At 68.5% G+C, this 56,880-nt stretch carries 54 protein-coding genes (1 of these 54 only partly in view); 9 read left to right on the forward strand and 45 right to left on the reverse strand.

All coding sequences use genetic code 11. The features are described from left to right. Positions 1-124 precede the first annotated feature (124 nt). Entirely contained in the window at positions 125-1,426 is a 1,302-nt protein-coding gene (tyrS, locus tag E3T34_RS03350; RefSeq protein WP_241976920.1) for a tyrosine--tRNA ligase, read from the reverse strand. A gap of 146 nt (positions 1,427-1,572) precedes the next feature. On the opposite strand from tyrS, the gene E3T34_RS03355 reads away from it, so the two are divergent. After that, positions 1,573-2,223: a winged helix-turn-helix transcriptional regulator gene (locus tag E3T34_RS03355; RefSeq protein WP_134342190.1), complete on the forward strand. Its 651-nt coding sequence runs from the start codon at positions 1,573-1,575 to the stop codon at positions 2,221-2,223. Then, the gene (locus tag E3T34_RS03360) at positions 2,220-2,933 is read left to right on the forward strand and encodes a hypothetical protein (protein ID WP_134342191.1); all 714 of its coding nucleotides are present in this window, start codon (positions 2,220-2,222) and stop codon (positions 2,931-2,933) included. Before E3T34_RS03355 ends, E3T34_RS03360 begins: the two co-directional genes overlap by 4 nt. A gap of 268 nt (positions 2,934-3,201) precedes the next feature. Here the strand turns inward: E3T34_RS03360 and E3T34_RS03365 are convergent, their stop codons facing one another. The 18 genes from E3T34_RS03365 to infC all read right to left on the reverse strand — a co-directional run bounded on the left by E3T34_RS03365 (position 3,202) and on the right by infC (position 21,225). Continuing rightward, positions 3,202-3,813, reverse strand: a complete 612-nt coding sequence (locus tag E3T34_RS03365) for a DNA-3-methyladenine glycosylase (protein ID WP_104101263.1) — start codon at positions 3,811-3,813, stop codon at positions 3,202-3,204. After that, a complete protein-coding gene (argH, locus tag E3T34_RS03370) occupies positions 3,810-5,252 on the reverse strand; it encodes an argininosuccinate lyase (RefSeq protein ID WP_104101261.1) in 1,443 nt (480 codons plus the stop codon). Before argH ends, E3T34_RS03365 begins: the two co-directional genes overlap by 4 nt. A 7-nt stretch (positions 5,253-5,259) precedes the next feature. Beyond that, entirely contained in the window at positions 5,260-6,459 is a 1,200-nt protein-coding gene (locus E3T34_RS03375) for an argininosuccinate synthase (protein ID WP_104101259.1), read from the reverse strand. A gap of 62 nt (positions 6,460-6,521) precedes the next feature. Continuing rightward, the gene (gene argF / locus E3T34_RS03380) at positions 6,522-7,451 is read right to left on the reverse strand and encodes an ornithine carbamoyltransferase (protein WP_134342192.1); all 930 of its coding nucleotides are present in this window, start codon (positions 7,449-7,451) and stop codon (positions 6,522-6,524) included. A 38-nt stretch (positions 7,452-7,489) separates the two neighbouring features. After that, on the reverse strand, positions 7,490-8,719 hold the full coding sequence (locus E3T34_RS03385; RefSeq protein ID WP_255570907.1) for an acetylornithine transaminase: 1,230 nt from the start codon (positions 8,717-8,719) through the stop codon (positions 7,490-7,492). Continuing rightward, the gene (gene argB, locus E3T34_RS03390) at positions 8,716-9,651 is read right to left on the reverse strand and encodes an acetylglutamate kinase (protein WP_134342193.1); all 936 of its coding nucleotides are present in this window, start codon (positions 9,649-9,651) and stop codon (positions 8,716-8,718) included. Before argB ends, E3T34_RS03385 begins: the two co-directional genes overlap by 4 nt. Continuing rightward, positions 9,648-10,820 (reverse strand): bifunctional glutamate N-acetyltransferase/amino-acid acetyltransferase ArgJ, encoded by a 1,173-nt coding sequence (gene argJ / locus E3T34_RS03395; RefSeq protein ID WP_104170088.1) that lies wholly within the window; start codon positions 10,818-10,820, stop codon positions 9,648-9,650. Before argJ ends, argB begins: the two co-directional genes overlap by 4 nt. Then, positions 10,817-11,860, reverse strand: coding sequence for an N-acetyl-gamma-glutamyl-phosphate reductase (argC, locus tag E3T34_RS03400; RefSeq protein ID WP_134342194.1), 1,044 nt, complete (start codon positions 11,858-11,860; stop codon positions 10,817-10,819). The genes argJ and argC overlap by 4 nt, the downstream gene beginning before the upstream one ends. Before the next feature lie 123 nt (positions 11,861-11,983). Continuing rightward, positions 11,984-14,518: a phenylalanine--tRNA ligase subunit beta gene (pheT, locus tag E3T34_RS03405; RefSeq protein ID WP_134342195.1), complete on the reverse strand. Its 2,535-nt coding sequence runs from the start codon at positions 14,516-14,518 to the stop codon at positions 11,984-11,986. Beyond that, the gene (pheS, locus tag E3T34_RS03410) at positions 14,518-15,558 is read right to left on the reverse strand and encodes a phenylalanine--tRNA ligase subunit alpha (protein ID WP_134342196.1); all 1,041 of its coding nucleotides are present in this window, start codon (positions 15,556-15,558) and stop codon (positions 14,518-14,520) included. The genes pheT and pheS overlap by 1 nt, the downstream gene beginning before the upstream one ends. 20 nt (positions 15,559-15,578) lie before the next feature. Further along, positions 15,579-16,502: an amino acid ABC transporter permease gene (locus E3T34_RS03415; RefSeq protein WP_104101242.1), complete on the reverse strand. Its 924-nt coding sequence runs from the start codon at positions 16,500-16,502 to the stop codon at positions 15,579-15,581. Continuing rightward, positions 16,499-17,146, reverse strand: a complete 648-nt coding sequence (locus tag E3T34_RS03420; protein ID WP_104170093.1) for an amino acid ABC transporter permease — start codon at positions 17,144-17,146, stop codon at positions 16,499-16,501. Before E3T34_RS03420 ends, E3T34_RS03415 begins: the two co-directional genes overlap by 4 nt. Positions 17,147-17,281: 135 nt before the next feature. Continuing rightward, positions 17,282-18,151 carry a glutamate ABC transporter substrate-binding protein gene (locus tag E3T34_RS03425; protein ID WP_104101238.1) on the reverse strand — a complete coding sequence of 290 codons (870 nt, stop codon included), beginning with the start codon at positions 18,149-18,151 and terminating at the stop codon, positions 17,282-17,284. Positions 18,152-18,188: 37 nt separating this feature from the next. Continuing rightward, entirely contained in the window at positions 18,189-18,977 is a 789-nt protein-coding gene (locus E3T34_RS03430) for an amino acid ABC transporter ATP-binding protein (RefSeq protein WP_104101236.1), read from the reverse strand. A gap of 67 nt (positions 18,978-19,044) precedes the next feature. Further along, a complete protein-coding gene (locus tag E3T34_RS03435) occupies positions 19,045-19,845 on the reverse strand; it encodes an RNA methyltransferase (protein WP_104101233.1) in 801 nt (266 codons plus the stop codon). 152 nt (positions 19,846-19,997) lie between these two features. Continuing rightward, positions 19,998-20,384, reverse strand: coding sequence for a 50S ribosomal protein L20 (gene rplT, locus E3T34_RS03440; RefSeq protein ID WP_104101231.1), 387 nt, complete (start codon positions 20,382-20,384; stop codon positions 19,998-20,000). Between the two features lie 27 nt (positions 20,385-20,411). Then, positions 20,412-20,606 (reverse strand): 50S ribosomal protein L35, encoded by a 195-nt coding sequence (gene rpmI / locus E3T34_RS03445; RefSeq protein WP_104101228.1) that lies wholly within the window; start codon positions 20,604-20,606, stop codon positions 20,412-20,414. Then, entirely contained in the window at positions 20,599-21,225 is a 627-nt protein-coding gene (gene infC / locus E3T34_RS03450) for a translation initiation factor IF-3 (RefSeq protein ID WP_104101226.1), read from the reverse strand. Before infC ends, rpmI begins: the two co-directional genes overlap by 8 nt. A gap of 286 nt (positions 21,226-21,511) precedes the next feature. Between infC and E3T34_RS03455 the strand changes: the two genes are divergently transcribed. Further along, entirely contained in the window at positions 21,512-21,859 is a 348-nt protein-coding gene (locus E3T34_RS03455; protein WP_104101224.1) for a DUF1844 domain-containing protein, read from the forward strand. Between the two features lie 134 nt (positions 21,860-21,993). On the opposite strand, the gene E3T34_RS03460 is transcribed toward E3T34_RS03455, so the two are convergent. The 8 genes from E3T34_RS03460 to E3T34_RS03495 form a co-directional block, all read right to left on the reverse strand. Next, the gene (locus tag E3T34_RS03460) at positions 21,994-22,773 is read right to left on the reverse strand and encodes a DNA-formamidopyrimidine glycosylase family protein (protein ID WP_104101222.1); all 780 of its coding nucleotides are present in this window, start codon (positions 22,771-22,773) and stop codon (positions 21,994-21,996) included. Beyond that, positions 22,766-27,499, reverse strand: a complete 4,734-nt coding sequence (locus tag E3T34_RS03465) for an ATP-dependent helicase (RefSeq protein WP_134342197.1) — start codon at positions 27,497-27,499, stop codon at positions 22,766-22,768. Before E3T34_RS03465 ends, E3T34_RS03460 begins: the two co-directional genes overlap by 8 nt. Positions 27,500-27,709: 210 nt before the next feature. Then, positions 27,710-28,510 (reverse strand): SseB family protein, encoded by an 801-nt coding sequence (locus E3T34_RS03470; protein ID WP_104101218.1) that lies wholly within the window; start codon positions 28,508-28,510, stop codon positions 27,710-27,712. After that, positions 28,494-29,240: a bifunctional 1-(5-phosphoribosyl)-5-((5-phosphoribosylamino)methylideneamino)imidazole-4-carboxamide isomerase/phosphoribosylanthranilate isomerase PriA gene (gene priA, locus E3T34_RS03475; RefSeq protein ID WP_134342198.1), complete on the reverse strand. Its 747-nt coding sequence runs from the start codon at positions 29,238-29,240 to the stop codon at positions 28,494-28,496. Before priA ends, E3T34_RS03470 begins: the two co-directional genes overlap by 17 nt. 57 nt (positions 29,241-29,297) lie before the next feature. Then, positions 29,298-29,930, reverse strand: coding sequence for an imidazole glycerol phosphate synthase subunit HisH (hisH, locus tag E3T34_RS03480; protein WP_104101211.1), 633 nt, complete (start codon positions 29,928-29,930; stop codon positions 29,298-29,300). Then, positions 29,927-30,550 (reverse strand): imidazoleglycerol-phosphate dehydratase HisB, encoded by a 624-nt coding sequence (gene hisB / locus E3T34_RS03485; RefSeq protein WP_104101207.1) that lies wholly within the window; start codon positions 30,548-30,550, stop codon positions 29,927-29,929. Before hisB ends, hisH begins: the two co-directional genes overlap by 4 nt. Positions 30,551-30,576: 26 nt before the next feature. Further along, positions 30,577-31,656 carry a histidinol-phosphate transaminase gene (locus tag E3T34_RS03490; RefSeq protein WP_104101204.1) on the reverse strand — a complete coding sequence of 360 codons (1,080 nt, stop codon included), beginning with the start codon at positions 31,654-31,656 and terminating at the stop codon, positions 30,577-30,579. 49 nt (positions 31,657-31,705) lie between these two features. Further along, positions 31,706-32,062, reverse strand: a complete 357-nt coding sequence (locus tag E3T34_RS03495; RefSeq protein WP_104101202.1) for a LysM peptidoglycan-binding domain-containing protein — start codon at positions 32,060-32,062, stop codon at positions 31,706-31,708. 283 nt (positions 32,063-32,345) lie between these two features. On the opposite strand from E3T34_RS03495, the gene lexA reads away from it, so the two are divergent. Beyond that, positions 32,346-33,050 carry a transcriptional repressor LexA gene (gene lexA / locus E3T34_RS03500; protein WP_104101199.1) on the forward strand — a complete coding sequence of 235 codons (705 nt, stop codon included), beginning with the start codon at positions 32,346-32,348 and terminating at the stop codon, positions 33,048-33,050. A 193-nt stretch (positions 33,051-33,243) separates the two neighbouring features. On the opposite strand, the gene metE is transcribed toward lexA, so the two are convergent. From metE to hflX, 3 genes are all read right to left on the reverse strand, one after another. Next, complete coding sequence (gene metE / locus E3T34_RS03505; RefSeq protein ID WP_134342199.1) at positions 33,244-35,586, reverse strand: 5-methyltetrahydropteroyltriglutamate--homocysteine S-methyltransferase; 2,343 nt, start codon at positions 35,584-35,586, stop codon at positions 33,244-33,246. Further along, on the reverse strand, positions 35,583-36,578 hold the full coding sequence (locus E3T34_RS03510; protein WP_134342200.1) for a methylenetetrahydrofolate reductase: 996 nt from the start codon (positions 36,576-36,578) through the stop codon (positions 35,583-35,585). Before E3T34_RS03510 ends, metE begins: the two co-directional genes overlap by 4 nt. Before the next feature lie 293 nt (positions 36,579-36,871). Continuing rightward, positions 36,872-38,410, reverse strand: coding sequence for a GTPase HflX (gene hflX, locus E3T34_RS03515; protein ID WP_104101193.1), 1,539 nt, complete (start codon positions 38,408-38,410; stop codon positions 36,872-36,874). Between the two features lie 41 nt (positions 38,411-38,451). Between hflX and E3T34_RS03520 the strand changes: the two genes are divergently transcribed. Continuing rightward, a complete protein-coding gene (locus E3T34_RS03520; protein WP_134342201.1) occupies positions 38,452-39,063 on the forward strand; it encodes a class I SAM-dependent methyltransferase in 612 nt (203 codons plus the stop codon). Between the two features lie 33 nt (positions 39,064-39,096). On the opposite strand, the gene dapF is transcribed toward E3T34_RS03520, so the two are convergent. The 13 genes from dapF to thyX all read right to left on the reverse strand — a co-directional run bounded on the left by dapF (position 39,097) and on the right by thyX (position 53,377). Continuing rightward, positions 39,097-39,978 carry a diaminopimelate epimerase gene (gene dapF / locus E3T34_RS03525; RefSeq protein WP_104101188.1) on the reverse strand — a complete coding sequence of 294 codons (882 nt, stop codon included), beginning with the start codon at positions 39,976-39,978 and terminating at the stop codon, positions 39,097-39,099. A 10-nt stretch (positions 39,979-39,988) separates the two neighbouring features. Then, complete coding sequence (gene miaA, locus E3T34_RS03530) at positions 39,989-40,978, reverse strand: tRNA (adenosine(37)-N6)-dimethylallyltransferase MiaA (RefSeq protein WP_241977328.1); 990 nt, start codon at positions 40,976-40,978, stop codon at positions 39,989-39,991. Between the two features lie 4 nt (positions 40,979-40,982). After that, positions 40,983-42,701, reverse strand: coding sequence for a tRNA (N6-isopentenyl adenosine(37)-C2)-methylthiotransferase MiaB (gene miaB / locus E3T34_RS03535; RefSeq protein WP_134342202.1), 1,719 nt, complete (start codon positions 42,699-42,701; stop codon positions 40,983-40,985). Between the two features lie 61 nt (positions 42,702-42,762). Continuing rightward, positions 42,763-43,560, reverse strand: coding sequence for a regulatory protein RecX (locus E3T34_RS03540; RefSeq protein WP_134342203.1), 798 nt, complete (start codon positions 43,558-43,560; stop codon positions 42,763-42,765). Between the two features lie 3 nt (positions 43,561-43,563). Beyond that, the gene (gene recA / locus E3T34_RS03545; RefSeq protein WP_104170109.1) at positions 43,564-44,697 is read right to left on the reverse strand and encodes a recombinase RecA; all 1,134 of its coding nucleotides are present in this window, start codon (positions 44,695-44,697) and stop codon (positions 43,564-43,566) included. A 259-nt stretch (positions 44,698-44,956) separates the two neighbouring features. Further along, positions 44,957-45,178, reverse strand: coding sequence for a DUF3046 domain-containing protein (locus E3T34_RS03550; RefSeq protein ID WP_104101179.1), 222 nt, complete (start codon positions 45,176-45,178; stop codon positions 44,957-44,959). Positions 45,179-45,187: 9 nt separating this feature from the next. Beyond that, positions 45,188-45,493, reverse strand: coding sequence for a helix-turn-helix domain-containing protein (locus E3T34_RS03555; protein WP_104101176.1), 306 nt, complete (start codon positions 45,491-45,493; stop codon positions 45,188-45,190). A gap of 189 nt (positions 45,494-45,682) precedes the next feature. After that, entirely contained in the window at positions 45,683-46,240 is a 558-nt protein-coding gene (locus E3T34_RS03560) for a CinA family protein (RefSeq protein ID WP_370247996.1), read from the reverse strand. Then, positions 46,233-46,832 carry a CDP-diacylglycerol--glycerol-3-phosphate 3-phosphatidyltransferase gene (gene pgsA / locus E3T34_RS03565; protein ID WP_134342204.1) on the reverse strand — a complete coding sequence of 200 codons (600 nt, stop codon included), beginning with the start codon at positions 46,830-46,832 and terminating at the stop codon, positions 46,233-46,235. The genes E3T34_RS03560 and pgsA overlap by 8 nt, the downstream gene beginning before the upstream one ends. Before the next feature lie 3 nt (positions 46,833-46,835). Beyond that, a complete protein-coding gene (locus E3T34_RS03570) occupies positions 46,836-49,781 on the reverse strand; it encodes a DNA translocase FtsK (RefSeq protein WP_134342205.1) in 2,946 nt (981 codons plus the stop codon). Between the two features lie 124 nt (positions 49,782-49,905). Then, positions 49,906-51,582 (reverse strand): ribonuclease J, encoded by a 1,677-nt coding sequence (locus tag E3T34_RS03575; protein WP_194087077.1) that lies wholly within the window; start codon positions 51,580-51,582, stop codon positions 49,906-49,908. 28 nt (positions 51,583-51,610) lie between these two features. Continuing rightward, on the reverse strand, positions 51,611-52,588 hold the full coding sequence (dapA, locus tag E3T34_RS03580) for a 4-hydroxy-tetrahydrodipicolinate synthase (protein ID WP_134342207.1): 978 nt from the start codon (positions 52,586-52,588) through the stop codon (positions 51,611-51,613). Positions 52,589-52,639: 51 nt separating this feature from the next. Then, positions 52,640-53,377 carry an FAD-dependent thymidylate synthase gene (gene thyX / locus E3T34_RS03585; protein WP_104101167.1) on the reverse strand — a complete coding sequence of 246 codons (738 nt, stop codon included), beginning with the start codon at positions 53,375-53,377 and terminating at the stop codon, positions 52,640-52,642. 78 nt (positions 53,378-53,455) lie between these two features. Here thyX and E3T34_RS03590 point away from each other — a divergent pair, with 78 nt between their 5' ends. The 4 genes from E3T34_RS03590 to E3T34_RS03605 all read left to right on the forward strand — a co-directional run bounded on the left by E3T34_RS03590 (position 53,456) and on the right by E3T34_RS03605 (position 55,865). Beyond that, entirely contained in the window at positions 53,456-53,929 is a 474-nt protein-coding gene (locus E3T34_RS03590; protein ID WP_134342208.1) for a thioredoxin family protein, read from the forward strand. Next, on the forward strand, positions 53,910-54,434 hold the full coding sequence (locus tag E3T34_RS03595) for a DUF4395 domain-containing protein (RefSeq protein WP_104101163.1): 525 nt from the start codon (positions 53,910-53,912) through the stop codon (positions 54,432-54,434). The genes E3T34_RS03590 and E3T34_RS03595 overlap by 20 nt, the downstream gene beginning before the upstream one ends. Positions 54,435-54,532: 98 nt before the next feature. Beyond that, positions 54,533-54,958, forward strand: coding sequence for an OsmC family peroxiredoxin (locus E3T34_RS03600; protein WP_104101161.1), 426 nt, complete (start codon positions 54,533-54,535; stop codon positions 54,956-54,958). 16 nt (positions 54,959-54,974) lie between these two features. Beyond that, the gene (locus E3T34_RS03605) at positions 54,975-55,865 is read left to right on the forward strand and encodes a TIGR01777 family oxidoreductase (protein WP_134342209.1); all 891 of its coding nucleotides are present in this window, start codon (positions 54,975-54,977) and stop codon (positions 55,863-55,865) included. Between the two features lie 262 nt (positions 55,866-56,127). On the opposite strand, the gene E3T34_RS03610 is transcribed toward E3T34_RS03605, so the two are convergent. Beyond that, entirely contained in the window at positions 56,128-56,565 is a 438-nt protein-coding gene (locus E3T34_RS03610; RefSeq protein WP_134342210.1) for a tetratricopeptide repeat protein, read from the reverse strand. Beyond that, a protein-coding gene (gene dapB / locus E3T34_RS03615; protein ID WP_104101153.1) for a 4-hydroxy-tetrahydrodipicolinate reductase crosses the window boundary here: on the reverse strand, positions 56,562-56,880 show its 3' portion. The gene runs 464 nt beyond the window's last position; 319 of the gene's 783 nt are visible here — the last part of the coding sequence; the start codon falls outside the window, past its right edge; the stop codon is at positions 56,562-56,564. The genes E3T34_RS03610 and dapB overlap by 4 nt, the downstream gene beginning before the upstream one ends.

The following is a 56,880-nucleotide window of genomic DNA, read 5'->3' on the forward strand; positions in this document are numbered from 1 at the left end:
TTCCGCACCTGTGGGGTACGTTTGAATACATTACGGCCGACACACCAGGCCGTCAAAACCAGCAACCGCCCGGGCGTGTCACGCCCCAACGGGGCGGAACGACCAGGCGACATCCGTCTCTGAATCAGACGACGAAAACGCCGGCCAAGGTCTTCTTCCCACGGCGGAGCACGGCCACTCCCCCGGGAAGCACGGCACCCTCGATGGTCTGGTCATCGCTCAACACCTTCACGTTGTTGAGATAGACCCCACCCTGGCTGATGGCACGGCGGGCTTCGCTCAGACTCATGCTGAGTCCGGTGTCGACCAGCAGCTGCACCACGGGGGCGTGCGGGGCGGTCGTCGTGTTCGGGAGTTCTCGCAGAGCGGCTTCGAGGGTGGCCTCGTCGAGATCGGACAGCTCACCCTGGCCGAAGAGGGCATGCGCGGCCTGGATGGCGGCATCCGTCGCGGCACGGCCGTGAACAAGGCTCGTCACGGACACGGCGAGCGTGCGCTGGGCGAGGCGTTTGAACGGTTCCGCCGCCACGGCACCCGCGAGCTCCTCGATGTCGGACCGGGTGAGGAAGGTGAACACCTTCAGCCGGTTGAGGACATCGGCATCGTCGGTGTTGAGCCAGAACTGGTAGAACGCGTACGGGCTGGTGAGGGTGGGGTCGAGCCAGACCGCGTTGCCCTCACTCTTGCCGAACTTGGTGCCGTCGCTGTTCGTAATCAGCGGGGTGCCGATGGCGTGGGCGCTCTCCCCCTCCGCCTTGCGGATGAGGTCGATACCGCTGGTGAGGTTGCCCCACTGGTCGCTGCCTCCGGTCTGCAGCACGCAGCCGTACGTGCGGAAGAGCTCGAGGAAGTCCATCCCCTGCAGAACCTGGTAACTGAACTCGGTGTAGCTGATGCCGGCGTCGGAATTCAGCCGGGCGCTCACGGCATCCTTCTTGAGCATGCTGCCGACCCGGAAGTACTTGCCGATGTCGCGCAGGAAGTCGATGGCACTGAGCGGGGCGGTCCAGTCCAGGTTGTTCACCAGGGTGACGGCGTTGTCGCCCTCCGAGCTCAGAAAGCGCGAGACCTGGGCCTGGAGGTAGCCCACCCACTCGCCGACGACATCCCGAGAGTTCAGGGTGCGCTCGGCCGTGGGGCGCGGGTCACCGATCAGTCCGGTGGACCCGCCGACCAAGCCGAGGGGCTTATGTCCGGCCAGCTGCAGCCGGCGCATGAGCAGCAGCTGCACGAGGTTGCCGAGGTGCAGGCTCGGGGCGGTCGGGTCGAAGCCGCAGTAGAACGTGGCCGGCGGGCCGGCGAGCAGCTCACGCAGTTCGGTGGTGTCGGTGGACACCTGTACCAGGCCTCGCCAGGAGATCTCCTCCCAGACGTCGTCGAAGGTCGGGTCGTTGGCTTGCAGGGCGAGGATGGCTGGATCTGACACGAGCCAAGGATATCAGCGCCCGACTCGCTGCCCGGGAATTCAGGACCACACCTTGATCGGCAAATATTAAGCCTATAGGCTGAATTAGTGTAGATTCATCGTGGAAGCTTCATATCAGCCCGCCAACTCCGTCGGAGGTCCCGCCCATGTTCGTCATCACGGCCGACCAGGTCGACAGCCGCAACGATCGCGATCGGGCCGGCGAGATGATCGCCGAGCTCGTGGCCGCGTACGGCCCGGCGTTCACGCTGCCGCCCGACCAGACGTCCGGCGATGAGATCCAGCTACTGCTGCCCGACGCCGGCACGGCCCTTGCCGCCGTTCTCGCGCTGCATCGCGCGGGCCATTGGAGCATCGGGCTCGGCATCGGCGAGGTGCGCACCCCTCTTCCAGAAACAACCCGGCAGGCCTCCGGCGGTGCGTTCGTCGCGGCGCGCGCGGCCGTGACGCGGGCAAAGAAGGCCGAGGCCCGGTTCAGTCTCGAGGTTGATCCGGCCGCTGGCCGTACTGCTGGCCGCTCTGCTCCGCTGCTCGACGCCGACGGGGTGGAAGCACTCATCACCAATCTGCTGCTCCTTCGCCAGCGTCGCTCGCAGGAGGGCTGGGCGGCCATCGACCTGCTGGCGAGCGGGATGTCCCAGGTGGAGATCGCCGCCGAGCTCGGCATTTCCCCCGCCGCCGTCAGCCAGCGCATCCGAATCGCCCTCTGGAGGGTCGACCAGTCCGCCCAGCCCGCACTCGTTAGGCTGCTGGAGAACCTCGAGCACGCCACGACCGAAACGGACCCTGCCGCATGATCTCCTCGTCCTTCCCGATCGTTGCCTACCTCTACTGGATGTCCCTCCTGGTCGTCACCACCGGCTCGCTGGTCTTCGCCATCCTCGCGTTCCGGCGCCAGAAGCCGCAGTTCGCCGCGGTCTCCGGCGGCGCCCTCGCCGCGGCCCTGATGATCGCCGCCCTCCCCTCGCCCGGAGGCGCGACCGTGTCGGGCGTGCTCCTCGGCATGGTGGCCCTCGGTCTCGCCGTGGTCGGCGGCGGCCCGGCGGCGCTGCTTGCGCTGAGGCTGGCCACGAACAACTCCGTGCCCCAAGGCCAGCACGGCGGGATCCTGGTCGACAACGGCGGCGCTCCCGTGACACCGGAGCCGGGCCGCGCGTCCGGGGTTGATGCCGGCGCACCGGATGCACCGGATGCACCGGATGCACCGGATGCACCGGATGCCACCGGTGTACCCGATGGTGAGGGGACGGCCGGAACGCACGGCACTTTCGTGCACGAGGTGCTGCGCGGTGGATTGATGATCGGAATCCTGGAGCGCCTCGCCGTGGCCGGCGCGATCCTGGCGGGCTTCCCGGAGGCCATCGCGGTCGTCGTGGCGATCAAGGGCGTCGGCCGCTTCACCGAGCTGGCCACGGCCGAGGCCCGGGAGCGGTTCATCATCGGCACGCTGGCGAGCCTGATCTGGGCGTGCGCGTGCGCCGCCCTGGTGCAGATCGCCCTGACGTAGGCGCCGGTCGGCGGTCGAGCTTGCCGGGATCCGGTGACCCGAACCTGCCGCGCGACCCGGGACATCCGTGCCGATCGCGCTGACGTAACCTCGGAGATTTTCGCGACACGCCGGTCGGCCCCCGAACCGGCGTTTCCCGAAAATCTCCGCTTTTATATGACGCCGGATGCCCCAGCGCGGGTCCCGGTGATGGCGCGAGCCCGGCGACGGCCCGAGCCTGTCGACGGTGCTCGCCTGTCGACGGTGCTCGCCTGTCGACGACGCGCGCCTAGCGAGAGTCGGGCTCAGCGCCCAGCTTCGGATGTCGCCGGTACGGCGACACCGACGCGTCGCCCGGGATCCAGAATCGCCACGGATACTCCGCTCCCCCGCCGACGCCGCCGACTCCGGTGCGGGGTCCGCTGCGGAAAGCGACCGGTTCGGGAGGCAGGGTCAGCGTGAACGGCGCCTCACCGAGGTCCGCACCGTCGTCTCCCAGCCCGATGCCGAGCGCCAGCGTGAGCCGGGCCGGGCCGCGCGCCAGGTCGCGGTCGCTGCGTGAGGTGGGGCGGCGCATCCGTGCCTCGGCGACACCGTCGACGATCTCGCCGGCGCGCAGCAGCACGGCGGACGCTTCGCCGCCCGGCGAGCAGACGATGTTCGCACAGACGTGCATGCCGTAGCTGAAGTACGCGTAGAGGTGGCCGCTCGGGCCGAACATCGACGCGTTCCGCCGGGTCTGGCCACGGAAGGCGTGCGAGCCGGGGTCGAGCCCTTGCCCGAGGTAGGCCTCCACCTCGGTGATGCGCAGCCGCACCCCGGCGCGGTCGAGCAGCGCGCCCAACAACTGTGGCGCGACCTCAACGGCCGGTCGCGCCAGAATGCCGTCGGCGAGTGTCACATGCCGAGCGCAGCCGCCAGCGCGCGCACCCGGGTGACGAGCGCCGCGCGCTGCTCCGCCACGCGCACCGGGGCGGTCCCGCCCTGGCCGTCGCGGCGGGACACCGAACCGGTGATGGTGAGTACCTCGCGCACGTCCGGCGTGAGGTGCGGCGACAGCGCGAGCAGCGCGGCGTCGTCCACCTCGTGCAGGTCGAGCCCGTTCCGCTCCGCGAACTTCACCAGCGAACCGGTGATTTCGTGCGCGTCCCGGAACGTGACCTGCTGCTTGACGAGCCACTCGGCGACGTCGGTGGCCAGGGAGAATCCCTGGGGGGCGAGCTCGGCCATCCGTTCAGTGTGGAAGGTCAGGGTCGCGATCATTCCGCTGAAGGCCGGCAGGAGCACCTCGAGCGTCTCGATCGAGTCGAAGACTGGCTCCTTGTCTTCCTGCAGGTCGCGGTTGTAGGCGAGCGGCAACCCCTTGAGAGTGGTCAGCAGACCGGTCAGGTTGCCGATCAGGCGCCCCGCCTTGCCGCGGGCCAGCTCGGCGATGTCCGGGTTCTTCTTCTGCGGCATGATCGACGACCCGGTGGAGTAGGAGTCGTCGAGGGTGACGAAACCGAACTCGCGGGTGTTCCAGAGGATGATCTCCTCGGCCAGACGGGACAGATCGATACCGATCTGGGCGGTGATGTACGCGAACTCGGCGACCAGGTCGCGGCTCGCGGTGCCGTCGATCGAGTTCTCGACCACGGCGCTGAAGCCGAGGTCGGCCGCCACCAGGTTGGCGTCGAGGCCGAGCGTGTTGCCGGCCAGGGCACCAGACCCATAGGGCGAGTAGTCGGCGCGTGTGTTCCAGTCGGTGAACCGCTCGAGGTCGCGCACGAGCGGCCAGCAGTGCGCGAACAGGTGGTGGGCGAGCAGCACCGGCTGGGCGTGCTGCAGATGCGTGCGGCCCGGCATGATGGCCTCGTCGTTCGCTTCGGCCTGCGACGCCAGGGCGTCGATCAGGTCGATGACGTGGGCGGAGATGCCCTTCGCCTTGTCGCGCAGCAGCATCCGCACCAGGGTGGCGACCTGGTCGTTGCGGCTGCGGCCAGCGCGCAGCTTGCCGCCCAGTTCGACGCCGACGATGTCGATCAGGCCGCGTTCCAGGGCCGAATGCACATCCTCGTCGGATTCCGCGGGAAGGAAGCTCTCGTCGACCACGGCCTGCATCAGGGTGTCGAGGCCGGCGATCATGGCGACGAGTTCCGGGGCGGTCAGGTAACCGGCCGCGGCCAGGGCCCGCGCGTGGGCCTGGGAACCACGGATGTCGTAGGGAGCCAGCGGCCAGTCGAACTGGGTCGACTTGCTCAGCTTCGCCAGTTCCGGCGACGGTCCCCCGGCGAAGCGGCCACCCCAGAGGGCGCCCGCCTTGCCCGCGCGGTTCTCGTGCGTGTCCGTGTCGCCAGCCACGTCAGCCCTACTTGCCGGCGAGGTCGCGGCGGGCCGAGATCTTGCTCGGCAGCGACCACAGCTCGATGAAACCCTTGGCCATGGACTGGTCGAAAGTGTCCCCGGTGTCGTAGGTGGCGAGGTTGAAGTCGTAGAGGCTCTGCGTGGACTTGCGGCCGGTGACGACGGCGGTGCCGGCATGCATCTTCAGACGGATGTCGCCGGTCACGTGCTTCTGCGTCTCGTCGATGAACACGTCGAGTGCGCGCTTCAGGCCGGAGAACCAGAGGCCGTCGTAGACGAGTTCGGCCCACTTGGACTCGACCGTGCGCTTGTAGCGGGCCAGGTCACGTTCCACGGTCATGTTCTCGAGCTCTTCGTGCGCGGCGATCAGGGCGATGCCGGCGGGGGCCTCGTAGACCTCGCGGCTCTTGATGCCGACGAGGCGGTCCTCGACGATGTCGATCCGTCCGACGCCCTGGTTGCCGGCGAGCAGGTTCATCATTTCGATGGCCTGCAGCGGGGTGACGGCGACGCCGTCAATCGCGACGGGAACACCCTGGTCGAAGCTGATGACGACCTCGGTGGGCTCGCGAGTCACGGCCGGGTCCTGCGTGTACGTGTAGAGGTCTTCGATCGGGGCATTCCACGGGTCTTCGAGGAAGCCGGTTTCGACCGCACGACCGTAGACGTTCTGGTCGATCGAGTAGGGGCTCTTCTTCGACTGTGCGATGGGCAGGTCGTGCAGCGCCGCGTATTCGATGGCTTTGTCCCGGGTGAGGGCGAAATCGCGCACCGGGGCGAGCGAGGTGAGCTCGGGCGCGAGGGCGGCGACGGCGGCCTCGAAGCGCACCTGGTCGTTGCCCTTGCCGGTGCAGCCGTGCGCGACGCTGTTCGCTCCGAGCTCCTTGGCCGTGGAGGCGAGGTACTTGGCGATCAGCGGGCGGCTGAGCGCGGAGACGAGCGGGTAACGCTTCTGGTAGAGCGCGTTGGCCTTGAGGGCCGGCACGACGTAGTCGCTGGCGAACTCGTCCTTCGCGTCGACGACGATGGACTCGACGGCGCCGCAGTCCAGGGCGCGCTGGCGGATGACGTCCATATCCTCGCCGCTCTGTCCCACGTCGATGGCGAGGGCCACGACCTCTTTGCCGGTTGCATCCTTCAGCCAGCCGATGCCAACCGAGGTATCGAGTCCGCCCGAATATGCCAGCACAACGCGTTCAGCCATGGTTCTCCCTAAAAATTCGATCTGATCAAGTTTACGGTCATGCTGTGACGCCCGCCGGGGCGTTAGGCGCTGTTCTGGGTGAGCAGCCAGACGAGCAGCGCCTTCTGGGCGTGCAGGCGGTTTTCGGCCTCGTCCCAGATGATGCTCTGCGCGCCGTCGATGACGTCGGCGGTCACCTCGAAACCGCGGTCAGCCGGCAGACAGTGCAGGAAGTGCGCGTCGGGCTTCGCGAGCGCCATCAGGGCGGCGTCCACACGGTAGCGACCGAGGTCACCCAGGCGGGTGGCCTTCTCCTCTTCCTTGCCCATCGACACCCAGGTGTCGGTGACGACCACGTCGACGCCGGTGACGGCCGCGACCGGGTCGGTGAAGAGCTCCACGGAGCCGCCGGTGCGCAGGGCGATCGCCGCGGCATCCGCGACGACCTCGTCGGTGGGCGTGTACCCGACCGGGGAGGCGATGCGCACGTGCATGCCCGCGGTCGCGCCGGCAAGCAGGTAGGACTGGCCCATGTTGCAGGCTCCGTCGCCGAGGAACGCGAGGGTCTGACCGGCCAGGTCGCCGCGGTGCTCACGGATGGTGAGCAGGTCGGCGAGCAACTGGCAGGGGTGGAAGTCGTCGGACAGCGCATTGACGACGGGCACCGTGGTGCCGAGGGCCATCTCCTCGAGTCCGGCCTGGCCGTAGGTGCGCCAGACGATCGCGGCCACCTGGCGTTCGAGCACGCGGGCCGTGTCGGAGGCGGTTTCCTTGCCACCGAGCTGGCTGTTCGCGGTGCTGATGATCAGCGGGCTGCCGCCGAGGTCGGCGATCCCCACGGCGAAGGAGACCCGGGTGCGGGTCGATGACTTGTCGAAGATGACAGCCACGGTCTGCGGGCCGGCCAGAGGTTTGACCGCGAATCGGTCACGCTTGAGGTCCAGGGCAAGGTCGAGGATCTCGGCCTGTTCGGCCGGTGAGATGTCGTCGTCGCGCAGGAAATGGCGGGTCACGGTGTCACTTTCGCTTCTGGGGAATAGATCGTTCAACTCTAGAGGCTGGCCAGAGCGAGCCCGAATCGGCACTCGAAATCGGCCAGTTCGTCGTCGCCGACGATGAGGGGCGGGGCCAGACGGATGGTGGACTCGTTTGCGGCGTTCACGATCAAGCCGTTGCTCTGGGCCGCGGCCGCCAGGCGGGTAGCGACCGGTTCGGTCAGCCCGACACCGAGCAGGAGCCCGCGGCCGCGCACCTCGCCGATGAGGGGGGAACCGAACCCGGCGAGGATCCCCCGCAGCTGCTCGCCGCGCCGCGCGGCGTTGGCGACCAGGCCGTCGGCCTCGATGGCGCCGAGCACGGCGTTGGCGGCGGCCGTGACGAGCGGGTTGCCGGCATAGGTCGAGCCGTGCTGGCCGCGCTGGAACAGCTCCGACGCCGCCCCGAAGGTGACGAGGGCGCCGATGGGCAGGCCGCCGCCGATCCCCTTCGCCAGCGTGAGCGCATCCGGCTGGATACCGTCGTGCTGGTAGGCGAACCACTCGCCGGTGCGGCCGGCGCCGGTCTGCACCTCGTCGAGGATGAGCAGCACGCCGTTTCGGGTGCACAGCTCGCGGGCGTGGCGCAGGAACCCTGCGGGCAGGTCGACCACCCCGGCCTCGCCCTGCACGGGCTCGAGGAAGAGGGCGGCGACGGTCTCGTCGATCGCGGCGTCCAGCCCCTCGAGCGTGGCGTGGATGTGCTCGACCCCCTCGGGGACCGGCAGGAACGGCTCGCGCATGGCCGGCTTGCCGGAGAGGGCGAGCGCCCCCATCGTGCGGCCGTGGAACGAGTCGTGCAGGGAGAGGATGCGGGTTCGGCTGCCACCGTCGGTGTTCAGTCGGGCCAGCTTGAATGCGGCCTCGTTGGCCTCGGCGCCGGAATTGCAGAAGTAGACCCGGCCGGCCTGTCCCGCACTGGTGAGGCGCTTGAGCCGTTCGGCCAGTTCCAGCTGCGGTGGCGACGCGAAGTAGTTCGAGACGTGGGCAAGCCGGCCGACCTGGTCGGTGACCGCGGCGACGAGAGCCGGATGCGCGTGGCCGAGCGAGTTCACGGCGATTCCGGCGAGGAAGTCGAGGTACTTCGTGCCCTCGTCGTCCCAGACGTAGCACCCCTTCCCGCGCACGAGCATCGCCAGCGGCGGTGCGATCGTGTGCATCATGGCGGCGCTGAAACGCTCGCGCCAGTCGGGGGTGCCGGAATCGGCCATCTGTGCGGTGCTCGATTCTGGGTGCGTATTGCTCATGCCGGGACCACTTCGGTTCCAATCCCGCTGCCGGTGAAGACCTCGAGCAGGATCGAGTGTGGTACCCGGCCGTCGATGATGGCCGCCTTCGCGACGCCACCCTCGACCGCGTCGAGGCAGGCCGTCATCTTGGGGATCATTCCCGACTCGAGGCCCGGCAGTAGGGAGCGAAGCGAGTCCACGTCGATGACCGACACCAGCGAGTCGTGGTTGGGCCAGTCGCTGTACAGCCCCGCGACATCGGTCAGGATGACCAGTTTGACGGCGCCGAGCGCGACCGCGAGGGCCGCGGCGGCGGCGTCGGCGTTGATGTTCAGGGACTGGCCCGGGACATCCGTGTCGGGTGCGATCGAGGAGACGACCGGTATACGGCCGGCGGCGAGCTGGGCGAGCACGGCCTCGGGGTCGACGCCGATCACGTCGCCGACGAGGCCGAGGTCGACCTCGCCGCCGTCGATGACGGTGCCGCGGCGACGGCCCTGGAACAGCCCGGCGTCCTCGCCGGACAGCCCGGCCGACAGCGGGCCGTGCTGGTTGATGCGGCTGACCAGCTCGCGGTTGATCTGGCCGGTGAGCACCATCCGCACGACGTCCATCGCCTCGGGCGTGGTCACCCGGTAGCCACCGCGGAACTCGCTCGCTATGCCGAGGCGGTCGAGCATCGCGGAGATCTGCGGGCCGCCGCCGTGCACGACGACGGGGCGGATGCCGGCATAACGCAGGTACACCATGTCTTCGGCGAACGCTCGCTGCAGTTCCTCGCTGACCATGGCGTTGCCACCGAACTTGACCACGATGATCTGGTCGTGGAACCGCTTGAGCCAGGGCAGCGACTCAATCAGCGTGGCGGCCTTGACGGCTGCCTCCGCCCGGCTGTTCGTCTCGTCGCCTGGGGTCGTCTCGTCGCCGGGGGTTTCGTGGACCGGGTTCAACTCGAGTACGCGCTGTTCTCTTCGACGTAGGCGTGGGTGAGGTCGTTGGTCCAGATGGTGGCCGTCTCGTCGCCCTCGTGCAGGTCGATCAGCACGGAGACCGAGCGGGGGGTCAGGTCGACGAGCTCACGCGGCTGGTCGGGTTCCCCCGCGGTGCAGACCTGCACGCCATTGATGGCGACGTCGATGCCGTAGGGGTCGAAGGCGGCATCCGTCGTACCGACCGCCGCGAGCACGCGGCCCCAATTCGGGTCGTTGCCGAAGATCGCGGTCTTGAACAGGTTGCTGCGGGAGACCGCGCGGGCGACCGTGACGGCGTCGGCCTCGGTGCCGGCGTGCCGCACCGTAATGGCGACGTCGTGGGCGGACCCCTCGGCGTCGGCCTGCAGCTGCAGGGTGAGGTCCTGGCAGATGGCGATCAGGGCATCCGTGAATTCGGCCAGGTCGGCGGTGACCCCGCTCGCCCCGGAGCCGAGGAGGGTGACAGTGTCGTTGGTGGACATGCAGCCGTCGGAGTCGAGGCGGTCGAACGTGACCCGGGTGGCCTGGCGGAGGGCCACGTCCAGCTGCTCGGAGTCGAGCACGGCGTCGGTGGTCAGCACCACGAGCATGGTGGCAAGGCCAGGCGCGAGCATTCCGGCGCCCTTGGCCATGCCGCCGATGGTCCAGCCGGTGTCGGAAACGAGCATGGTCTGCTTGGGTGTGGTGTCGGTGGTCATGATCGCCTGCGCCGCGGCCAGGCCGGCGGCGTCGGAGGTGGCCTTCTCACCCTGCAGCGCGAGGGTCGCGTCCCACACGCCGGCGGTGATCTTGCCGAGGTCGAGCTGTTCGCCGATCAGGCCGGTGGAACAGACCAGCACCTCGCCGGCGGAGATCTCCAAGCGGTCGGCGATGGCCTCGGCGGTGGCGTGCGTGGTCTGGAAGCCGATGCTGCCGGTGTAGCAGTTCGCGCCGCCCGAGTTGAGCACGATGGCCTTGACTCGGCCGCCCTTCATGACCTGCTCGCTCCAAAGCACCGGGTTCGCCTTGCACCGGTTACTGGTGAAAACGCTGGCCGCGCTGGTGAGCGGGCCGAGGTTCTGCACGACGGCGAGGTCGAGCCCGCCGGACTGTTTCAGGCCGGCGGTAACTCCGGCGGCGGCGAACCCGGCGGGGGCGGTGACACTCATGGGGCAACTCCATTCGTGCTCAGGCCCGTGGTCTCGGGCAGTCCCAACGCCAGGTTGGCGGACTGGATGGCGGCACCGGCGGTGCCCTTGGTGAGATTGTCGACGGCGGTGATCGTCACGACGCGGCCCACGGCCTCGTCGACGGCGAGGCCGATCAGCGCGGTGTTGGCGCCGAGCACATCGCCCGTGCGCGGGAATCGGCCCTCCGGCAGCACATGCACGAACGGTTCGTCGGCGTAGGTCGCCTCCCAGGCGGCGCGCACCGCGGCGCCGGATGTGCCGGGCACGAGACGGGCCGTCGCGGTGCAGAGGATTCCCCGCGACATCGGCACGATCACCGGGGTGAATGAGATGGTCGGGTTCGAGGCCCCTGCCCAGCGCAGGCTCTGCTGGATTTCGGGGATGTGGCGGTGCACGCCGCCGACCGCGTAGGGGTTCGCGGAGCCGAGGATCTCGCTTGCGAGGTTCGGCAGCGTCAGACTCTTGCCGGCGCCGGAGGGTCCGACCGCGAGCACCGCGGCCAAGTCTTCGGGCTCGATCACCCCGGCACGGATGCCCGGCGCCAGCGCCAACGCCACCGTGCTCGCGTTGCAGCCGGGGGCGGCGACGCGGCGGGAGCCGGCCAACCGGGAGCGCTGCGTGCCGCCGACCACCGGGAGCTCGGGCACGCCGTAGGTCCAGGCGCCGAAGTAGTCGCCCCCGTAGAACGCCGCCCAGTCGCTCTCACTTTCGAGCCGATGGTCGGCACCGCAGTCCACGACGAGCGTGTCGGCGGAAAGGTGCGCGGTGAGGGCACCGGATGCTCCGTGGGGCAGGGCGAGGAACACCACATCGTGCCCGGCGAGGGTTTCGGGCGTCGTGTCGACCAGGGTGAGGTGCGCGAGCGAGCGCAGGTGCGGCTGCGCGTCGATCAGACGCTGCCCGGCAGTGCTGTGCGCCGTGACCGTGCGCACCTCGAAGTCGGGGTGCCCGGCCAACAGACGCAACAATTCACCGCCCGCGTAGCCACTCGCACCTGCCACCGCCACCGAAAAAGACATGTTCCCAACCTAGCGCGCCGCCCCGCGCGCCGAGAATCGCCGTTCGCGCCGATAATCGCCGCCCGGGCGGTGACTCTCGGCGCGCGGAGCGGGCGCCAGCCCGCGCCACTCGCGCTACTCGCGCTACTCGCGGAGAGTGGCCCCGAAGCGGGCGGCGGCCACCGCGACGCCGGCGAGTTTGGCGTCGCTGGCCTCCGCGGCGGTGAGGGTGCGCTCCGGCGCCCGGAACCGCAGCGCGAACGTCAGTGACTTGCGTCCGGACGGCACGCCCGTGCCGCGGTAATCGTCGACGAGTTCGGCGTGGTCGAGCAGCGGCCCGCAGCCCTCGAGCAGCGTGCGGAGCACGTCGCCGGCCGGCACGCCGGCGTCGACCACGAGGGACAGGTCCTGTGTGGCGGCCGGCATCGTGGCGATCGGTGTGGCGCGCAGCTCGGCGCCGGCCTCCGCGAACACGGCGGTCAGGTCGATCTCGGCAACCGCGACGACCGCGGGCAGGTCCGCGTCGCGGGCGATGCTGGGCAGCAGTTCGCCGGCGTAGCCGACCGAGGTCGTGCCGGCATCCGTCGTCACGAACAGCTCGGCGGTGCGGCCGGGATGCATGGCCTGGTGCGAACCCTGGCGAACCGTGATCGGAACGCCGGCGGCCAGCGCGACCTGCTGCACCGCGGCGAGGGCGTGCTGCCAGCTTGCGGCCACGGCGGGCTGCCCCGGCTGGTGCCGCACGACGGAGCCGGTCAGCACGACCGCCACCGACAGAGGCTGCGGCGGGATGCCCGCGTTGAGCTCGGCCTCCAGCTGCGCGCTCGGGCGCACCGCGCCGGGCGGCACGACGGAGCCGCCGTAACGGATGCCCGCCACCGGCCGGAACACCAAGCCCAGTTCGAAGACGGCCAGGTCGGTGAGGCCGCGCGAGCGGTTGCGGTGTGCGATCTGCAGCAGCCCGGGCAGGATCGACGTGCGCAGGAACGGCGCCTCTCCGTCGAGCGGGTTGGCAACCCGGATCTGCGGAACAGCAGGGCCGATGGGCAGCCCGAACAGGTTGTTCGACTTCTCCGCCACGAACGGGTACGCGAGCACCTCGGTGTGGCCGGTGGCCGCCAGGGTCTGCGCCACCTGGCGGCGCAGGGTCTGCGCGTGGGTGAGGCTGCGCCCGGGCGGGGCGACGGGCAGCACCGAGGGGATGCGGTTGTAACCGACGATGCGGGCGACTTCCTCGGCCAGGGTCCACTTGTCCGTCAGGTCGGGGCGCCAGCTCGGGGCGGTGACGTTCAGCCCGATCTCGGTCTCCTCGATCGAGGCGCCGATCTCGGCCAGCGAGGTGCGCACCTCCTCGCGGGTGTAGTCGAGTCCGATCAGGCCGGAGATGAAGCCGGTCGGCAGGAAGATCGGCTCGGCGTCGGGCGTGGCGTCGTGCAGGGAGCCGAGGCCGTCGGCTTCTCCCCCGGAGAGCTCGACCAGCAACTGAACGACGCGGGCGGCGGCGACCGCGGCCACGGCCGGGTCCACCCCGCGCTCGAACCTGCGGGATGCCTCGCTGGGAAGCTTGTGCCGACGGGCCGTGCGCGCGATCGATACCGGGTCGAAGTTCGCGGCCTCGATCAGCACATTCGTGGTCGCGGAACCGATCTCGGTGCTCTGACCGCCCATTACGCCGGCCAGACCGATCGGTCCGGACTCGTCGGTGATCAGCAAGTCTTCGGCGTTGAGAATGCGGGTGACGTCGTCGAGGGTGACGAGCTTCTCGCCCGGTTCTGCGCGACGCACGGTGATACCGCCGGCCAGCTTGTCAAGGTCGTAGCCGTGGATCGGCTGGCCGAGCTCGATCATCACGTAGTTGGTGACGTCGACGATCAGCGAGATCGAACGGATGCCGGCCAGCTTCAGGCGGGCGATCAACCAGGCCGGAGACGGCCGGGTGGGGTCCACGCCGCGCACCGCGCGGGTGACGAACACGCTCGCGCCGACGCGACCGCGGATCGGGGCCTGATCGGCGATGGTGACCGGGAAGGCGACCGTGGACGCGTCCGCGGTGACGGAGAGCGCCGGGTCGCGGAAGGCAGCCCCGGTGGCGTGCGCGTACTCGCGGGCGACGCCACGGATCGAGAAGGCGTAGCCCCGGTCGGGCGTGACGTTGATCTCGACGGCGGTGTCGTCCAGGCCCAGCAGGCTGATCGCATCCGTGCCGATCTCGGGGTCGAGGCCGAGGCTGCCGAGCACCAGGATGCCGTCGTGCTCGTCGCCGAGGCCGAGTTCGCGGGCCGAGGCGATCATGCCGTCGGACACGTGGCCGTAGGTCTTGCGGGGCGCGATCGGGAACGGACCGGGCAGCACGGCGCCGGGCAGGGTCACGACAACCTTGTCGCCGACGACGAAGTTGTGGGCGCCGCAGACAATGCCGTGCACGGCCGGGCCGCCGTCGGCCGCGAGCTCGCCGTCAGCGGCGACGCGCACCTGGCACCAGTTGATGGTCTTGCCGTTGGTCTGCTCCTCGCCGACGAACTCGAGCACCTGGCCGACCACGATCGGCCCGGTCAGCTCGAAGCGGTGGATCTCCTCCTCTTCGAGGCCCACGCTCACCAGGGCGGCGTGCACGTCCTCGGGCGTGATGCCCGGGGCCAGGTCGACGAACTCAGCCAGCCAGCTCAGTGGTACACGCATCAGACGGTCATCCCGTACTGCTGGCTGAACCGGACGTCGCCTTCGACCATGTCGTGCATATCCTTCACATCATTTCGGAACATCAATGCCCGTTCGACGCCGACGCCGAACGCGAATCCGGAGTAGACCTCCGGGTCGATCCCGGCGGAACGCAACACATTGGCGTTGACCATGCCGCAGCCGCCCCACTCGATCCAGCGGGCGCCGTCCTTGAAGGTCGGGTGCCACAGGTCGAGTTCGGCGCTCGGCTCGGTGAACGGGAAGTAGTTGGGGCGCAGGCGCACCTTCGCCTCGGGGCCGAACATGGCCTGCACGAAATGGTCGAGAGTGCCGCGCAGGTGCGCCATGGTCAGGCCCTTGTCGACGGCGATGCCCTCGATCTGGTGGAACACGGGCGTGTGCGTGGCGTCAAGTTCGTCGGTGCGGAACACCCGGCCGGGCGCGACGACATAAACGGGAAGTTCGCGCGACAACAGGGCACGCAGCTGTACCGGCGAGGTGTGGGTGCGCAGTACCAGGTGTGCCTCGGGTGGGTCGATGAAGAACGTGTCCTGCATGGCACGGGCCGGGTGGTCCTCGTCGAAATTGAGGGCGTCGAAGTTGAACCACTCGCTCTCGAGCTCGGGGCCCTCGGCGACCTCCCAGCCCATGCCGACGAAGACATCCGCGACGCGCTCCTGCAACAGGGTGAGCGGATGCCGCGCGCCGGGCTTCCAGGTGGAGGCCGCCGCCGTCACGTCGACCGTTTCGGCCGCGAGCTGAGCGGTTGCCTCAGCCTCGGTGATCGCGGCCTCGCGGGCGGAGAACGCCTGGGCGACGGCACCTCGGGCCTGGCCGAGAAGCTTGCCGGCGGCGGCCTTCTGGTTGCCCGGCACGCTGCGCATCAGCGCGTTGAGTCGGGCCAGCGGGGAGGCCTCGCCGGTGTGCTCGGTGCGCACGGTTTTCAGGGCCGCGGAGTCGTTCGCGGCGTCAATGGCGGCGAGTGCGGCGTCGACGGCCGCGCTCACGACTGGTTCAGAGATCTCAGTGGGGTCAGACACAAGGCACAAGTTTAGTGCCGCTAAAGCCCCCGGGCGCCCATCTGGTTGCCGAGCGCAGCGGGGTAGACCACCTCGGGATCGAGGGGCTTCTCAGGCGGCGCCTTCGTGTCCGTGGTGACGCCGCCGGACTTGGAGCCGGTGCGGCGGGCGATGACGCGGGCCAGCCAGGAGAGCAGTAGGTTCATCGTCAGGTAGATCGCGAGCACGACGAGGAAGAAGGAGAAGGAGTACCGGCTGCCGAAAAAGTTCGTCAGGTTGTACAGCCCGCTGCGGAGGAGCTCCTCGTAGCCGACCACGAACGCCAGGGACGTGTCCTTGAGGAGCACGACGAGCTGCGCGATGATGATCGGCAGCATCTGCCGGAACGCCTGCGGGAACTCGATCCGGAACCGGGTTGCCACGGGCGTGAGCCCGATGGCCAGCCCAGCCTCGCGCTGGCCGCGAGGCAGGCTTTTGATGCCGGCCCGCAGCGCCTCGCCGATGATCGCGCCGTTATAGACGGAGAGGGCGGCGACACCGGCCCAGAAGGAGCCGGTGGAGAAGACGAGGAGGATGAAAAGCATCATCAGCAGTACGGGCATGCCGCGCACGAATTCGAGCACGACCGTGGTCGGGATCCGAATCCATTTAGTATCGGAGACGCGCCCGAAGGAGAACAGCACACCGAGCACCAGGGCGAACGCAGCGGCGACGCCGGCCATTCGGAGGGTGTTCAGTGCTCCGCGGCCGAGCGTGCGCCAGACCTCGCGGTCGGCGAAGACGTCCCACCGGGAGACGTCCCAGAGGCCCGGCTGAACGGCGCCGTTGGCGCTGGTCTTGGGCGCACCCAGCGCCAAGATCAGCCAGACCAGGCCGGCGGCGATGACGAGGCCGGCCACCACGGAGAACAGCCGGGAACGGAAGATGGCCTTGGGGCCCGGAGCGTCGTAAAGCACGGAAGTCATCGGAGAACCGCCACCTTCTTCTCGACCCGACCGGCGATCAGGCCGAGCGAGATGGTGACCAGGAGGTAGAAGACTGCCACGGCGAGCAAGATCGCGAGCACCTCATCGCCGCGATCGTTGGTGATCTTGCGGGCGGCGCCGAAGAGTTCGAAGACGAAGAAGGCGCCGGCGACCGAGGTGTTCTTCGTCAGGGCGATGAACACATTGATGAGCGGCGGGATGACCATGCGCACCGCCTGGGGCATGACGACGAACGAGAGGGTCTGCGTGAAGGTCAGACCCACGCTGCGGGCGGCCTCGGCCTGACCCACGTGCACACCGTTGACGCCCGAGCGCAGGGCTTCGGCGACGAACGGCGAGGTGTAGACGGTGAGTCCGATCGTGGCGAGCACGAAGTAGCCTGGGCTGAACTGGAGGTAGGGCAGGATGTAGGCGCAGAAGAACAGCACCAGCGTGAGCGGGGTGTTGCGCACGATCTCGGTGTAGACGGTGGCGAATCCGCGCAGGGATGCGACGGGCGAGATGCGCATGGCAGCGATGATGATGCCGAACACGAGCGCTCCCGTGCCGGCCAGAAGCAGAAGGCCCAATGTATTTCTGAAGCCCTCCAGAAACAGGGGCAGGTTTTCGATGACTGCGTCCACAACTCACCTCCTCTTCTGTAGTGACTATCTGGATGTCGTGCGGGTGGGTCGTGCGGGTTCCAGGAAAAAGGTGCTGGTCGAGGCGGCCGCCTGTGCGGCGCGGCCGCCCCGATCAGCAGGTGCTGCTTTCGGCGACTAGTACCGGTCGACTGCCGGCGGGGTCGGGGTCTCGAGCACGGTACCGGCGGTCGCTTCCCAGGCTTCGGCCCACGTGCCATCCTCGTACGCCTCATCGAGCACATCGTTGATGAAGGTGCGGAACTCGGTGTCGTCCTTCTTCAGGCCGATGCCGTAGGGCTCCTTGGTGAAGGGGTTGTCGACAACCTCGAACTCACCGGCGTTCTGGTCGGCGAGGCCGGCCAGGATAACGTTGTCCGTGGTCACGGCGACAACCTCGCCGCTGCGGAGCGGGCCCAAGCAGTTGGAGTAGGTGTCGGTCGCGATCACGTTGTCGGAGTACGCGGCGATGTTCTTCTCCGACGTCGAGCCGCTCACGGTGCAGACGGGCTTGCCGGCGAGGTCCTCCGGGCCGGTGATCTTGTCGGGGTTGCCGGCGAGCACAAGCAGGTCCTGGCCGGCCTGGTAGTACGGTCCGGCGAAGTCGACGACCTCCTTGCGGGTGTCGTTGATCGTGTAGGTCGCGACGACAAGGTCAACCTGGCCGTTCTGGAGGAAGGGCTCGCGGTTGGCCGAGACGGTCTCGGTCCACTTGATCTTGTCGGCGGAGATGCCGAGTTTCGCGGCGATGAGCTTGCCGATCTCGACGTCGAAGCCGACCGGGTTGTTGTCCGGGCCCTTGAGGCCGAACAGCGGCTGGTCGAACTTGGTGCCGATGGTGATCGCCCCGGCCTCGTTCAACGCGGCCATGGAGGTGCCGGCTTCGAACTCAACCGTTTCCTCGACCGGTGCGGCCTCGGGCGTCTGGGCGGAATCGGTACATCCGCTCAACGTGAGAACGCTCGCGAGGGCAATGGCCGAAATCATTAGACCTTTAGTGAGTCTCATGGGTATCTCCTGATTGCTGTGTCGTCCTGCACACCGGTTAGTGGGCAAGTATTTTGGAGAGGAAGTCCTTCGCTCTCGAGCTCTGGGGGTTGGTGAAGAACTGCTCGGGCGTGGTCTCCTCGACGATCTCGCCCTCGGCCATGAAGATGACCCGGTCGGCGGCGCGGCGGGCGAAGCCCATCTCATGCGTGACGACGATCATGGTCATGCCGTCGTTAGCCAGGTTGATCATGACCTCGAGCACCTCGTTGATCATCTCGGGGTCGAGCGCACTGGTCGGCTCGTCGAGCAGGATGACCTTCGGGTCCATGGCGAGAGCCCGTGCGATCGCGACCCGCTGCTGCTGTCCACCGGAGAGCTGGGCGGGCATCTTCTTGGCCTGGTTGGCCACGCCGACACGCTCGAGGAGGACCATGGCCTTTTTCTCGGCCTCGGCCTTCGACAGGCCGCGCACCTTGATCGGCCCGAGGGTGACGTTCTCGAGGACGGTCTTGTGGGCAAAGAGGTTGAACGCCTGGAACACCATTCCGACGTCCGCGCGCAGCTTGGCCAGCGCCTTGCCCTCGGCCGGCAGCTTGACGCCGTCGATCGTGATGACGCCCGCGTCGATGGTCTCGAGCCGGTTGATGGCCCGGCAGAGGGTGGACTTGCCGGAGCCACTCGGCCCGATCACCACCACGACCTCGCCGCGGTTGACCACGGCGTTGATCTTCTTCAGCACGTGAAGGTCACCGTAGTGCTTGTCCACGTCACTGATCACGACGAGAGGCTCACCGCGCAACACCGTGATGTTGGACGTCGCCGGCGCAGATTCTGTAGGCTCCATGTCCCAAACCTAGGCTAGAACAGGGTTTCTCAGAACCACCAAGCCGGTGGTTACCGAGCTGTGATAATCAGCTGCGCTGAGCAAATGCGCTTTCATACAGGCAAACACTGGCGGCCGTCGCCAAGTTCATCGATTCGGCGTGACCGTAGATGGGAACAGAAATGGACCGGTCGACCACGGCGAGATCTTCGTCGGTCAGTCCGCGGGCTTCGTTGCCGAACAGCCACGCCGTCGGAGCGACCAGAAGCCCCTCGGTGCGGGCAGCGAGCAAATCGGTGCCCTTGACGTCGGCGGCGAAGATCTGCAGGCCGGCGGACCGGGCCCGTTCGCGCACGTCGGAGAGCGTCGCGCTGACGGCGACGGGGAGGTGGAAGATCGAGCCGGTCGAGGAGCGCACGACCTTCGGGTTGTACAGGTCCACGCTGCGGCCGGTGAGGATCACGGCGTCGGCGCCGGCGGCATCCGCGGCACGGATGATGGTGCCGGCGTTTCCGGGGTCGCGCACCTCTTCGAGGATGGCGATGAGCTTGGGCTCGTTGGCGAAGATGTCCTTGACCGAGGTGGGAAACTGACGGCACACCGCGATGAAACCCTGCGGCGTGACCGTGTCGGCCATCGTTTCGAGCACCTGCTCGGTGACGAATTCGAGCTCGGCGCCCACCTCTTGGGCGACCTGGGCGATCTCGGGGTGCCGCTCGAGGGCGGTGGGGGTCACGAAGAGCTCCACAACAAGGTCGGGCCGGAAGTTGAGGGCCTCGGAGACCGACTGGGGGCCTTCCAGGAGGAACAGCCCCGCCTCGGAGCGAGCGGCTCGATTCGCCAGTTTCGCGACAGCCCGCACGCGCGGAGAACGGGGATTATCTAACATGCCTCCAGCTTACTTGCCGGGGCGGGGCGGCTGTGTTCCCGCTCGGGGCACACGCGGCGACCCGGCGAACCGGCCCCGGGCACGCAAAACGGGAGCGGGCGCGGGGCCCGCTCCCGTGGAGAGTGCGTGATAGTGCTGGTGCCGGCTGACAGCTACGCGGCGACCCGGGGTGCCGACGTGTCGGCGGGCAGTGCTGCCTTGGCGCTCTCGACGATGGCCGCGAACGTGGCGGGCTCGTTGACGGCCAGCTCGGCCAGGATGCGACGGTCGACCTGAATGCCGGCCAGGGCGAGACCCTGGATCAGACGGTTGTAGGTCAGGCCGTTCGCGCGGGACGCAGCGTTGATCCGCTGGATCCACAGGCGACGGAAGTCACCCTTGCGTGCACGACGGTCACGGTAGCTATAGGTAAAGGAGTGAGTGAGCTGCTCCTTGGCTTTGGTGACCAGACGCGAGCGCTGACCGCGGTAACCCTTGGCGCGCTCGAGAATAACGCGACGGCTCTTATGGGCGTTTACGGCCCTCTTGACTCTTGCCATTTTCTTAGTTCCTTACGGGGTACGGGTCTAGCGACCGAGAAGCTTCTTGATGACCTTGGTGTCGGCCTTGGCCAGCACCTGGTCGTGGTTCAGGCGGGACTTGCGCTGGGTGCTCTTGACCTCGAGGTTGTGGCGCAGGCCGGCCTGCTGCTTCATGATCTTGCCGGAACCGGTGACCTTGAAGCGTTTCTTCGTCCCGGAGTGGGTCTTCATCTTAGGCATCTTTTTCCTCCAGTTTCGCTGCCTTATCAGCAACTTTGTCAGCCTTGTCGGCAACCTTTTCTGCCCGATCGGCAGCCTTGTGTGCGTTGATCTCGGCCTTGGCTTCCGCTTTGTTCTTCAGCGGGCCAACGACCATGACCATGTTTCGACCGTCAATGGTCGGGCTCGATTCCACGGAACCGAACTCGGCGACATCCTCGGCAAATTTTTGGAGCAGACGTACGCCCTGGTCGGGACGGGACTGTTCGCGGCCACGGAACAGAATCATGGCCTTGACCTTGTCACCGGCCTTCAGGAAGCCCTCGGCGCGCTTGCGCTTGGTCTCGTAGTCGTGCTTATCAATCTTGAGACGGAAACGAACCTCTTTCAGGATCGTGTTCGCCTGGTTGCGCCGGGCCTCCTTGGCCTTCTGCGCAGCCTCGTACTTGAACTTGCCGTAGTCCATGATCTTGGCAACGGGCGGCTTCGAGGTCGGTGCAACCTCGACGAGGTCAAGATCGGCCTCCTGTGCAAGGCGCAGCGCAACATCGATGGCCACGACCCCAACCTGCTCGCCGTTAGGACCAACGAGACGGACTTCGGGGACGCGGATACGGTCATTTGTACGGGGATCGCTGATGCGTCTCTCCTCTTCTCATGCATCGTGGCTACAGCCAGGAGACGGATGTCGCCCGGAGACGAAGAGAGGAAAAACGCGTCTGGATTGTCGGAGAAAACTACCCGAATACCACAGACGACACCCTGTCTACCCACGCGGAGCGGATTCCTGTTGGAGTCCAGCGCCGCGAAGGCGGAGTGCAACTACCCGGTAACCTATATGAAGCGGTATGCGCGGGTGGGAGATTATCCACTTTCGTACCGAGACTTGCATCTCGGAGCCCGGTCGAGTCTAACAGAGGAATGCAGTGACCAACAGCAACGAGCAGGATGCAGCCCAGGCAACACGCGATATCGCCGACGTGCCGGCCGTGGAGATCATCACGACGGCATCCGTTCACCTGATGAGCGCCGCCGCGGTCAAGGTGGGCCTGGCCGACGACCCGGAGAACCAGACCGACCTCGACGAGGCGCGCAAGCTGATCACGGCCCTCGCCGGCCTGATCACCGCCGCGGCCCCCGACATCGCCGACATGCACGCGCGCAGCCTGCGCGACGGTCTGCGATCGCTGCAGCTGGCCTTCCGGGAGGCCTCGGCCATCCCCGACGCGATCGGCCAGGGTCCGGGCGAAAAGTTCACCGGGCCGGTCAACTAGGGACGAACAGCCGGCTCGGATGGGTCGCGGTGCGGCTCCCTGAAGTGACCTAGCACCGTGGAAAACCAGTCGACTCCGGCGGGGGTTTCTGTGGTCGAATTGGTTCGGGCCAGAGCCGCTACGGGGCCACGAGCTCAGGTCTGGCAGCGCGGGCACCAGTAGGTGACCCGCAATTCGAGCTCGGTGCGGCCGAGCCGGCCCTGCTCGACCGCGGTACCGCAGCGCCTGCAGGGCTGGCCGGCGCGGCCGTAGACCCAGCTCTGCATGCCGCGCCGGGCATTGCCGGTCGTGATCCGCTCCGTGCGGTCACGGTTCGCCAGGATCAGGCGGCGGGCGAGGGCGACGAGGCCCAGGACATCCGTCACCTCGGCCACCGGCCGGGACGGCAGCAGGCCGCGAAGAAAACCCAGCTCGTTCACGTAAACGTTGCCGAGCCCGGCGAGGTTGCCCTGGTCGGCGAGCGCCACCGCGATGGGTTGCGCGGGACGTGATTCGAGGCGACGCACGGCTTCGGCCGCATCCCAGTCGGGGCCGAGGAGGTCAGGTCCGAGGTAGTCGAGGAGCGCGGCCTCCTGATTGAGCGGCACCACCTCGAGCAGCCCGAGTTCGAAGCCCACAGCCACCCACTCCACCGTCTCGAGAACGATGCGCGCCTGGAACGCGGGGCGGCGCCAGGCGCTCCCATGACGGTAGAGGTGCCACGACCCCTCCATTTTCAGGTGAGAGTGGATGCTGGCCTCCCCTACGCGCATCAGCAGGTGCTTCCCGCGACTGAGAACCTCGTGCACGGTCTGCCCGGTCAGGTCGACGGTGGCGAACGCCGGCACCCGCACGTCGCAGCGGGTGAGCCGGGCTCCGTGCAGGGCCTGGTCGAGGTTCCACGCGGTGCGGTAGACGGTGTCACCCTCAGGCATGCAGCTTCACTCCCCGCGGGGTTACGCCAAATCCGGCCGCGAGCAGGGCGGTGCCCACCGCTGTTCCGATCACGAACACGCCGTTGACGGTCTCCACGCCGAGCTTCGGAACCCGCCTAGCGGTGACCGTGCCGGCAAGGGTCGCCGCGGCGAGGGTCAGGACCGCAGTCGGTCCGCCATTTTCGACGGCGGGTTCACGGTTCCCATCGGCACGGTTCCCGTCGGCACCATTCCCGGCCGCTTTGTTCCCGGCCGCTCCGTTTCCGGCCGCCCCGTCGAACGCGAGCACGGTCTTGCCGCCGCGTTCGACGTAGAGCACCAGAGCCCCGTCGACGAGCACGACCAGCGCGCCGGCCTTCCGTCCGGGGCGGTGCCCGGTGCCCTCGGGCAGCGGAGGCCAGGGCAGCACCGAGCCGTAGGGGTTCGCCGGGTCGGTTGCGGCGAGGGTGATCGCCACCGGTTCCGGATGCTGTGCCTCGGCGACGTAGGAGCGCAGCCGGTCGATCGTGCCGACCGTGGCGAACTGGGCGGCCCCGAGACCCTCGATGAAGTAGCCGCGCCGGCACCGCCCCATCTCCTCGAAGCCGCTGAGGGTGCGGTAGACGAGGGCGAAGCCGCCCGTCACGCCCTCCCCCATCACCGAACCCCGGGTGACGACGCCGTAGCGTTCGAGCAGGGTCTCGCCAAGGGCGTGCGCCCGACGGGTGGGCGAGTCATCGGCGACCGGAACGATCGACCAGCGCCCGGATACGGTCGGTGGCCCGGTGCGGGACGGGAGGGTGCCACGCGCGGGGATGCGGCCGCCGTGCAGCCGGGCTCGCGGGGCGGCCCGGCGGGTGCTGTGCGCCGCGCGCCCGCCGGAGAGCAGGGCGCGTACGGGGGCGAAGGTGTCGTTGCCCACCAGTCCCGCCCAGACCAGGTCCCAGAGGGCGGCGGCGAGGCCGGCGTCGTCCTGGCTGCCGACGGCATCCGCGAGTTGACGGAAGAAGAAGGCCCCGCCGCCGGCCAGGGTGGTCAGAATCTCCTGCTGGAGCGCAGTGGTCTCCAGCGGGGTGGGCAGCGGCAGGGTGAGCGGCGCCGTGTCGCGCAGGTGCATGCTGATCCAGCCGTCGTTGCCGGCCAGCGTGCCGGCGCCGGCCCAGAGCACCTCGCCCGTGTTGGTGAGCTCGTCGAGCATGCCCGGCCGGTAGTCTGCGACGCGGGAGGGCAGCACAAGCGTCTCCCAGGCGGATGCCGGGATGCGCGCCCCCTCCAACTGTTCGATCACGGATGCGACCCCGTCGATCCCGCGCAGGCGCCCGCCCACATGCTGCCAGGCCGGCAGGAACCGGCCCATTGTGACCTGGTCGACCGGCTCGACCTCGTGCCGGAGCGCGGCCAGGGAGCGGCGGCGGAGGCGCCTCAGCACCTCGGCGTCGCACCACTCGCTGCCGGTGCCGTGCGGCCGGAACTCGCCCTCGAGGAGGCGGCGGGCCCCGGCCAGCCGCCGGAGGGCGACGAGCGCCACGGCCGGACCGAGCCCGAAGCGCGCGGCCACGTCGGTGAGAGTGAACGGGCCGTGGGTGCGGGCGTACCGGCTGACCAGGTCGCCGAGCGGGTCCGGCACCGGCTCGGTGAACACGGCCGGGACCCCCTGCGGCAGGGGGACGCCGAGGGCGTCGCGAAGCCGGGCGGCGTCTTCGATGGCCGCCCACCACTGCTGCCCGGCGAAACCGACCGGGATGATGCGCCGGGCGTCGAAAAGCACCTGCAGGCCCTCGGCGGCGCCCGGTGACACGGCGGGGTCGAGGCGGGCGGCCACCTCCGCCGTGGTGAGCGGTCCGAGGCCGCGGAGCAGGTCGGCGATGCCCTCGACTCCGCGCGCCTTCCGGTCGGCCGGCAGCCGCTGCAGTTCCAGGTCGGTCTGCTCGATCACGGCCGGGTCGAGCAGCTCGCGCAGCTCCACCCGACCGAGCAACTCGGCCAGCAGGCTGGAATCGAGCGAGAGGGCGGTGGCGCGCCGCTCGGCGAGCGGGGAATCTCCCTCGTACATGAACGCGGCCACGTAGCCGAAGAGGAGGGTGCTCGCGAACGGGCTCGCGGCATCCGTCTGGGTCTCGACCAGGCGCAGGGTGCGACTGTCGATGCGGCGGGTGAGGGCCAAGAGGGCGGGCAGGTCGTAGACGTCCTGCAGGCACTCGCGCACGGTTTCGAGGATGATCGGGAAGGTCGGGAAGGTGCGGGCCACGTCGAGCAGCTGCGCGGCCTTCTGGCGCTGCTGCCAGAGCGGTGACCGCCGGCCCGGGTTGTAGCGCGGGAGCAGCAGTGCCCGCGCGGCGCACTCGCGGAACCGGGCGGCGAACAGGGCCGACCCGCCGACTTCGTCGGTGACCATCTGTTCGAGCTCGGTCGGGTCGAAGACGAAGAGGGAGCTTCCGGGTGGGTCGGACTCGGTGTCGGGGATGCGCACGACGATGCCGTCGTCACTGGCCACGCAGGCCCCGTCGAGACCGTAGCGCTCCCGCACCCGGGCGCCCACGGCGAGGGCCCAGGGCGCGTGCACCTGCAGGCCGAACGGGGAGTGCAGCACCACCCGCCAGTCGCCGAGCTCGTCTCGGAACCGCTCGACGAGGAGGGTGCGGTCGGTCGGGACCTGACCGGTCGCGGCGCGCTGCTCGGCGAGGAAGGTCAGGAGGTTGTCAACGGCCCGCTCGTCGAGGCCGCTGGCCCGGCAGCGTACCCGGGCCTCCGCGTCGGGGAGCGCCGAGACCTCGCGCAGGAACGCACCGATCGCCTCACCGAGCTCGGCCGGCCGGCCGAGGCCGTCGCCCTTCCAGAACGGCAGCCGCCCCGGTTCACCGAAGGCGGGCAGCACGAGCACCCGGTCGTGGGTGATCTCCTGGATACGCCAGCTCGTCGTGCCGAGGGCGAAAACGTCGCCGACCCGGGACTCGTAGACCATCTCCTCGTCGAGCTCCCCCACCCGGCGGCCGGTGGCCTGGTCGCCGCCGACCATGAAGACGCCGAATAGGCCGCGGTCGGGGATCGTGCCGCCGCTGGTCACCGCGAGCCGTTGCGCGCCCGGGCGCCCGGTGAGGATGCCCGTCTCCCGGTCCCAGACGATGCGGGGGCGCAGCTCGGCGAACTGGTCGGAGGGATACCGACCAGCAAGCAGGTCGAGGGTGGCCTCGTAGGCCGACCGCGGGAGGGCGTGGAAGGGGGCGCTGCGGCGCACGGTGTCGAACCACTCCTCCGCGTGGATGGGTTCGAGGGCGGTTGCCGCCACGGTCTGCTGGGCGAGGATGTCGAGTGGGTTGGACGGCACCTGCAGGGATTCGATCAGGCCGGCGGCCATGCGCTCGGCGGCGACGGCCGCGTGGATGAGATCGGCCCGGTGCTTGGGGAAGATCACGCCCCGGGAGACCTCGCCCACCTGGTGCCCGGCCCGGCCGATTCGCTGCAGCCCGCTGGCCACGGACGGCGGCGACTCCACCTGCACGACCAGGTCGACGGCGCCCATGTCGATGCCGAGTTCGAGGCTGGACGTCGCCACCACGCAGCGCAGCCGCCCGGCTTTCAGGTCGTCTTCGATCAGTGCGCGCTGCTCCTTGCTGACGGACCCGTGGTGGGCGCGGGCAAGCAGCGGCTCGGCCCCGGCGCTCTGGCCGCTGGCGCCCATGAGCGCGGCCGGCGGGCCGGGTGCCGCAGTGCCGACGGGCGCGAGGGCAGGCATCCGCTCGGTCATCACGGCCGGCATCGCGGCGGGCACGAGCTCGTCCTCGAGGCGTTGGGCATAGATCTCGTTGAAGCGCGCGGTCAGCCGTTCGGCCAGACGGCGGGAGTTGGCGAACACGATCGAGGAGGTGTGCGCCAGCACCTCGTCGACGATTGCCTCTTCCACATGCGGCCAGATGGACCCGGTCTGTGGGGCGGCGGCGGCCGTCGAACCCTCCCGCACCGGTGCCGGGCCGACCTGGCTCATGTCGTCGACGGGAACGACCACGCTGAGGTCGAATCGTTTGGTCGACACCGGTGCGACGATCTCCACCGGTGCGGACCCTCCGAGGAACCGGGCGACCTCGGCGGCCGGTCGCACGGTAGCCGACAGTCCGATGCGCTGGGCCGGGCGGGCGAGCAGGTCGTCGAGCCGTTCCAGTGAGACGGCCAGGTGCGCGCCGCGCTTGCTCGCCGCGACCGCGTGCACCTCGTCGATGATGACCGTGTCCACGGCGCGCAACGATTCCCGCGCCGCCGAGGTGAGCATGAGGAACAGCGATTCTGGCGTGGTGATCAGGATGTCCGGCGGCGTTTTGACCAAGCTTCGGCGTTCCGTGGCCGGAGTGTCCCCCGACCGCACGCCGACGGTCACCCGGGGCGGGGCGAACCCGAGACGCTCGGCAGCCTGGACGATGCCCACCAGCGGGGCCCGCAGATTGCGTTCCACGTCGACGCCGAGCGCCTTGAGCGGCGAGATGTAGAGCACGCGGGTTCCCGGCGCGGTGACCCGGTCAGGACGCGCCGAGGCTTCTGAGACATCTGCGGCCTCCGCAGTATCCGCGGCCAGGCGGTCGATGGCCCAGAGGAACGCGGCGAGAGTCTTACCTGACCCGGTGGGGGCCACCACCAGCGCGTGCGAGCCCCGAGAGATGGCGTCCCACGCCCCGAGCTGGGCCTCGGTGGGTGCGGCGAAGGCCTGCGCGAACCAGGCGCGGGTGGCCGGGGTGAATCGGTGCAGAACCTCGTTCATACGACTATCCTCGCCGATCCGCCTGAGCCGGGCCACTCGAACCAATTCGACGGAGATTCTGAGCTAAAACGGGCTTTCCCGGACATCCAGGACCGATTTTGCCACAATCTCCGTCGAATTCGTTCGTGGCGGGGGCGGGGGCGCGGGCGGAACGCGGAGCGCGGGGCCCGGAACCCGGAGCCCGGAACCGCCGACGATGGAAGAGGCCGCCTAGGCGGAGGGCAGCAGCTGCACGGTGAGGGAGTCCACCTGGGTGGCGATGACGTCGCTCGATGACCAGCGAGCCGCGAGCCGGGCGAGGGTCGCGTCGAGCTCGATGCGGGTCAGGCCGTCCACGAGCTCGAGACGCACAATTAGTTCCGGTCCGGCGAGGCGGGCGGCCGGGTCGCCGGGGGCCAGCTCAACCCCGAGCACACTCAGTTCGGTGGACACGGAGTCGGCAAAGGCATCCGCGACGTCGCGACTGGCATAGCTGGGGGTCCAGGGCAGGGACTGGGCGATGGCCCACAGGGCCGGGCGCCGCACCACGAACTCGGTGGGCGCGGTCGGATCGAGCACGACCAGATCGGTGTTCTCCTGAGCCGCGGCCAGCGCGACGCGCACGCCGTCGGCCGGGACCGGCCGGGCCTGCGTGTTCCACGCCGTCATCGCCGCGACCGAGGAGAACACGGGAAGCACCGTGCGGCCGTCGGGCCCGGCCACGGTGATGATCGACAGTTCCTGGGTCTTGTCGACGCGGAGGCCGGCCTCGGTGGTGCCCGATTGGCCGAGTTCGGTCACCAGGGGAACGAGCAGCCGTGAGCCACGGATGGCGTCGACCACCGTCTCTTCGCCGGCCTCCCGAGCCTGGAAGCGGCGCACGGCCGCCAGCAGCGGCTCGGGCGCGAGCCCGTCGTCGTCGCTGTGCATGTTGGGCTCAAACTGTCGTCCCTCCCACGGTTGCCCGGCGGAGTCGCCCCCTCCGGGTCCGCCGGGAAGGCCGGTGGAGCCGAGGTTACGCGCCCGCGACATCCAGCGCCTCGCTCAGGGTGAACGCCCCCGCGTAGAGGGCTTTTCCGACGATCGCGCCCTCGAGTCCGAGCGGTACAAGTTCGCGCAATGCGCGGAGGTCGTCGAGGCTGGAGATGCCGCCGGAGGCGACGACCGGTCGGTCAGTGCGCTCCATCATCTGGCGGAGCAGGTCGATGTTGGGGCCTTGCAGCGTGCCGTCCTTGGTCACATCGGTGACGACGTAGCGCGAGCAGCCAGCCTCCTCGAGACGGGCTAGCACCTCCCAGAGGTCCCCTCCCTCCCTGGTCCAGCCGCGGGCGGCGAGGGTGGTTCCGCGCACGTCGAGCCCGACGGCGACGGCGTCCCCGTGCCGGGCGATGACCTGCGCCGCCCACTCCGGGTTCTCCAGTGCCGCGGTGCCCAGGTTGATCCGGCTGACGCCCGCGTTCAGGGCCGCGTCCAGCGACGCGTCGTCGCGGATCCCGCCGGAGAGCTCGATCTTCACGCCCGTGACCTCGCGGATCACAGTGCGGATGACATCCGTGTTGTTGCCGCGACCGAAGGCCGCGTCGAGGTCGACGAGGTGGATCCACTCGGCGCCCTGGCGGGCCCAGTCAAGTGCCGCGTCGACGGGGTCGCCGTAGTTGGTCTCGGTGCCGGCTTCGCCCTGGGTCAAGCGAACGGCCTTGCCGTCGGCCACATCCACGGCGGGCAGCAGAACGAGACGGAGGGAAGGGGTATGCACAGTCATGGGTGTCCTCGGTTGGGAATGGTCGCGGCGACCGGGTCAGTCAGGGAAAAGTCAAGGTCAGTTCTTGACTGTGCCGAGCCAGTTATGGAGCAGACGGATGCCTGCCTCACCGGATTTCTCCGGGTGGAACTGGGTGGCGGTAAGCGGTCCGTTCTCGATGGCGGCCAGGAAAGGTTGTCCGTGCTCGGACCAGGTGAGAATCGGTTTCGGGAACGGCGGCATGACGTCGAGGGACCATTCCTGGGCGGCGTAGGAGTGCACGAAGTAGAAGCGCTCCTGCTCGAGGCCATGGAACAGCGTCGAGCCCTCCCCCGGCGTGACCGTGTCCCAGCCCATGTGCGGCAGCACCGGCGCCGTCAGCTGCGTCACGGTGCCGGGCCATTCGCCCAGCCCCTCCGTGTCCACGCCGCGTTCGACGCCGTGCTCGAACATGATCTGCATGCCCACGCAGATGCCCAGCACCGGGCGTCCGCCCGCGATCCGGCGGTCGATGATCTCGTCGCCGTGCACCGCCTTCAGAGCCTGCATGACGGCGCTGAACGCGCCCACGCCGGGCACGACGAGCCCGTCGGCCTCAAGCGCCTGACGGCGGTCGCCGGTCAGCGTCACCTCGGCCCCGGCGAGTTCGAGTGCCTTGACGGCGGAGTGCACGTTTCCGGTGCCGTAGTCGAAGACAACGACGCTGGTCACAGCGCACCCTTGGTCGAGGGGACGCCGGACACCAGCGGGTCGAGCGCCTTCGCCTGGCGGAACGCGCGGGCGAACGCCTTGAATTCGGCTTCGGCGATGTGGTGCGGGTCGCGGCCGCCCTGCACGGTGACGTGCACCGTGAGGCCGCCGTTGAAGGCGATAGCCTCAAACACGTGGCGCACCATGGAGCCGGTGAAGTGGCCGCCGATCAGGTGGAACTCGAAACCGGCCGGCTCGCCCTGGTGCACGAGGTAGGGGCGCCCGGAAATGTCGACGACGGCCTGTACGAGGGCCTCGTCGAGCGGCACGACGGCGTCACCGTAGCGGGAGATGCCGGATTTGTCCCCGAGAGCCTGCTTGATCGCCTGGCCGAGCAAGATGCCGACGTCCTCGACCGTGTGGTGCACATCGATCTCGATATCGCCGCGGGCGCGCACGGTGAGGTCGGTCAACGAGTGTTTCGCGAAGGCCGTGAGCAGGTGATCGAAGAACGGGACCGACGTCTGGATGTCCGACTCACCGGTGCCATCGAGATTGAGCGACAGGTCGATGCTCGACTCGCTGGTCTCGCGCTGCAGGTGGGCGAAACGGGGCGAGGTGGTCGCGAAAGAGAAGCTCATACGACTAGTTTATTGGCCCGCGCCGTTCACGGCCGCCCAAGCGCCTCGAGGGCGTCGAGGAACGCCGTGGTCTCGGCCTCGGTGCCGGCGCTGACCCGCAGGTGGCCCGGGATGCCGACGTCGCGCACAAGGATGCCTTCCGCCAGCAGCGCCTCGAAGGTGGCCCGAGGGTCCTCAACGCCGCCGAACAGCACGAAGTTGCTCGCACTGCGCAGCGGAGTGTAGCCAAGCCGGGCCAGTTCGCTCACGATGCGGTCCCGCTGCCCGCGGATGTCGTCGACCATGGCAAGCATCGCGGGCGTGTGGACGAGCGCGGCGACCGCGGCAGCCTGGGTGAGCGCGGACAGGTGGTAGGGCAGACGAACCAGGCGGAGGGCATCCGTCACGGCGGGATCGGCGGCCAGATAGCCGACGCGCACACCGGCGAAGGCGAACGCCTTGCTCATGGTGCGGGACACCAGCAGGCGCTCCCGGCCGGGAAGCAGGCTCAGGGCGGTTGGCGCGTCATCCGTCCCGAACTCGGCGTACGCCTCGTCGACGACAACGATGCCGTCGCTCGCATCGTAGACGGCCGCGATCGTTTCCAGGGACAGGGGCGTGCCGGTGGGGTTGTTCGGCGAGCAGAGGAAGACGAGGTCAGGGGCAACCCGGTCGACCCACTCGAGCGCCGTGGCCGGGGAGAGTTCGAACTTTGCGTCACGACCGCCCGCGATCCAGCGGGTGCCGGTGCCGGAGGCCAGCAGAGGGTACATGGAGTAGGTCGGCGCGAAGCCGAGCACGGACCGACCCGGGCCGCCGAAGGCCTGCAGCACCTGCTGAAGAACCTCGTTGGAACCGTTGGCGGCCCAGATGTTCTTTCGGGTGAGGCCGTGACCGAGATAACGGGCGAGGGAATCCCGCAGCTCGGTGAACTCCCGATCGGGGTATCGGTTCACGGTCGTGACCGCCACGGCCAACGCCGCCACGATGTCCTGCGCCACCTCAGCCGGGATGCCGTGGGTGTTCTCGTTCACGTTGAGAGCCACCGGCACGTGCAACTGCGGCGCCCCATAGGGAGTGAGTCCGCGCAGATTATCGCGAAGGGGCAGATCGTTGAGACTGGTCACTCCCCCAATATTACCGGGGTGAGACCGGCGGGGGCTCGCCGCGGGTAGTTCACAGGTCGTTCGGAAGCGCCAGCCGCTGACCGGGCTGCACGCTGTCGGACGGCAGCTGATTGAGGCTCACAATCTCGGCGATCACCTCGCGCGGATCGGACGTGGGCGCGATTGTCTCGGCAAGTTGCCAGAGCGACTGCCCCGACTTGATGGTGACGTAGTCGAAGGCCGAGGCCACGTGAGCGACGGTCGAGTTCTCGGCGGCGGCGATGCCTCCGTTGAGGGCGACGGCCAGGGCCACGGCCACGAGCGGAAAGGCAGCCAGGGACGTGAAAACGACGCGACCGCGCCGGGTGAGTCGGAGCCGGGTGCGTCCGGTCGCGATGGGGGCGCCTCGTTCAAGTGCAGTGCTCATGTGATACCTCCTGTGAGAAGACGCATCCGACTCTCGGCCGGGAGAGCCGGATGCGAACTTATGTTCCGAATGTATATTCGATTATTCGAACAATCAAGCCTTATTCGGTAGTTTCTGAAATATTTATTCCGACCCACTCGAATACATGTTTGTTTAATGAGCTCAACGCGGATACAGTTTCGATTGTTGATTGACACTCAATCAGGCACCCCCGACATTCGCGTGAATCGGCGGCATTCGCTGCTTGCTGCCAGCGCATCAATCAAAACGAGGAGCGACGAACGTGGCACAGAACACCAGCGGTCCCCGCGACAAGGGCGGCACCAGACGGCGCAAGAGCCTCAGCGAGAAGCAGCTCGCCATCCTCGACGTCATCCAGCGCTCGGTCAGCCAACGCGGCTATCCGCCGAGCATGCGCGAGATCGGCGACGCCGTCGGCCTGTCGTCACTGTCGAGCGTCACCCACCAGCTCAACCAGCTGGAACTGAGCGGTTACCTCCGCCGAGACCCGAACCGTCCCCGAGCACTGGAGGTGCTCATCGAGATTCCGCAGTCGCCCGAAGACACGACGGCCGGAGCCTCGGAAAGTTTCCACACCGGAGTGCAGGTCGGCGACGCCGCCATGGTTCCGCTCGTCGGTCGCATCGCCGCCGGCATCCCGATCACCGCCGAACAGCAGATCGACGAGATTTTCCCGCTACCCCGCCAGCTGGTGGGCAAGGGCGATCTGTTCATGCTCAAGGTGTCGGGCGAATCGATGATCGACGCCGCCATAATGGACGGAGACTGGGTCGTCGTGCGGCAGCAGAAGACCGCCGAAAACGGTGAAATCGTTGCAGCCATGCTCGACAACGAGGCAACCGTCAAGGTCTTCCGCCAGCGCGACGGGCACACCTGGCTACTGCCCCGCAACACCAACTTCGAACCCATCGTCGGCGATCACGCCGAGATTCTGGGGAAGGTTGTGGCAGTGCTGCGGTCGGTTTAGGGCATCAGCACTCAAGCACATCAGCATTTCAGGCGGACTCTTGGTCTCGACGGTTTCGACCAGCGTCGTGGAGACGCGCGAGTGTTGAGTCACCATGGTTATTTCGGTCGGGTCTTGTGAGCCGGGTCTTGTGGGCCGGGCACGAACACTGTTCTTGGTGTCGTGCCCGGCTTTTGTGTGGGTGGAGGCGGGGTCAGGAGGAGACGGAGGAGGTCAGGCGGGCGCGGAGGATGCGGGTGGCGGCGAGCATGTTGTGCAGGGACTGGACGGTTTCGGTGTAGCCGCGGGTTTTGAGGCCGCAGTCGGGGTTCACCCAGAGCCGGGTGGCCGGGATGGCCGCCGCGGCGCGCTCGAGCAGGTCGGTGAGTTCAGACACGCTCGGCACACGCGGCGAGTGGATGTCCCACACTCCCGGGCCGATACCGTGGTCGAAGCCCTGGGACCGGATATCGCCCACCACCTCCATGCGAGAGCGTGCCGCCTCGATGCTGGTCACATCGGCGTCCAGGTTGCGGATCGCGTCGATGACCACCCCGAACTCCGAGTAGCAGAGGTGGGTGTGGATCTGGGTGGCCGCGGCCGCACCGGCCGTCGCCAGGCGGAAGGACCCCACCGACCAGTCGAGGTATTCCGCCTGGTCCTTCTGCTTCAACGGCAGCAGCTCCCGCAGCGCGGGCTCGTCGACCTGGACGATCTGAATGCCGGCCGACTCCAGGTCGGCGATCTCGTCCCGGAGGGCCAGGGCCACCTGCCTGGCCGTCTCGCCCAGCGGCTGGTCGTCGCGCACGAACGACCACGCGAGGATCGTGACCGGACCGGTGAGCATCCCCTTGACGGGCTTGGGCGTCAGCCCCTGCGTGAACGCCGACCACTCGACCGTGATGGGCCGCGGCCGGGACACGTCACCCCAGAGGATCGACGGGCGCACGCACCGGCTGCCATAGGACTGCACCCAGCCGTTCTCGGTGACCGCGAAGCCGTCCAGGTTCTCGGCGAAGTACTGCACCATGTCGTTGCGTTCCGGCTCCCCGTGCACGATCACGTCGAGGCCGATGTCTTCCTGCAGCGAGACGACCCGGCGGATTTCGGCGCGCATCAGGTCCCGGTAGTCCGCGGTGCTCAGCACCCCCCGTACCAGCTGCGCCCTGGCCCGACGGATGTCCCCGGTCTGCGGGAAGGATCCGATCGTGGTCGTCGGCAGGAACGGCAGCCCGAGGGCCATCTCCTGGGCTGCCACTCGGGCTGCGTAGGCGCCCCGGGTGAAGTCGCCCGGAGCGAGCGCGTCGGCGCGCACCCGAACGGCGCCATCGTGGACTCCGGGAGCCACCCCCCGCGCGTCGAGGGCCGCGGAGGCCGCAGAGAGGTCGATCTCGATGGCACGGCGACCCAGACTGAGGCCGCGGGCGAGTGTGGCAACCTGCGCGACCTTCTGATCCGCAAAGGCCAGCCAGGTCTTCAGGTCGTCGTCCAGCGCCGATTCGTCGTCGACGTCGTGGGGAACGTGCAGCAGCGAGGTTGAGGTGGAAACCGAGATCCGCGGCGAGAGGCGGACCAGGCCGGCCGCCGTGTCGAAGGCGGCGGCCAGGTCGCCGCGCCAGATATTGTGGCCGTCAATGACGCCGGCCACGAGAGTGGTCGTGTTTAGTCCGGGGGTCTCCGCCGGCACGCTTCCCCGCACGAGGTCAAGCCCGATGGCTTCCACCGGGGTGATGGCAAGAACGGGTAGGGCGTCGTCGAGGCTGCCGTACGGCGCGGCGACAAACAGGGCGGGACGCTCGGCGAGGGCGCCGAGGGTGTTGTAGGCGAAGCGGAGGCCGGCGAGGGCATCCGTTCTCGGGATGTCGATGCTCTCGCTGACCAGGGCAGGCTCGTCGAGCTGCACCCATTCGGCTCCAGCGGCGCGCAGCCGCTGCAGGAGGGCGGCGTAGACCGGCACAAGGTCGTCGAGGCGGTCAAGCGGACTGAATCCGGCCGGGGCCTCGTCGCTGGGCTTGCTCAGCAGCAGGAAGGTGACCGGGCCGACGATGACGGGCCGGGTCAGGAATCCGGCCGCCTTCGCCTCCTCGAACTCGCGCACCAGGCGGGTGCCGGCGAGGGTGAACTCGGTCTCGGGGCCGATCTCCGGCACCAGGTAGTGGTAGTTGGTGTCGAACCATTTGGTCATCTCCAGCGGCGGATTCTCCCCTTCGCCGCGGGCGAGGGTGAAGTAGCCGGCCAGGTCGAGGTGGCCGTCCGCGCCCCGCAGATGCGCGAACCGGGCGGGGACGGCGCCCACCGTGCACAGGGCATCCAACATCTGGTCGTAGTAGGAGAAGGATTCCGGGATGGACGAGTCGTCCCGGCCGAGTCCCAGCTGCACGAGGCGCTGCCTGGTGCTCTGGCGCAGGGCGGCCGCGGTCGCTTCAAGCTCGTCGGCGCTGACCGATCCGGCCCAGAACGCTTCGACGGCCTTCTTCAGTTGGCGGCGCGGCCCGATGCGCGGGTAGCCCAGGATGGTGCCGGCGGGAAAGGCGGGAAAGGCGGAAGAATGGATCATGAGTTCTCCTTGACGGGGTGAGGGGCAGGCAGTGCGGAAGCAGGCAGGGTGGGGGTGAGCAGACCGCAGCCGTCGAGCACGGCGAGCACGGTCTCGTGCTGGTTGAAGGCGTAGAGGTGCAGCCCGGGGGCACCGCCGGCGATGAGTTCCCGGGCCAGTTCGGTGGCCTGGCGGATGCCGATCTCACGCTGGCCTTCCTTCGTCGGCTCCACCTCGAGCGCGATCGCCAGCTCGGACGGCAGTTCCTCGCCGGACAACTCGAGGATGCGGCGCAGGCGGGCCGGGCTCGTGACCGGCATGATCCCGGGCAGGATCGGGAATTCGACCCCGGCGGCACGGGCTCGCAGGATGAAGCTGAGGTAGTGGTCGGCGTGAAAGAAGAGTTGCGTGATCGCCAGGTTGGCGCCGGCGGCCTGCTTGGCCAGGAGCGCGTCGATGTCCTGAGTGGCCGACCGGGAGCGCGGGTGGCCGTTCGGGAAGGCGGCCACGGCGATGCGTACCTTCTCCCGTTCCCGCTTGATCGTGCGGGCGGCAGGGAGTCCCGGGATCACGGCCTCGCGGTACGGCACCCGCTCGGCCTGCACCCGGTGGATCAGCTGCACCAGTTCCGCGGCGCTGCCCAGGTCGCCGAGGAAGGCCTCACCCTCCCGAATGCCTTCCGGCGGGTCGCCACGCAGGGCCAGGAAGCTCCGCACCCCGGCGTCCAGAAACTCCCGGATCAGCTGGCTCGATTCCGCGTTGGACGAGCCCACGCAGGTGAGGTGGGCCAGCGGGTCCACGGTGGTGGTGCGCAGGATGTGGGTGAGCACGTCCAGGGAGGAGCGCCGGGAGGAGCCGTTCGCACCGTAGGTGACCGAGATGAATTCCGGGCCGGCCGCGGCCAGCCGCTCGATAGTGGCGTGCAGCACGGAGGTGGCAGCATCCGATGTGGGCGGATACAACTCGAATGAGAACGGGATTTTCCGGCATGCAGGATCCGAGGTGTGGGGCATTGCTCCTCATTCGACAGTTGCCAGTGTCAGTCACCGGGGGCCGGGCGACCGCGGACCGCCCGGTAAGCCAGGCGGGCGTTCGCGGGCGGGTGCCGGGCTCGGCTGTCGCTCCATGCCGCCGGTCAGGAGACCGGCGGCAACGATTGAGAAGATCCTAACAAGCACGCCCGGTGCCCGGCAGGTCTGTGACCGAATATGTCATCAGCTGGCGCCGGAGCGGCTCAGGCAGGCCGGAGGAGTGCGGACATCGGCAAGCGAAGGCCTGCCGAGGTACGCGGAGCGAAGCCGGCGGGTCAGCCGGTGACGGCCGGCGGCACGGCGAACGGCTCGAACAGCGCCCGAATCTCATCAGTCACCAGAGCCGTAACCCGGGTGCCGGTCTCGGCGTACTCGGTGGACAGCACCGTGCCCTGATCGTGCAGCACCGCGATCAGGTCGCCCCGCTCGTAGGGGATGAGCAACTCGAGCCTGATCGACGGCCGCGGCAGCAGGTCCGAGATGGTCGCGAGCAGTTCCTCGATGCCCTCGCCGGTGCGGGCCGAGACGAAAATGCCCTTCGGCCAGAGTCCGCGCAGCACGAGCCCGTCATCATCGCTGATCAGGTCGCTCTTGTTGAAGACGACGACCTCCGGGATCTCCCGGGCGCCGACCTCGGCGATGACCTCGCGCACTGTGGCAAGCTGGCTCGCCGGGTCAGGATGCGAGCCGTCGACGACGTGCACGATGACGTTGGCGTCGGCGACCTCCTCGAGGGTGGACCGGAACGCCTCCACCAGCTGATGGGGCAGGTTCCGCACGAACCCGACGGTGTCCGTCAGCGTGTAGAGCAGCCCGTCGGCCGTCGTCGACTTGCGCACCGTGGCGTCCAGGGTGGCGAACAGGGAGTTCTCGACGAGCACGCCGGCCCGGGTGATGCGGTTGAGCAGGCTCGACTTGCCGGCGTTGGTGTAGCCGACGATGGCGACGGATGGCACGGCGTTGCGCTTGCGGTTGGCCCGCTTGGCCTCGCGAGCGGGTTTCATCTCGAGGATCTGCTTGCGGAGGCGGGACATCCGGGTGTGGATGCGCCGGCGGTCCAGCTCGATCTTGGTCTCGCCGGGGCCGCGCGAACCCATGCCCGCACCGGCGCCGCCCACCTGGCCTCCGGCCTGGCGGGACATCGAGTCGCCCCAGCCGCGCAGGCGGGGAAGCAGGTATTCGAGCTGGGCGAGTTCGACCTGGGCCTTACCCTCGCGGCTCTTGGCGTGCTGACTGAAGATGTCGAGGATCACGGCGGTGCGGTCGATGACCTTCACCTTGACGACGTCCTCGAGGGCGCGCCGCTGGCTGGGCGCCAGCTCGGTGTCGGCGATGACGGTGTCGGCGCCCATCGCCTTGACGATGCCGGCCACCTCTTCGGCCTTGCCCTTGCCGAGGTAGGTGCTGGCGTCGGGCTTCGCTCGGCGCTGCATGAGGCCGTCGAGAACGGTGGCGCCGGCGGTCTCGGCCAGCGCGGCGAGTTCGCGCATGGAGTTCTCGGCGTCCGCGACGGTCCCGTGCGTGTACAGGCCGATCAGAACGACGTTCTCCAGCCGGAGCTGGCGGTACTCGACCTCGGTGACGTCCTCGAGTTCGGTGGAGAGGCTGGGCACGCGGCGCAGCGCGTTGCGGTCCTCGCGGTCCTGCTGCACGCCGTCGTGACCCTCGTCGTCGTGCGACGGGCCGGATTCGGCCTGCAGAGCCTGCGCGGAGCCGCTGCGGAAAAGCGAATAGCCGGCAGCCTTGCTATCAGCGCTGGCGAGAACGCGGGCGACCACGTCGTCGGTGTCGTCGGGCAAATGTGACTCAGTCATCCCTTTAACAATACTTCCTCGATGCACGGTAAGTTCCCTCTATGCCTTCCGACCACTACTTCACCCCGGCACCCGACAGCACCCTGAAACTCCGCCAGGTGACCGTTCGATTGGGAGGCCAAGAGCGCGAGCTGACCACAGCCAATTCGGTCTTCAGCCCGGAGCACATCGACACCGGCACCCAGGTGCTCTTGAACAGCGCGCCGACCCCGCCGCCCGGCGGCGATTTCCTCGACCTGGGCTGCGGCTGGGGTCCGATCAGCCTGCACTTGGCCCTCGCCTCACCCCGCGCCACGATCTGGGCCGTCGACGTCAACGATCGGGCGCTCGACCTGGTGCGGCTGAACGCGGAGGAGCTCGGCCTCACCAACATCACCGCAGTGCGGCCCGATCAGATGCCCGCCCACGTGGCGTTCCGCACCATCTGGTCGAATCCCCCGATCCGGGTCGGCAAAACCGAACTGCACACCATGCTGCGTACCTGGCTGCCGCGCCTGGAGCCGGGTTCGGATGCCTGGCTCGTCGTGCAGCGCAACCTCGGCTCCGACTCCCTGCAGCGCTGGCTCGACGGCGACCTGCCCGCCGAATTCAGCACCTCACGGCACTCCATCAGCAAGGGCTTCCGGGTCCTGCGGGTGAAACGCCAGGACTAGACCGCGTCGCGGCCCATCGCCCCGAGCTAGTTCTCAGCCGAGGCGGAAGACCCCGTCGAACACGAGTTCCGCCGGACCCGACAGTGAGACGTGCTCGCCGTCCTCGGTCGGAAACATGCGCACGCCGAGCGTGCCGCCGGTGACCTCGACCTGCCACTGGTTCGGGGCACCCGCGCCTGCCCAGTGCCGGGTGGCGAGGGCCGCCGCGGCCGCCCCCGTACCGCAGGAAAGTGTTTCGCCGCTGCCGCGCTCGTGCACGCGCATCCGGATGCGGCCGACACCGTTCACGACGAGCGGATCGCCCGGAAGCACGAACTCGATGTTCGCCCCGGCCGCCGGGTCAGGGTCGAGCTGCGGCACGAAGGTGAGGTCGACGCCTGCGAGCTCGTCGTCGTCGGCCAGTGCCACGACCACGTGCGGGTTGCCCACGTTGATGCCGAGACCGGGGCGGGCCACGGGCAGGTCCTTCGCCCGAACGAGCGGTTCGATACCGTCGAGGCGCCACCGGCCGAGGTCGACCTGGTAGCCGGTTGCGCCGCGCTGCACGTCGCGCACTCCCCCGCGGGTGCCGATGCAGAGCGTGTCGCCGCGGTCGAGCGAGGTCAGGCCCTGCTCTACCAGGAAGCGGGTGTAGACGCGGATGCCGTTGCCGCACATCTCGGACACCGTGCCGTCGGCGTTCCAGTAGTCCATGAACCATTCGGCCGCGTCGTCCTCGGCGAGGGCGATCGCACCGGCGGCCAGGCTCGTGGAGCGCACCGCGCGGATGATGCCGTCGGCACCGATGCCGAATCGGCGGTCGCAGATGGCCCGGATCTGGCTCGGGGTAAGGTCGATCTGCCCGTCGGGATCAGAGAAAAGCACGAAGTCGTTCCCGGTGCCGTGGCCCTTGGTGAAGTTCAGATCAATACCCATGCCGTCCAGTTTAGGAGGCCGGGTCGGCCGCCCAGTGCTCGGCCGGCTGCTCCGGGTCGGCCAGGCGGGTCAGCGCCCGGTCAACCCGATCCGGCGCGTCGAAGTCGATCCAATGGGTGTGCGGGGAACGCTTGAACCAGCTCACCTGCCGTCTCGCGTACCGGCGGGTGAGCTGCTGCGTCTCCTGGATAGCCTCCGCCCGGCTGAGGCTGCCCGTCAGCTGCCCAAGGGCCTGGGCGTAGCCGATGGCCCGGCTGGCCGTGACACCGGTTTCGAGTCCGCTCGGGATCAGCCCGCGCACCTCCTCGACGAGCCCGCGGGCCCACATACCCTCCACCCGGGCGTCGAGGCGGGGGGTGAGCTCCGCGCGCTGGGCGCGGAGGCCCACTGTGACCGCGGGCATCCAGTAGACCGGCTCGTCGGGCAGGGCGGCGGTGTGCGGCCCCCCGGTCAGCTCCACGACCTCGAGGGCGCGCACGAGGCGCCGACCGTTGCCGGCGCCGATGCGGGCGGCGGCGACCGGGTCCACGGCCTTCAACCGGGTGTACAGGGCACCAGGCCCCTGCTCGATCAGGTCGGCTTCGAGTCGGGCGCGCAGCACGGCATCCGTGCCGGGGAACTGGAAGTCGTAGACCACGGCGGACACGTAGAGCCCGGAGCCGCCGACCAGGATGGGCACGCTGCCGCGCGCCACGATGTCGGTGATCGCGGCGCGGGCCTCCGTCTGGTAGCGGGCGACGGTGGCCTCGTCGGTGACCGACAGCACGTCGAGCAGGTGGTGCGGGACGCCGCGGCGCTCCAGCACGGTGAGCTTGGCGGTGCCGATGTCCATGCCGCGGTACAGCTGCATGGCGTCGGCGTTGACGATCTCCGCCCCCCGACCGGCCTCGGCCAGGCGTTCGGCGAGGTCGAGCGAGAGGTCGGACTTGCCGGTGCCGGTGGGTCCGACGACAACGATCAGCGTCGGGTGGGCGCCGGTCACCGGGTTCGGGCCGGGCACCTGCCTAGCGCTCCCCGTCGGTGACGTCGTAGATCGGCGTGGTGCTGGAACTGGCCACCGCGGGCGAGCCCACGGCCCGGTCGGGTAGGCGCAGGGTCGGCAGGCCGAGGGAGACCGAGCCAGACCCGCCTGCTGCTCCGCCGTGACTGGGCACGCCGCAGTACTCGGCTTCGAGGCGGTCCCAGGCGTCGCCGGCGATGGTGCGCCGGATGCGCAGCGGAGCCCCGTCGACGGAGTCGGCGATCAGGTGGAAGGGGGCCGCCTGGGTGACCGTGACGGTCACGAGGTCGCCCGGACGGGGCAGTTCCGAGCCTTCCGGCACGTCGAAGTGCACGAGCCGGCTGTCAATGGCGCGACCGCTGAGTCGACGGGTGTCGGCGTCCTTGCGGCCCTCGCCGTTGGCGACGAGCAGTTCGACCTCGCGACCGACCACAGCCTGGTTCTCCTCCCAGGAAATCCGCTCCTGCAGGGCGGCGAGGCGCTCGTAACGATCCTGCACGATCTCCTTGGGGACCTGGTTGGGCAGCGTCGCGGCGGGGGTCCCGGGCCGGATGGAGTACTGGAAGGTGAAGGCGGTGGCGAACCGGGCCAGCTCCACGACCCGCAGGGTCTCCTGGAAGTCCTCCTCGGTCTCGCCGGGGAAGCCGACGATGACGTCCGTGCTGATGGCCGCGTGCGGCATCTGCGCGCGCACGCGGTCGAGGATGCCGAGGAACCGCGCCGACCGGTAGGAGCGGCGCATGGCCTTGAGGATACGGTCCGAGCCGGACTGCAACGGCATGTGCAACTGCGGCATGACCGACGGCGTCTCGGCCATGGCGTCGATCACGTCGTCGGTAAAGGCAGCCGGGTGCGGGCTGGTGAAACGGATGCGTTCCAGCCCCTCGATCTTGCCGGCCGCGCGCAGCAGCTTGCCGAAGGCGAGACGGTCGCCGAACTCAACCCCGTAGGAGTTGACGTTTTGGCCGAGCAGGGTGACCTCGATCGCCCCGTCGTCGACGAGGGCCTGGATTTCGGCGAGGATCTCGCCGGGACGGCGGTCCTTCTCCTTACCGCGCAGCGCGGGCACGATGCAGAACGTGCAGGTGTTGTTGCAGCCGACGGAGATGGAGACCCAGCCGCTGTAGCTCGAATCGCGCTTCGTGGGCAGGGTCGAGGGGAAGGTCTCGAGGGAGTCGAGGATTTCGAGCTGGGCCTCGCCGTTGTGCCGTGCACGCTCGAGCATGCTCGGCAGCGACCCCATGTTGTGCGTCCCGAAGACGACGTCGACCCAGGGTGCCTTCTTGAGGATGACGTCCTTGTCTTTCTGGGCCAGGCAGCCGCCGACGGCGATCTGCATGCCGTCGTGGCGGCGCTTGACCGAGGCCAGCTGCCCCAGGTTGCCGTAGAGCTTGTTGTCGGCGTTCTCGCGGACGGCACAGGTGTTGAGCACGACGATGTCGGCTTCCTCCCCGCCGGCCGTCACGTAGCCGGCCGCTTCGAGCGACCCGCTGAGCCGTTCGGAGTCATGCACGTTCATCTGACAGCCGAAGGTGCGCACCTCGTAGGTGCGGGCCCGGCCCTCAGCATCGTGCGCCGCCTGGCTTGGAGCAATCAGAGTCGGCGCGCTCAAGGCCGCGGTGCGCAGGGCCGAGGCGCGCAGGGCCGCGGTGCGCAGGGCCGACTGCTGCGGGTCCAGCGTCTCGGCGCTGGAGAATGGGGGCGTAGCGGTGCTGCTGGTCATAGTGGGTACCAGCTTACGCGTGGCACCTCCGAAACCGGGCCGGGTTGCCCCGACCCGCTCCCTACTGGAACCGCACCCGCGATGGCGAACCACCGCGGGAGGCAAGGGCGGCCTTCACCGCCACGCGCACGATGGACGAGGAATAGCCCTTGCGCATCAGGAACGCGTTGAGTCGACGGTCGATGGTCTGGTCGTCGAGCCGCCCGAGCTGCCCCACCCGCTTGACGGCTATTTCGATGGCCCGTTCCGTCTCGTCGTCGGGCATTTCGTCGAGCTTTTCCAGGATGAGGTCCTGATCGAGCCCACGGCGGCGCATCTCCAACTGCACACCGGAGCGCCCCAGGCCTTTGCGCTCGTGGTGGCTGTGCACGATCTGATCGGCGAGGCGGCCCTCGTCGATGTAGGACAACTCGATGAAGCGCTCGATGATCTCTTCGATCTCGTGCTCAGCGACCTCCGTACCGCCAAGAACTGCGCGGGCCTCGGCCACCGACAGGGACCGGCCGCGCAGCCGCTGGCGCAGCACCCCCTCGGCGTGCTCGCGATCGGCGGCGGCCCGGGACGCCACACCCTCGGGGGCGTCGTCCCCGTCGTCGGCACCGACACCAGCACCGACACCAGCACCGACACCGGCACCAGCACCGACACCGGCACCGCCACCGGCACCGCTGTCGACTGCGGGGCCGCTCGACGCCGCCGGACCACCGTCGCCGAGATACGTGACCGGCGCCAGTTGTTCGTCGGCGATCGGCGCCGCCTCGAGCTCGGTCGGCCGGGTCGTGGCGGCGCCGCGGGCCGCGCTCTTGCGACGTGCCGCACTCAGCGACGCGACCTCGTCGGCCGGCTCGAAGTAGACCATGCGCTACGCCCCCTTGCGGGCGGCGAGCTTGGCCTGGAGGGACTCCGCCTTGGCGGCTGCGGCCTCCTTGGCTGCGGCTGCGGCGACCAGGGCGGCTGCGGCGTCGATTGCGGCCTGCGCCTTCTTGGCGGCCGCACCCTCGGGGCTGATCCCGAGCTTGAAGAGGATCTTGTTCTCGATCTCGTTGGCCATCTCCGCTTCACGCAGCAGGAAGTTGCGCGAGTTCTCCTTGCCCTGGCCCAGCTGGTCGCCGTCGTACGTGTACCAGGCTCCGGACTTCTTGACGATGCCGTGCTCGACACCGAAGTCGATCAGGCTGCCTTCCCGGGAGATGCCGATGCCGTAGATGATGTCGAATTCCGCCTGCTTGAAGGGCGGTGCCATCTTGTTCTTGACGACCTTGACCCGCGTGCGGTTACCGACGGCCTCGGTGCCGTCTTTCAGGGTCTCGATACGGCGGATGTCGAGGCGCACCGACGCGTAGAACTTGAGCGCCTTGCCACCGGCGGTGGTCTCGGGGCTGCCGAAGAAGACCCCGATCTTCTCGCGCAACTGGTTGATGAAGATCATGGTGGTGTTGGTCTGACTGAGGCCACCGGTGAGCTTGCGCAGGGCCTGGGACATCAGACGGGCCTGCAGGCCCACGTGCGAGTCACCCATCTCACCCTCGATCTCGGCGCGGGGAACCAGCGCGGCGACGGAGTCGATCACGATCAGGTCAATGGACCCGCTTCGCACGAGCATGTCGGCAATTTCCAGCGCCTGCTCACCCGTATCGGGCTGGGAGACGAGGAGCGCGTCGATGTCGACTCCGAGCTTGCGGGCGTACTCAGGGTCCAGAGCGTGCTCGGCGTCGATGAAGGCGGCGATGCCGCCGTTCTTCTGCGCGTTCGCGATGGCGTGCAGGGTGAGCGTGGTCTTTCCCGACGATTCCGGACCGTAGATCTCCACGATGCGACCTCGGGGCAGGCCACCTATGCCGAGGGCCACGTCCAGCGCGATCGACCCCGTGGAGATCGTCTCGACGGGGGCGCGCTCGTCGCTGCCCAAACGCATGATCGAACCCTTGCCGAACTGGCGGTCGATTGCTGCAAGAGCGGTGTCGAGGGCTTTTTCGCGATCTGCTGATGATGCCATGAGTGATCTCCTTCGGTCGTGCATTCCGGCGCCTATAGGCTGTCGCGTTTGGCTACCGGGACGACCCCGACACCCGCTTTCAACAAGGCATGTGCTCTCTGTCGCTGACACAAACCGACTGTACGCGGCACGTCCGACAGAGCCGGGAACGGGGAGCGGCAGTGGGTAAGCCGTCTTCGACTCCTGCTGTGGAGGAGTATATCAAAATGCGAACACGCATTCGAGAATTCCACGGAATCCGGGGCGTGTCGAGCGAAAACTAGCTGCGGGCGGCGGGGAGTCCCGCGCCGTACCAACGGGCCTTCGGGACATCCGTCTCGGCGCAGAGGGCAAGCCAGACGTCGCGCGCCGAAGCACCGCCGGCCAGAGCCTGGTCGGCGGTGCATCCAAACGGGGTCAGGATGAGATCTCGAGTGAGGACGCGGCCGTAGCCTTCGCCGAACTCGTCGCTCAAAGCCTGTCGGAACTCACTGAGCCGCATGGTATGGAACTAGCGCACCATCATGTCGTCGTAGTTGGCCACGAGCTCGTCGGGCACAGTGTCGGGGAACCTGTCGATTCCCTCGATGATGGCCAGTCGGTCGCCGACTTCCCGCATGATGACCGAGATCGGGGTCTCCAACGCTTCTGCAACGGAAGCCAGAATCTCGGAAGACGCTTCCTTCTGGCCACGCTCCACCTCGCTCAGATACCCGAGGGCCACACTGGCCCTGCTGGCTACCTGACGGAGTGTGCGCCCTTTCTGCAGGCGGAAGTCCCTGAGCACATCGCCGATTTCCTGTCGAACAAGAATCATCGGAACCTCCTTCTCGTACTGATTATGTGTTGCTTATCGAGTACCGTTTTATACTTCTGGCGCCCACTCAACCGGGTGGTTGCGTGTGTTGGATCGCAAGAGTACTACAACCTTGAACACCCTGACACTACCGATATCGACTGGGCTTTTCTTGTGAATATGCTCGTTGTAACCACGGAATTCGGGGAACTATTCCACCGCGTCACGGGCTAACAGCTGCCACACAGCTTCGACGGCCGCGGCCACGGAGGCCGCTCGAACGAGGGCACGGTCTCCGTGCAGCCGGAGCGGGATGACCGATATTTCTCCTTCACGAGCCAGCCCGAGGAACACCGTTCCCGGCTCGTGGCCACCCTGGCCGTCGGGCCCTGCCACACCCGTCGTGGCGATGCCGATGTCGGCGGGCCGGCCGTCGACGGCGAGGCGCGTACGCACGCCCTCCGCCATCTGCAGGGCAACCTGCGGGTGCACCGGGCCGTGCTCCTCGAGCAGAGCCGCGTCGACGCCGAGGAGGGTGTGCTTGAGCGCACTCTGGTACGCCACCACTCCCCCGTTGACGACGACGGATGCGCCGGGGATGCGGATGAGTTCGGCTGTCAGCGCCCCGCCGGTAAGGGACTCGGCCACGGCGATAGTGAGGCCGCGGCGGGTGAGCTCGGCGACGAGGCGCGCGGTGGCATCCGTCGCCCCGGGTATGTCAGCAGGTGACAGGGCCTCGTCGAATGCCGGAGGAATCGGATCAGCCACGGTCGTGCTGGAGCCGGTTCTCGCGCCGCGCGGCCACGAGGTAGTCGAAGCCGGTGACGACGGTAACGATGAGGGCGAGGGCCATGGCCGTCCAGTTGACCCAGTAAATCCAGTCGCCCAGCAGCAGCCAGAGGGGCACGAGGGCGAGGGAGATCGCCACGGACTGCAACACGGTCTTGAGCTTGCCACCCCGTGACGCCGGGATGACCCGGTCCTTCAGCATGACGAACCGGAACACCGTGATGCCGACTTCGCGCACGAGGATGACGATGGTCACCCACCACCACAGTTCGCCGAGGATGGAGAGGCAGACCAGGGCTCCGCCGGTGAGCACCTTGTCGGCGATCGGATCGAGGATCTTGCCGAGGTCGGTGACCAGGTTGTGCCGACGGGCGATGGCCCCGTCGATCCCGTCGGTGGCGATGGCCACGATGAACAGGGCGGCCGCCCACCAGCGCAGCGCGCCGTCCTGGCCGGCGTCGGCGAGGAGCATATAGATGAACACCGGCGCGAGCAGGATGCGCACGATCGTGATCAGATTCGGGAGATTCCAGTTGCTGGGCCGGACGACCGGCGTGGATGGTGTGGCCATGGGTCAGTCCCTGTCGGTCAGTTGCCAGGCGTCTTCATCGGGAGATGCGTCTTCTTCAAGGTACCCCTCCGACATTTTGGCGACCGGGTCGTCGGCGTAGCGCGGATCGGGCGGGCCGGGCGTGTGCTGGGCCGCGGACTGGTGAGCTGCGGCGGCCTGAGCGGCGGCCGTGGCGGCGTGGTGTTCGGCGTCGGAGCCGCGCAGCAGGGCCAGCACGCCGGGCAGCTGCTCCACGGAGACGAGCACGTCGCGCGCTTTCGATCCCTCGGAGGGACCGACGATTTCGCGGGACTCGAGCAGGTCCATCAGGCGGCCCGCCTTGGCGAAGCCGACCCGGAGCTTGCGCTGCAGCATCGACGTGGACCCGAACTGGGTCGACACGACCAGTTCCGCCGCTGCGAGGAGCACCTCGAGGTCATCTCCGATGTCGGAGTCGATTTCTTTGCGGGGGGCGACCATGGAGACATCCGGCCGGTAGTCGGGGCGGGCCTGCAGAGTGACGTGCTTGACGACGCGTTCGATCTCGGCCTCGTTCACCCAGGCCCCCTGCACGCGGATCGCCTTGGAGGCTCCCATCGGCAGGAACAGGGCGTCGCCCTGCCCGATCAGCTTGTCGGCGCCCGGCTGGTCGAGGATGACCCGGGAATCGGTGACGCTGGTCACGGCGAAGGCGAGGCGGGAGGGCACGTTGGCCTTGATCAGGCCCGTGACGACGTCGACGCTGGGGCGCTGGGTGGCGAGCACGAGATGGATGCCCGACGCGCGGGCCAGCTGGGTGATGCGCACGATCGAGTCTTCGACGTCGCGCGGTGCGACCATCATCAGGTCGGCGAGCTCGTCGACGACGACCAGGAGGTAGGGATACGGCTTGAGGCTGCGCAGGCTGCCGGCGGGCAGCACGATCTCGTTGTTGACGACGGCCTTGTTGAAGTCGTCGATGTGGCGGAATCCGAAGCTGGCCAGGTCGTCGTAACGCATGTCCATCTCCTTCACCACCCACTGCAGCGCCTCGGCGGCCTTTTTCGGACTGGTGATGATGGGCGTGATCAGGTGTGGAACCCCCGCGTAGGCAGCCAGCTCGACCCGCTTCGGGTCGATCAGCACCATGCGCACGTCGCTCGGCTTGGCCCGCATGAGCAGGCTCGTGATCATGGAGTTGACGAAGCTGGACTTGCCGGAACCGGTGGAACCGGCGACCAGGAGGTGAGGCATCTTGGCGAGGTTGGCGAGCACGAAGCCGCCGCCGACGTCTTTCCCGACGCCGATGGTCATCGGGTGGGTACTGTTCGAGGCCGCCGGGGAGCGGAGCACGTCACCGAGGGTGACGATTTCGCGGTCGGTGTTGGGGATCTCGATGCCGATCGCGCTCTTGCCCGGGATCGGCGACAGGATGCGCACCTCGTTTGAGGCGACGGCGTAGGAGAGGTTTTTGCTCAGCGCGGTGACGCGCTCCACCTTGACTCCGGGGCCGAGCTGGATCTCGTACTGGGTGACGGTGGGGCCGCGGGAGAACCCGGTCACCTTCGCGTCGACCTGGAACTGGCGGAGCACCTCGGTGATGGACTTGACGATCTCGTCGTTGGCCGCCGAGCGGGCCTTGGCCGGCGGGCCCTTGGTGAGGGTCGTGTCCGAGGGCAGCAGGTAGGGCGCGGCGGGCTGGTCTGATGCCGGCGGAACCGGGGCCGGCACCAGGGACAGGGGCGTGTCGGCGGAACCGGCGGCCCCACCGGCCGCGGCCGGGTCGAGTGCGTCGAATCCTGCTCCGGTCAAACCGGGAAGAACCTCGGTCAGGCCCGTCTGGTCGTCGGCCTGGAGCCCGGTCGACGAGCCCTGCGGCAGGTCGATCGCGCCCGTGAAACGTTTGAGGACGTCTTCGGCTCGGAGCAGGTCTTCGAGCACCTCGGTGCCGTAATGGTCCTGGTTGAGACCCGGGGTCGTCGGCGTCGTCTCCAGCGCGGTGTCGAAGCTGCCTCGTTTGTCGCCGCCGAGCAGGGTGCGCAGCGGGTCGGCGCCGTGCGGGCCTGCGGCGTTCGGATCGTCGGCGGGGGTACCGGCGCCGTTCGGGCCGAGCGGCCCGCCGAAGTCAGGGTCCTCCTCGCGCTTGCTCGTGTTGCGCCGCCACCAGGGCAGCGCTCCGGCATCTCCGTCGTCATCGTCGACCCCGTCCAGTTCGACCTGAACGGCCTTCTCATGCTTCGCTTCCCGGGCGGCGGCGCGCTCCTCGGGATCGGGGAGCTGGGCCCCGAACAGCCAGGCATAGAGCTCCCGGCTGCGTTCACCAATGCGGTTGGGCGGGGTCTTGGTGATGATGAAGAGGCTCAGGGCGAGAAGCAGGATGACGACGATGGTGGCACCGATCGCCGTGGTCAGGTAGATCAGGGGGGCAGCGATCATCCAGCCGATGACACCGCCGGCCAGTGCGAGGGTCTCCATGCCGTCGCTGGGGGCAGGCTGGCCACCGAAGATGTGGCAGAGACCCGACACCGAAACGAGTAGCACGGATAGTCCGATGCCGATGCGGCCGTTGTCGTGCACCGAACTGGGTTTGCGGAACAGCCAGACGGAGAAGAGCAGCATGATCACGGGCAGGGCGAACGCGACGCGGCCGAACAGTCCGCCGAAGGTCCAGGCGTCGAGGGTCTGGGCGACCGCGTTGTTGATCAGGAACCACTCGATCACGGCGCCGGAGACTGAGAGCAGCACAAGGAAGAAGGGCAGGCCGTCGCGGCGCTCTTCTTTGGAGAGCTTCTCCGGGCCGAGCGCGCGGGCAGCCCCGCCGGTCACGTGGGCCAGGGCCGTCCACGACCGCACGAACAGGCTCGGCCTGACCTCGACCGCGGTGAACTTGACCGTCTTCTGAGCGGCGGTGCGGGCTGCGGGCTTGCGCGCCGGGGTGCCGCGCGCAGGCGTGCTGCGGGCGCGGCCGTTCGACTTAGTGCTCGTAGCCATGCAACCACGGTACTTCGATCCCCCGACATTGGGGCTTAGGCACGCCAAAACGCCTGCGGGCGGCGATCAGCGACCGCGACATCAGGGCTGGGCGGACGCGCGGCATCCGTCGCCCTCGGCGGGATCAGGCCTCGATCACCAGAGGGACGATCATCGGGCGGCGACGGAAGGCGGTATTCACCCAGCGGCCGACCGTGCGGCGCACGATCTGCTGCAGCGCGAACGGGTCGCGCACCCCGTGCTCGGCGGCTTCCGCCAGGGCCGCCTCGATTTTCGGGCGCACGGCGTCGAACACCGAGGCGTCTTCGGCGAAGCCCTTCGCGTGGATCTCGGGCCCGACGATCACCTTGCCGGTGGCGGCGTCGACCACGATGATAATCGAGATGAATCCCTCCTCGGCGAGGGTTCGGCGGTCCTTGAGGTCGGCCTCGGTGATCTCGCCGACGGTGGAGCCGTCGACGTAGACGTAGCCGAGGTCCAGCTGGCCGACCTTGGTGGCCACACCGTCCCGCAGGTCGATGACCGTGCCGTCCTCGGCAAGGAGCACGTTCGCCTCCGGCACGCCGGTCTGCACCGCGAGCTTGGCATTGGCGACCAGGTGCCGGTATTCGCCGTGCACGGGCAGCACATTCTTCGGCTTCAGGATGTTGTAACAGTAGGTCAGTTCCCCGGCGGCGGCGTGCCCGGAGACGTGCACCTTCGCATTACCCTTGTGCACCACTGTGGCGCCCAGCTTGGTCAGGCCGTCGATGATCCGGTAGACCGCGTTCTCGTTGCCGGGAATCAGGCTGGACGCCAGGATGACGGTGTCGCCGTGGCCGACTTCGATCTGATGGTCCTGGTTGACCATCCGGCTGAGCACGGCCATCGGCTCCCCCTGCGAGCCCGTGGACATGTAGACGATCTTGTCGCCCTGGATGTTGCCGGCCTTCCTGAAGTCCACCAGCACACCCTCCGGCACCCGCAGGTGGCCGAGGTCGGCGGCGATGGTCATGTTGCGCACCATCGAGCGGCCCAGGAGCGCGACGCGGCGACCGTTCGCGTGGGCGGCATCGAGCACCTGCTGCACCCGGTGCACGTGGCTGGAGAAGCTGGCCACGATCACCCGTCGGGGAGCCCGGGCGATGACGTCGTCGAGGACGGGACCGATGGAGCGTTCCGTGGGTGTGAAGCCCGGGACATCCGCGTTGGTGGAATCGACCAGGAACAGGTCGACGCCCTCGGTGCCGAGACGCGCGAATTCGCGCAGGTCGGTGAGGCGGTTGTCGAGCGGCAGCTGGTCCATCTTGAAGTCGCCGGTGTGCAGCACGGTGCCGCCGGCGGTCTTGATGGCCACAGCCAGGGCGTCGGGGATGGAATGGTTGACGGCGACGAACTCGAGGTTGAACGGGCCGAGCCGTTCCGTCTGGCCCTCCTTGACCTGCAGCGTGTACGGCGTGATCTTGTGTTCCTTGAGCTTTGCCTCGATAAAGGCGAGGGTCAGGCCCGAACCGATCAGCGGAATGTCCGCACGCAGCTTCAGAAGGTAGGGGACGGCGCCGATGTGGTCCTCGTGGCCGTGCGTGAGCACGACCGCGAGGATGTCGTCGAGGCGATCCCGGATGGGGCTGAAGTCGGGGAGGATCAGGTCCACGCCCGGCTGGTGCTCCTCGGGGAACAGCACCCCGCAGTCGACGATCAGCAGCTTGCCGTCGATCTCGAACGTGGTCATGTTGCGGCCGATTTCGCCGAGGCCACCGATCGGCGTGATGCGGAGGGTTCCCGCCGTGAGCGGGGCCGGGTCGTACACATCGATGGGCACAGGCCCTCCTCGGGGTTCGGTGGAGCGGTTAGCGTGTCGTTCCGGCGACCTTCGGCAGGGCGCCGCCGGCCGCGGCATTGCGGTCCGGGCGGAAGTTGGAGAAGTTGACCCCGGGGATGTTCTTGACCAGGTCTATTTCGTCTTCGATCTGGGCGGCTTCCCACTCCTCCGGGCCGACGAGGGGCAGGCGCACGCGCGGGCTGTTGATTCGGCCGAGGCCGTGCAGGATGTACTTGACCGCGACCGTACCCGGAACGTGCGTCATGCAGGCCCGCACCAGCGGTTCGAGCTGCTGATGCGCGGCGGTGGCCGCCTTCAGATCGCCCACATTCACGGCGTCGACCATCTGGCGATACGGGGTGGCGGCGATGTTCGCCGTGACCCCGATCAGGCCGGTCGCCCCGATCGAGAGGTGCGGCAGAACGTTGGGGTCGTCGCCGGAGAAGTACATCAGGTCGGTCTGGTTGAGCACGCGGCTGACCTGGGCCAGGTCACCCTTGGCGTCTTTGACGGCGAGGATGTTCGGGTGCTTCGCGGCCCGCAGGATCGTCTTGTATTCGATCGGGATACCGGTGCGTCCGGGGATGTCGTAGAGGATCACGGGCAGATCCGTGGCATCCGCGATCATGCGGAAGTGGGTGAGAACGCCGGCCTGGGTGGGCTTGTTGTAGTACGGGGTGACGATCATGTTGCCGTCGGCGCCCGCCTTCTCGCTCTGCTTGGCAAGCTGCATGGCGTGGGCGGTCTCGTTGGACCCGCCGCCGGTGATGATCTTCGCGCGTCCGCCCGAGATATCCTTGCCGACCTCGACCAGGCGAATCTTCTCCGCGTCGGTGAGGGTAGACGTCTCACCGGTGGTGCCGGTGACGACGATGCCGTCCGCTCCGGCGTTGATGACGTCGTCGATGTGCTGGGCAACGCCCGCCCAGTCGACTTCGCCGTCGGCGGTGAAGGGAGTCACCAGGGCAACGAGGACCTGGCCGAAGGGATTCTGAGACATAGACACGAAGGACAGGCTACCGGTCAGTGTGCGGCCGCGCACCGCCGCGGCGTCACGTTACGGGGCGACGCGACCGTTCTTGTTAAAGGCGGCGTAGGTGAGCGGCATCAAGGTCGCGAACTGGTCTTCCATCTTCTCGGCGCACATCTCGATCTCGCGCTGCGGGAACGACGGGAAGTGGGTTCCCTCGCGCTTGGTACGCAGACTGAGAAAGTTCATCAGCGACCGGGCGTTCATGGTCACGTACATCGAGGAGAAGATGTTGAGCGGCAACACGATGCGGGCAACCTCGCGGGCCACGCCGGCTTCGAGCATCCGTTGATACGACGCGTAGGCGTGCGCGGAGGCCTCGCGGGTCAGCTGGTCGACCAGCGCGGCCTGCTCGGCCGTGCCGGGCAGGAAGTCGTAGGCGCCGGGCTTGCCGACCTGCACGAGGTTGCGGGTCGGGGCCGGAACGTAGAAGACCGGGTTCAGCTCGCGGTAGCGGCCCGATTCCTCGTTATAGGAGGCGATGCGGTGCCGCATGAACTCGCGGAATACGAAGATCGGCGCCTGCACGTAAAAGGTCATCGAGTTGTGCTCGAACGGCGAGCCGTGGCGGTCGCGCATGAGGTAGTTGATCAGCCCGGCGTCACCCGTGCTCGGGGCGTCGCCGTCCGATTCCTCGAGCAGGGCCTTGGTCAGGGTCTGCTCCCCCTGAGTCGACACCCGTGCGGCGAACAGCACATCGGAGTCGTGGGCGCTTGCGCGCACCAGTTCGACGGTTACATCGGAGCGGAACTCAATTTCAGACACGGCTAAACGATACCTGCTGCACGCGTAACCTGTCGTCACACGGACCCGCCCGGCCCGAGATCCTTGTAACGTCGCAGCATGAGTTCGACCTCCGCCCTGATTCTCGTGCTGGTTCTTGTCTCGGGCACCACCGTGCTGGGCCTCTTCTGGCGGTCCCGCCAGGGGCGCCCCATCGTGGTCACCCCGGCGGCTCCGGAGGCGCTCGGCGTGCCGGACGCGCTCACGCCGGCGGATGTCAGCAGCCGGGTTCCGTTCGGCGCGAACGCCACGCTCGTGCAGTTCTCCACCAGTCACTGCGCCCGCTGCCCCGGCACCCAGGTGCTCCTCGCCGGCCTGGCCCGGTCCCGTCCCGGCGTCGCGCACCTGGACGTCGACCTGACCCACCGCCGCGACCTCGCGAACCGGTTCGGGATCCTGCAGACCCCGACCACACTCATCCTCGACGGAACCGGTCAGGTGCGCGCCCGGATCGGCGGCGTTCCGAACCGGGCCGGCGTCCTCCGGCAACTCGACGACCTCACCGGGAGCAGCCATGCCCAGTTCGCCCGCTGAGCCCCGGCCGCAGCCCTCCGCGCGCCGGGCCCGCCCGGATCGCCCGGACCTCGACCCGCGCGGACCACGCTTCGGCGCCGCGATCACGGCCGTTCTGCTCCTGGTGGTGGTGTTCCTGTCGCTGACCGGGGCATCCGTTGCCGCCTTCGTCCTCCTCACGATCCTGGCGGCCCTCTTTGCCTGGGGTGCGTTCGCCGGCGCCGGGCGGCACCCTTACGGCGTGCTGTTCAAGACCGTCGTGCGGCCGCGGCTCGGCCCGCCCACCGCACTGGAGAAAGCGGCCCCGCCGACGTTTGCGCAGGGGGTAGGGCTGCTGGTCACCGTGACCGGCGTGGTGCTCGGTCTGGCCGGGCTGACGCCCGCTGTGGGCGTCGCTGCCGGCGTCGCGTTCGTCGCGGCGTTCCTGAACGCCGTGTTCGATTACTGCCTCGGCTGCCAGTTGTACCTGCTCCTGGTGCGTGCCGGCATCCTCGGACGCGGGCCGACGCCGCTGGCCGGGAGCTGACGGCCGCCGCAGCTCCATCCCTGATCATTGGCTGAGAGTGAACCCTATGTGGGCCGAGGCGACAGTTAGGCTGAAGCTTCACCTCAGGAGGCAACATCATGGCACTCACCAGCGAAGCAACAACTGTCTGGACCGGCGATCTGAAGTCCGGCAGCGGTACCGTCACCCTCGACTCCTCCAAGACCGCCGAGTTCCCGGTCACCTGGCAGGCCCGGTCCGTCGGCACCCCGAACACCACCAACCCGGAAGAGCTTCTCGGAGCCGCCCACGCGGCCTGCTTCTCGATGGCGCTGGCCAACGGCCTCAGCGCCGGCGGACACACTCCGGACAGCATCCAGACCACCGCGGCCGTGACCTTCGAAGCCGGCGTCGGCGTGGTGGGCAGCCACCTCCTGGTCAGCGCCAAGATCCCCGGCCTGACCGAAGAGGAGTTCGCGGTCTACGCCGAGGACGCCAAGGCCAACTGCCCGGTTTCGAAGGCGCTCGCGGGCATCCCGATCACCATCGAAGCCGAGCTGGCGTAGGCGCGGCCCGCACACAATGCGAGTTCTCGTCTCCGGTGCGTCCGGACTGATCGGCACCGAGCTGAGCGCACAGCTGCGCGCGGCCGGCCACACCGTGGCCCGCCTGGTGCGCCGCGATCCGCGCGGGGCCGATGAATTCCGCTGGGACCCGGCCGCGCTGAGCATGGACCAGGGCGCCCTCGACGGCGCCGACGCCGTGATCAACCTGTCGGGGGCATCCATCGCCCGTCTGCCGTGGACGAAGGCCTATCGCCGGGAGATCCGTGACTCGAGGGTGCAGGCCACACGCACGCTGACGGATGCCATGGGCCGGCAGGCGACACCGCCAGCCGTGCTGCTCAATGCGTCGGCCGTGGGCATCTACGGCGACCGTCCGCGCGAGGTGCTCACCGAGAACTCCCCGGCCGGCAACGATTTTCTGGCGAAAGTCACCAGAGACTGGGAGGCCGAGGCCGCACGTGCGCCGGAGTCGACCCGTGTCGTCACCCTCCGCACCGGGCTGGTCATCGCCCGCGGCGGCGCCCTGAAGCCACTTCTGCCGATCGTCAAGCTTGGCCTGGGCGGCCCGCTCGGCCGCGGCACCCAGCACTGGCCGTGGATCAGCCTGCACGACGAGGCCGCGGCCGTCGTGCACCTGCTCACCTCGACGCTGTCGGGTCCGGTCAACCTGGTCGGCCCGACACCGGCCACCGCGAACGACGTCATCCGGGCCGTTTCAGCCGGGCTGCACCGCCCGTTCCTGGTGCCGGTGCCGGAATTCGTGCTGACGCTCGCACTGCAGGATGCCGCTCGCGCACTGCTGCTCGCCGACCAGCAGATCGTGCCGGAGAGGCTGCACACAGACGGTTTCGTCTTCACCCACAAAACCGCGGCCGAGGCCGTGGCCTGGATGCTCAGCCGCCCGTAGTTCTGACGGTTCGCGGCCTCGGACGGCCAAGGCGCCACCCTGCCCGGGGTTCGGGCGCGGTCGGGGATGCGGGCGCGGTCGCAGCGGGCCGAGGGCATCCGTCGCGACGTAAACTCGGAGAATTTCGGGACACGCCGCATTTTTCGGTTGCTCCGGCGGCGTGTCGCGAAAAAATTTGCATTTAGCGCGCGGTGATGGATGCCGGTGAGCTGGTTCGAGGGCCGGGTCATCGATTTTCGACGGGCTCACGCACCGGTGGAGGCTAGGCGCGCTCGAGGGAGATCGCGGTACGGATGGCGCCGCGGGCGCGACGGCGGTCCCCCGATGAGTTGTAGGCCAGGCCGAGCCTGAACCAGGCGCGCCAGTCGTCGGGGGCGGCATCGACGGCCGCCCGGTAGATCGGGAATTCAGCGTCGGCCTCGTCCCGCATGGGGCGTCCGCTCGGCCTGATCGGCAGTTCTTCGACGGGGAGCCCGCCCTCGGCCTCCAGCCGGCGCACGAGCCGCTCGGAGTTGCACCCGAACCGGAGTTCGGCGACCAGCGCCCAGACTCCGACCAACGGGAGCACGAGAAGCGCCACCCCGATCACGATGCCGATGATTTCGCCGCTCTGCAGGAATAACACCGCTCGCCAGCCGACGAGGACCAGGTAGAAGACCAGCAGCAGGGCCATCAGGCCGGCGGCAAGCCGGCCCTTCATACGGCGGCCTCACCCGGGTGGGCAGTTGTGGCCGTCGTCGGCGCACCCAGTCCGAGATCGATGATCTGGTCGAGCCCGACGGTGACGCCGACGGCCGTGCGGGTGGCCGCCAGGGCCAGCAGGATGCCACGTTCGTAGGATGCGGCCGACAGGGTGTTGTGGCTGATCGTGAGGGTCTCCCCCGCACCGCCGAAGAACACGTCCTGGCGGGCGAGCATGCCGTCGAGGCGCAGGCTGTGCACGGGAATGCTCGACACCTGCTGGCCACGGGCGCGCTGGTCGGTGTGCGGCGCCGACACCGGCCCGATTTCGGCC

The sequence above is a fragment of the Cryobacterium sp. TMT1-62 genome (assembly GCF_004403145.1).
In the GTDB taxonomy this organism is placed as follows: Bacteria; Actinomycetota; Actinomycetes; order Actinomycetales; family Microbacteriaceae; genus Cryobacterium; species Cryobacterium sandaracinum.

Bases quoted from the DNA above. Each gene is read 5' to 3' on its own strand.
- E3T34_RS03355 (WP_134342190.1), top strand. From the start codon at position 1,573: ATGTTCGTCATCACGGCCGACCAGGTCGACAGCCGCAACGATCGCGAT.
- E3T34_RS03360 (WP_134342191.1), top strand. From the start codon at position 2,220: ATGATCTCCTCGTCCTTCCCGATCGTTGCCTACCTCTACTGGATGTCC.
- E3T34_RS03375 (WP_104101259.1), bottom strand. From the start codon at position 6,459: ATGGCTGAACGCGTTGTGCTGGCATATTCGGGCGGACTCGATACCTCG.
- E3T34_RS03385 (WP_255570907.1), bottom strand. From the start codon at position 8,719: ATGAGCAATACGCACCCAGAATCGAGCACCGCACAGATGGCCGATTCC.
- argJ (WP_104170088.1), bottom strand. From the start codon at position 10,820: ATGAGTGTCACCGCCCCCGCCGGGTTCGCCGCCGCCGGAGTTACCGCC.
- argC (WP_134342194.1), bottom strand. From the start codon at position 11,860: ATGTCTTTTTCGGTGGCGGTGGCAGGTGCGAGTGGCTACGCGGGCGGT.
- pheT (WP_134342195.1), bottom strand. From the start codon at position 14,518: ATGCGTGTACCACTGAGCTGGCTGGCTGAGTTCGTCGACCTGGCCCCG.
- E3T34_RS03415 (WP_104101242.1), bottom strand. From the start codon at position 16,502: ATGACTTCCGTGCTTTACGACGCTCCGGGCCCCAAGGCCATCTTCCGT.
- E3T34_RS03425 (WP_104101238.1), bottom strand. From the start codon at position 18,151: ATGAGACTCACTAAAGGTCTAATGATTTCGGCCATTGCCCTCGCGAGC.
- E3T34_RS03430 (WP_104101236.1), bottom strand. From the start codon at position 18,977: ATGGAGCCTACAGAATCTGCGCCGGCGACGTCCAACATCACGGTGTTG.
- E3T34_RS03435 (WP_104101233.1), bottom strand. From the start codon at position 19,845: ATGTTAGATAATCCCCGTTCTCCGCGCGTGCGGGCTGTCGCGAAACTG.
- rplT (WP_104101231.1), bottom strand. From the start codon at position 20,384: ATGGCAAGAGTCAAGAGGGCCGTAAACGCCCATAAGAGCCGTCGCGTT.
- rpmI (WP_104101228.1), bottom strand. From the start codon at position 20,606: ATGCCTAAGATGAAGACCCACTCCGGGACGAAGAAACGCTTCAAGGTC.
- E3T34_RS03460 (WP_104101222.1), bottom strand. From the start codon at position 22,773: ATGCCTGAGGGTGACACCGTCTACCGCACCGCGTGGAACCTCGACCAG.
- E3T34_RS03465 (WP_134342197.1), bottom strand. From the start codon at position 27,499: ATGAACGAGGTTCTGCACCGATTCACCCCGGCCACCCGCGCCTGGTTC.
- E3T34_RS03470 (WP_104101218.1), bottom strand. From the start codon at position 28,510: ATGTCGCGGGCGCGTAACCTCGGCTCCACCGGCCTTCCCGGCGGACCC.
- priA (WP_134342198.1), bottom strand. From the start codon at position 29,240: ATGACTGTGCATACCCCTTCCCTCCGTCTCGTTCTGCTGCCCGCCGTG.
- hisB (WP_104101207.1), bottom strand. From the start codon at position 30,550: ATGAGCTTCTCTTTCGCGACCACCTCGCCCCGTTTCGCCCACCTGCAG.
- E3T34_RS03495 (WP_104101202.1), bottom strand. From the start codon at position 32,062: ATGAGCACTGCACTTGAACGAGGCGCCCCCATCGCGACCGGACGCACC.
- metE (WP_134342199.1), bottom strand. From the start codon at position 35,586: ATGATCCATTCTTCCGCCTTTCCCGCCTTTCCCGCCGGCACCATCCTG.
- E3T34_RS03510 (WP_134342200.1), bottom strand. From the start codon at position 36,578: ATGCCCCACACCTCGGATCCTGCATGCCGGAAAATCCCGTTCTCATTC.
- hflX (WP_104101193.1), bottom strand. From the start codon at position 38,410: ATGACTGAGTCACATTTGCCCGACGACACCGACGACGTGGTCGCCCGC.
- E3T34_RS03520 (WP_134342201.1), top strand. From the start codon at position 38,452: ATGCCTTCCGACCACTACTTCACCCCGGCACCCGACAGCACCCTGAAA.
- dapF (WP_104101188.1), bottom strand. From the start codon at position 39,978: ATGGGTATTGATCTGAACTTCACCAAGGGCCACGGCACCGGGAACGAC.
- miaB (WP_134342202.1), bottom strand. From the start codon at position 42,701: ATGACCAGCAGCACCGCTACGCCCCCATTCTCCAGCGCCGAGACGCTG.
- E3T34_RS03540 (WP_134342203.1), bottom strand. From the start codon at position 43,560: ATGGTCTACTTCGAGCCGGCCGACGAGGTCGCGTCGCTGAGTGCGGCA.
- recA (WP_104170109.1), bottom strand. From the start codon at position 44,697: ATGGCATCATCAGCAGATCGCGAAAAAGCCCTCGACACCGCTCTTGCA.
- E3T34_RS03550 (WP_104101179.1), bottom strand. From the start codon at position 45,178: ATGCGGCTCAGTGAGTTCCGACAGGCTTTGAGCGACGAGTTCGGCGAA.
- E3T34_RS03555 (WP_104101176.1), bottom strand. From the start codon at position 45,493: ATGATTCTTGTTCGACAGGAAATCGGCGATGTGCTCAGGGACTTCCGC.
- pgsA (WP_134342204.1), bottom strand. From the start codon at position 46,832: ATGGCCACACCATCCACGCCGGTCGTCCGGCCCAGCAACTGGAATCTC.
- E3T34_RS03570 (WP_134342205.1), bottom strand. From the start codon at position 49,781: ATGGCTACGAGCACTAAGTCGAACGGCCGCGCCCGCAGCACGCCTGCG.
- E3T34_RS03590 (WP_134342208.1), top strand. From the start codon at position 53,456: ATGAGTTCGACCTCCGCCCTGATTCTCGTGCTGGTTCTTGTCTCGGGC.
- E3T34_RS03595 (WP_104101163.1), top strand. From the start codon at position 53,910: ATGCCCAGTTCGCCCGCTGAGCCCCGGCCGCAGCCCTCCGCGCGCCGG.
- E3T34_RS03600 (WP_104101161.1), top strand. From the start codon at position 54,533: ATGGCACTCACCAGCGAAGCAACAACTGTCTGGACCGGCGATCTGAAG.
- E3T34_RS03605 (WP_134342209.1), top strand. From the start codon at position 54,975: ATGCGAGTTCTCGTCTCCGGTGCGTCCGGACTGATCGGCACCGAGCTG.
- E3T34_RS03610 (WP_134342210.1), bottom strand. From the start codon at position 56,565: ATGAAGGGCCGGCTTGCCGCCGGCCTGATGGCCCTGCTGCTGGTCTTC.